This window comes from [Clostridium] hylemonae DSM 15053 (assembly GCF_008281175.1).
Classification (GTDB): domain Bacteria; phylum Bacillota; class Clostridia; order Lachnospirales; family Lachnospiraceae; genus Extibacter; species Extibacter hylemonae.
On sequence record NZ_CP036524.1, the window covers coordinates 115,344 to 173,014 of the forward strand.

The 57,671-nt window shown below is 47.0% G+C and carries 55 protein-coding genes, 1 tRNA gene and 2 pseudogenes (2 of these 58 cut by a window edge); 43 read left to right on the forward strand and 15 right to left on the reverse strand.

Features of this window, described 5'->3' with window-relative positions; all coding sequences use genetic code 11:
• The 9 genes from LAJLEIBI_RS00555 to LAJLEIBI_RS00595 all read left to right on the forward strand — a co-directional run.
• A protein-coding gene (locus LAJLEIBI_RS00555) for a helix-turn-helix domain-containing protein (RefSeq protein ID WP_040435826.1) crosses the window boundary here: on the forward strand, positions 1-954 show its 3' portion. The gene continues 417 nt to the left of window position 1, outside the view; 954 of the gene's 1,371 nt are visible here — the last part of the coding sequence; the start codon falls outside the window, past its left edge; the stop codon is at positions 952-954.
• 207 nt (positions 955-1,161) lie between these two features.
• Positions 1,162-2,286 (forward strand): YkvI family membrane protein, encoded by a 1,125-nt coding sequence (locus tag LAJLEIBI_RS00560; RefSeq protein ID WP_006444514.1) that lies wholly within the window; start codon positions 1,162-1,164, stop codon positions 2,284-2,286.
• Positions 2,287-2,298: 12 nt separating this feature from the next.
• Entirely contained in the window at positions 2,299-3,093 is a 795-nt protein-coding gene (locus LAJLEIBI_RS00565) for an SDR family oxidoreductase (RefSeq protein WP_006444513.1), read from the forward strand.
• Positions 3,094-3,108: 15 nt separating this feature from the next.
• On the forward strand, positions 3,109-4,353 hold the full coding sequence (locus tag LAJLEIBI_RS00570; protein ID WP_006444512.1) for an aminotransferase class I/II-fold pyridoxal phosphate-dependent enzyme: 1,245 nt from the start codon (positions 3,109-3,111) through the stop codon (positions 4,351-4,353).
• Between the two features lie 99 nt (positions 4,354-4,452).
• Positions 4,453-6,375, forward strand: coding sequence for a sensor domain-containing diguanylate cyclase (locus tag LAJLEIBI_RS00575; protein ID WP_006444511.1), 1,923 nt, complete (start codon positions 4,453-4,455; stop codon positions 6,373-6,375).
• Positions 6,376-6,392: 17 nt separating this feature from the next.
• Complete coding sequence (locus LAJLEIBI_RS00580; protein WP_040435823.1) at positions 6,393-7,292, forward strand: helix-turn-helix transcriptional regulator; 900 nt, start codon at positions 6,393-6,395, stop codon at positions 7,290-7,292.
• 67 nt (positions 7,293-7,359) lie between these two features.
• Complete coding sequence (locus tag LAJLEIBI_RS00585; RefSeq protein ID WP_006444509.1) at positions 7,360-8,187, forward strand: formamidopyrimidine-DNA glycosylase; 828 nt, start codon at positions 7,360-7,362, stop codon at positions 8,185-8,187.
• A 20-nt stretch (positions 8,188-8,207) separates the two neighbouring features.
• On the forward strand, positions 8,208-8,840 hold the full coding sequence (locus LAJLEIBI_RS00590) for a CatA-like O-acetyltransferase (protein WP_040435822.1): 633 nt from the start codon (positions 8,208-8,210) through the stop codon (positions 8,838-8,840).
• Positions 8,841-8,958: 118 nt separating this feature from the next.
• The gene (locus LAJLEIBI_RS00595; protein WP_040435913.1) at positions 8,959-9,408 is read left to right on the forward strand and encodes a hypothetical protein; all 450 of its coding nucleotides are present in this window, start codon (positions 8,959-8,961) and stop codon (positions 9,406-9,408) included.
• A 26-nt stretch (positions 9,409-9,434) separates the two neighbouring features.
• On the opposite strand, the gene LAJLEIBI_RS00600 is transcribed toward LAJLEIBI_RS00595, so the two are convergent.
• From LAJLEIBI_RS00600 to LAJLEIBI_RS00610, 3 genes are all read right to left on the reverse strand, one after another.
• Positions 9,435-10,274: a helix-turn-helix domain-containing protein gene (locus tag LAJLEIBI_RS00600; protein ID WP_006444506.1), complete on the reverse strand. Its 840-nt coding sequence runs from the start codon at positions 10,272-10,274 to the stop codon at positions 9,435-9,437.
• Positions 10,275-10,435: 161 nt separating this feature from the next.
• Entirely contained in the window at positions 10,436-10,762 is a 327-nt protein-coding gene (locus LAJLEIBI_RS00605) for a sporulation initiation factor Spo0A C-terminal domain-containing protein (RefSeq protein WP_006444505.1), read from the reverse strand.
• A gap of 160 nt (positions 10,763-10,922) precedes the next feature.
• Positions 10,923-11,249, reverse strand: a complete 327-nt coding sequence (locus LAJLEIBI_RS00610; protein WP_006444504.1) for a sporulation initiation factor Spo0A C-terminal domain-containing protein — start codon at positions 11,247-11,249, stop codon at positions 10,923-10,925.
• A gap of 308 nt (positions 11,250-11,557) precedes the next feature.
• Here LAJLEIBI_RS00610 and LAJLEIBI_RS00615 point away from each other — a divergent pair, with 308 nt between their 5' ends.
• Positions 11,558-11,854 (forward strand): phage holin family protein, encoded by a 297-nt coding sequence (locus LAJLEIBI_RS00615; protein ID WP_187120309.1) that lies wholly within the window; start codon positions 11,558-11,560, stop codon positions 11,852-11,854.
• Between the two features lie 53 nt (positions 11,855-11,907).
• Here the strand turns inward: LAJLEIBI_RS00615 and LAJLEIBI_RS00620 are convergent, their stop codons facing one another.
• The 4 genes from LAJLEIBI_RS00620 to LAJLEIBI_RS00635 all read right to left on the reverse strand — a co-directional run bounded on the left by LAJLEIBI_RS00620 (position 11,908) and on the right by LAJLEIBI_RS00635 (position 14,202).
• Positions 11,908-12,702 (reverse strand): SDR family NAD(P)-dependent oxidoreductase, encoded by a 795-nt coding sequence (locus LAJLEIBI_RS00620; protein ID WP_006444501.1) that lies wholly within the window; start codon positions 12,700-12,702, stop codon positions 11,908-11,910.
• 77 nt (positions 12,703-12,779) lie between these two features.
• A complete protein-coding gene (locus LAJLEIBI_RS00625) occupies positions 12,780-13,286 on the reverse strand; it encodes a YbhB/YbcL family Raf kinase inhibitor-like protein (RefSeq protein WP_006444500.1) in 507 nt (168 codons plus the stop codon).
• 85 nt (positions 13,287-13,371) lie between these two features.
• Complete coding sequence (locus tag LAJLEIBI_RS00630) at positions 13,372-13,737, reverse strand: winged helix-turn-helix transcriptional regulator (protein ID WP_006444499.1); 366 nt, start codon at positions 13,735-13,737, stop codon at positions 13,372-13,374.
• A gap of 392 nt (positions 13,738-14,129) precedes the next feature.
• Positions 14,130-14,202 (reverse strand) — tRNA-Ala (locus tag LAJLEIBI_RS00635).
• 154 nt (positions 14,203-14,356) lie between these two features.
• On the opposite strand from LAJLEIBI_RS00635, the gene LAJLEIBI_RS00640 reads away from it, so the two are divergent.
• The 5 genes from LAJLEIBI_RS00640 to LAJLEIBI_RS00660 all read left to right on the forward strand — a co-directional run bounded on the left by LAJLEIBI_RS00640 (position 14,357) and on the right by LAJLEIBI_RS00660 (position 20,003).
• A complete protein-coding gene (locus tag LAJLEIBI_RS00640; RefSeq protein WP_040435820.1) occupies positions 14,357-14,947 on the forward strand; it encodes a TetR/AcrR family transcriptional regulator in 591 nt (196 codons plus the stop codon).
• A gap of 62 nt (positions 14,948-15,009) precedes the next feature.
• On the forward strand, positions 15,010-15,618 hold the full coding sequence (locus LAJLEIBI_RS00645; RefSeq protein WP_006444497.1) for a GNAT family N-acetyltransferase: 609 nt from the start codon (positions 15,010-15,012) through the stop codon (positions 15,616-15,618).
• A 240-nt stretch (positions 15,619-15,858) separates the two neighbouring features.
• Positions 15,859-16,560, forward strand: coding sequence for an ABC transporter ATP-binding protein (locus LAJLEIBI_RS00650; protein WP_006444496.1), 702 nt, complete (start codon positions 15,859-15,861; stop codon positions 16,558-16,560).
• Positions 16,560-18,845 (forward strand): ABC transporter permease, encoded by a 2,286-nt coding sequence (locus tag LAJLEIBI_RS00655; protein WP_040435819.1) that lies wholly within the window; start codon positions 16,560-16,562, stop codon positions 18,843-18,845. Before LAJLEIBI_RS00650 ends, LAJLEIBI_RS00655 begins: the two co-directional genes overlap by 1 nt.
• A 309-nt stretch (positions 18,846-19,154) precedes the next feature.
• Positions 19,155-20,003: an Rpn family recombination-promoting nuclease/putative transposase gene (locus LAJLEIBI_RS00660; protein WP_040435818.1), complete on the forward strand. Its 849-nt coding sequence runs from the start codon at positions 19,155-19,157 to the stop codon at positions 20,001-20,003.
• A gap of 107 nt (positions 20,004-20,110) precedes the next feature.
• Here LAJLEIBI_RS00660 and LAJLEIBI_RS00665 read toward each other — a convergent pair whose 3' ends face one another.
• Complete coding sequence (locus tag LAJLEIBI_RS00665; RefSeq protein WP_006444493.1) at positions 20,111-21,031, reverse strand: DMT family transporter; 921 nt, start codon at positions 21,029-21,031, stop codon at positions 20,111-20,113.
• A 5-nt stretch (positions 21,032-21,036) separates the two neighbouring features.
• Positions 21,037-21,924, reverse strand: a complete 888-nt coding sequence (locus LAJLEIBI_RS00670; protein WP_006444492.1) for an AraC family transcriptional regulator — start codon at positions 21,922-21,924, stop codon at positions 21,037-21,039.
• 118 nt (positions 21,925-22,042) lie between these two features.
• Here LAJLEIBI_RS00670 and LAJLEIBI_RS00675 point away from each other — a divergent pair, with 118 nt between their 5' ends.
• From LAJLEIBI_RS00675 to recQ, 3 genes are read left to right on the forward strand one after another with little or no spacing between them, the layout of a single operon-like run.
• Positions 22,043-22,726, forward strand: a complete 684-nt coding sequence (locus tag LAJLEIBI_RS00675) for a TIGR00266 family protein (RefSeq protein ID WP_147570543.1) — start codon at positions 22,043-22,045, stop codon at positions 22,724-22,726.
• Between the two features lie 42 nt (positions 22,727-22,768).
• Positions 22,769-23,386 carry a sugar O-acetyltransferase gene (locus LAJLEIBI_RS19440; protein ID WP_006444490.1) on the forward strand — a complete coding sequence of 206 codons (618 nt, stop codon included), beginning with the start codon at positions 22,769-22,771 and terminating at the stop codon, positions 23,384-23,386.
• A 23-nt stretch (positions 23,387-23,409) separates the two neighbouring features.
• Entirely contained in the window at positions 23,410-25,245 is a 1,836-nt protein-coding gene (gene recQ, locus LAJLEIBI_RS00685; protein WP_006444489.1) for a DNA helicase RecQ, read from the forward strand.
• Positions 25,246-25,276: 31 nt separating this feature from the next.
• Here the strand turns inward: recQ and LAJLEIBI_RS00690 are convergent, their stop codons facing one another.
• Positions 25,277-26,035 carry a GNAT family N-acetyltransferase gene (locus LAJLEIBI_RS00690; RefSeq protein ID WP_040435816.1) on the reverse strand — a complete coding sequence of 253 codons (759 nt, stop codon included), beginning with the start codon at positions 26,033-26,035 and terminating at the stop codon, positions 25,277-25,279.
• Positions 26,036-26,224: 189 nt separating this feature from the next.
• On the opposite strand from LAJLEIBI_RS00690, the gene LAJLEIBI_RS00695 reads away from it, so the two are divergent.
• The 6 genes from LAJLEIBI_RS00695 to LAJLEIBI_RS00720 all read left to right on the forward strand — a co-directional run bounded on the left by LAJLEIBI_RS00695 (position 26,225) and on the right by LAJLEIBI_RS00720 (position 30,312).
• A complete protein-coding gene (locus tag LAJLEIBI_RS00695; protein ID WP_006444487.1) occupies positions 26,225-26,923 on the forward strand; it encodes a LytR/AlgR family response regulator transcription factor in 699 nt (232 codons plus the stop codon).
• A 58-nt stretch (positions 26,924-26,981) separates the two neighbouring features.
• Positions 26,982-28,307, forward strand: coding sequence for a sensor histidine kinase (locus LAJLEIBI_RS00700; RefSeq protein WP_242654928.1), 1,326 nt, complete (start codon positions 26,982-26,984; stop codon positions 28,305-28,307).
• A gap of 46 nt (positions 28,308-28,353) precedes the next feature.
• Complete coding sequence (locus tag LAJLEIBI_RS00705) at positions 28,354-28,770, forward strand: DUF3887 domain-containing protein (protein ID WP_006444485.1); 417 nt, start codon at positions 28,354-28,356, stop codon at positions 28,768-28,770.
• 167 nt (positions 28,771-28,937) lie between these two features.
• On the forward strand, positions 28,938-29,135 hold the full coding sequence (locus LAJLEIBI_RS00710; RefSeq protein ID WP_006444484.1) for a hypothetical protein: 198 nt from the start codon (positions 28,938-28,940) through the stop codon (positions 29,133-29,135).
• Positions 29,136-29,158: 23 nt separating this feature from the next.
• Positions 29,159-29,590: a GNAT family N-acetyltransferase gene (locus tag LAJLEIBI_RS00715; protein ID WP_147570542.1), complete on the forward strand. Its 432-nt coding sequence runs from the start codon at positions 29,159-29,161 to the stop codon at positions 29,588-29,590.
• Positions 29,591-29,613: 23 nt separating this feature from the next.
• A complete protein-coding gene (locus tag LAJLEIBI_RS00720; RefSeq protein ID WP_006444482.1) occupies positions 29,614-30,312 on the forward strand; it encodes a DNA alkylation repair protein in 699 nt (232 codons plus the stop codon).
• Positions 30,313-30,367: 55 nt separating this feature from the next.
• On the opposite strand, the gene LAJLEIBI_RS00725 is transcribed toward LAJLEIBI_RS00720, so the two are convergent.
• A complete protein-coding gene (locus LAJLEIBI_RS00725; RefSeq protein ID WP_006444481.1) occupies positions 30,368-30,610 on the reverse strand; it encodes a hypothetical protein in 243 nt (80 codons plus the stop codon).
• A 210-nt stretch (positions 30,611-30,820) separates the two neighbouring features.
• Here LAJLEIBI_RS00725 and LAJLEIBI_RS00730 point away from each other — a divergent pair, with 210 nt between their 5' ends.
• The 8 genes and pseudogenes from LAJLEIBI_RS00730 (at position 30,821) to LAJLEIBI_RS00765 (ending at position 39,649) form a co-directional block, all read left to right on the forward strand.
• Entirely contained in the window at positions 30,821-31,288 is a 468-nt protein-coding gene (locus tag LAJLEIBI_RS00730) for an HAD family hydrolase (RefSeq protein WP_006444480.1), read from the forward strand.
• Positions 31,289-31,433: 145 nt separating this feature from the next.
• Complete coding sequence (locus LAJLEIBI_RS00735) at positions 31,434-33,365, forward strand: putative sodium/potassium/calcium exchanger (RefSeq protein WP_006444479.1); 1,932 nt, start codon at positions 31,434-31,436, stop codon at positions 33,363-33,365.
• Positions 33,366-33,658: 293 nt separating this feature from the next.
• Positions 33,659-33,913, forward strand: a complete 255-nt coding sequence (locus tag LAJLEIBI_RS00740) for a hypothetical protein (RefSeq protein ID WP_006444477.1) — start codon at positions 33,659-33,661, stop codon at positions 33,911-33,913.
• Between the two features lie 93 nt (positions 33,914-34,006).
• Positions 34,007-35,521, forward strand: a complete 1,515-nt coding sequence (gene glpK / locus LAJLEIBI_RS00745; protein ID WP_040435813.1) for a glycerol kinase GlpK — start codon at positions 34,007-34,009, stop codon at positions 35,519-35,521.
• A complete protein-coding gene (locus LAJLEIBI_RS00750; RefSeq protein ID WP_006444475.1) occupies positions 35,521-36,951 on the forward strand; it encodes an NAD(P)/FAD-dependent oxidoreductase in 1,431 nt (476 codons plus the stop codon). The genes glpK and LAJLEIBI_RS00750 overlap by 1 nt, the downstream gene beginning before the upstream one ends.
• 11 nt (positions 36,952-36,962) lie before the next feature.
• Positions 36,963-37,955, forward strand: a pseudogene (locus LAJLEIBI_RS00755) (NAD(P)/FAD-dependent oxidoreductase); the annotation flags it as partial.
• Complete coding sequence (locus LAJLEIBI_RS00760; protein ID WP_006444473.1) at positions 37,955-38,332, forward strand: DUF1667 domain-containing protein; 378 nt, start codon at positions 37,955-37,957, stop codon at positions 38,330-38,332. The pseudogene LAJLEIBI_RS00755 and the gene LAJLEIBI_RS00760, both read left to right, overlap by 1 nt.
• Before the next feature lie 69 nt (positions 38,333-38,401).
• A complete protein-coding gene (locus tag LAJLEIBI_RS00765) occupies positions 38,402-39,649 on the forward strand; it encodes a 6-phosphofructokinase (protein ID WP_006444472.1) in 1,248 nt (415 codons plus the stop codon).
• Positions 39,650-39,657: 8 nt separating this feature from the next.
• Here LAJLEIBI_RS00765 and LAJLEIBI_RS00770 read toward each other — a convergent pair whose 3' ends face one another.
• Entirely contained in the window at positions 39,658-40,557 is a 900-nt protein-coding gene (locus tag LAJLEIBI_RS00770) for a LysR family transcriptional regulator (protein ID WP_006444471.1), read from the reverse strand.
• A gap of 202 nt (positions 40,558-40,759) precedes the next feature.
• Between LAJLEIBI_RS00770 and LAJLEIBI_RS00775 the strand changes: the two genes are divergently transcribed.
• The 6 genes from LAJLEIBI_RS00775 (at position 40,760) to LAJLEIBI_RS00800 (ending at position 46,067) form a co-directional block, all read left to right on the forward strand.
• A complete protein-coding gene (locus tag LAJLEIBI_RS00775; RefSeq protein ID WP_040435811.1) occupies positions 40,760-41,935 on the forward strand; it encodes an iron-containing alcohol dehydrogenase in 1,176 nt (391 codons plus the stop codon).
• A gap of 5 nt (positions 41,936-41,940) precedes the next feature.
• Positions 41,941-42,180, forward strand: a complete 240-nt coding sequence (locus LAJLEIBI_RS00780; protein WP_066735215.1) for a hypothetical protein — start codon at positions 41,941-41,943, stop codon at positions 42,178-42,180.
• Positions 42,181-42,720 (forward strand): flavodoxin family protein, encoded by a 540-nt coding sequence (locus tag LAJLEIBI_RS00785; RefSeq protein WP_006444468.1) that lies wholly within the window; start codon positions 42,181-42,183, stop codon positions 42,718-42,720.
• A gap of 14 nt (positions 42,721-42,734) precedes the next feature.
• Entirely contained in the window at positions 42,735-43,505 is a 771-nt protein-coding gene (locus tag LAJLEIBI_RS00790) for an SDR family NAD(P)-dependent oxidoreductase (RefSeq protein ID WP_006444467.1), read from the forward strand.
• Positions 43,506-43,581: 76 nt separating this feature from the next.
• Positions 43,582-44,556: an alpha/beta hydrolase gene (locus tag LAJLEIBI_RS00795; protein ID WP_334291270.1), complete on the forward strand. Its 975-nt coding sequence runs from the start codon at positions 43,582-43,584 to the stop codon at positions 44,554-44,556.
• A gap of 74 nt (positions 44,557-44,630) precedes the next feature.
• Entirely contained in the window at positions 44,631-46,067 is a 1,437-nt protein-coding gene (locus LAJLEIBI_RS00800) for an aldo/keto reductase (protein WP_006444465.1), read from the forward strand.
• A gap of 74 nt (positions 46,068-46,141) precedes the next feature.
• On the opposite strand, the gene LAJLEIBI_RS00805 is transcribed toward LAJLEIBI_RS00800, so the two are convergent.
• Positions 46,142-47,284, reverse strand: coding sequence for an aldo/keto reductase (locus tag LAJLEIBI_RS00805; RefSeq protein ID WP_006444464.1), 1,143 nt, complete (start codon positions 47,282-47,284; stop codon positions 46,142-46,144).
• Between the two features lie 68 nt (positions 47,285-47,352).
• Positions 47,353-47,967, reverse strand: coding sequence for a hypothetical protein (locus LAJLEIBI_RS00810; RefSeq protein WP_006444463.1), 615 nt, complete (start codon positions 47,965-47,967; stop codon positions 47,353-47,355).
• Between the two features lie 195 nt (positions 47,968-48,162).
• On the opposite strand from LAJLEIBI_RS00810, the gene LAJLEIBI_RS00815 reads away from it, so the two are divergent.
• Together LAJLEIBI_RS00815 and LAJLEIBI_RS00820 are read left to right on the forward strand one after the other, a co-directional pair.
• On the forward strand, positions 48,163-49,668 hold the full coding sequence (locus LAJLEIBI_RS00815; RefSeq protein ID WP_040435809.1) for a catalase: 1,506 nt from the start codon (positions 48,163-48,165) through the stop codon (positions 49,666-49,668).
• Between the two features lie 93 nt (positions 49,669-49,761).
• Positions 49,762-50,481 carry a LytR/AlgR family response regulator transcription factor gene (locus tag LAJLEIBI_RS00820; protein ID WP_006444461.1) on the forward strand — a complete coding sequence of 240 codons (720 nt, stop codon included), beginning with the start codon at positions 49,762-49,764 and terminating at the stop codon, positions 50,479-50,481.
• 49 nt (positions 50,482-50,530) lie between these two features.
• Here the strand turns inward: LAJLEIBI_RS00820 and LAJLEIBI_RS00825 are convergent, their stop codons facing one another.
• On the reverse strand, positions 50,531-52,420 hold the full coding sequence (locus LAJLEIBI_RS00825) for a sensor histidine kinase (protein WP_040435808.1): 1,890 nt from the start codon (positions 52,418-52,420) through the stop codon (positions 50,531-50,533).
• 231 nt (positions 52,421-52,651) lie between these two features.
• On the opposite strand from LAJLEIBI_RS00825, the gene LAJLEIBI_RS00830 reads away from it, so the two are divergent.
• From LAJLEIBI_RS00830 to LAJLEIBI_RS00840, 3 genes and pseudogenes are all read left to right on the forward strand, one after another.
• Positions 52,652-55,309: a carboxypeptidase regulatory-like domain-containing protein gene (locus LAJLEIBI_RS00830; protein WP_006444459.1), complete on the forward strand. Its 2,658-nt coding sequence runs from the start codon at positions 52,652-52,654 to the stop codon at positions 55,307-55,309.
• A gap of 163 nt (positions 55,310-55,472) precedes the next feature.
• Positions 55,473-57,228 (forward strand): annotated as a pseudogene (locus tag LAJLEIBI_RS00835) (IS1182 family transposase).
• Between the two features lie 352 nt (positions 57,229-57,580).
• Positions 57,581-57,671 carry the 5' end (the start) of a serine/threonine-protein kinase gene (locus LAJLEIBI_RS00840; protein WP_040435807.1) on the forward strand. It continues 1,397 nt past the right edge of the window, so the window shows 91 of its 1,488 coding nt (coding positions 1-91); it begins with the start codon at positions 57,581-57,583; its stop codon lies off the right edge, out of view.

Below are 57,671 nucleotides of genomic sequence, written 5' to 3' on the forward strand. Positions count from 1 at the left end.
CTTTTCCGCCTGTACGGGAAAGAATTCAGGAAGTTGATGACGGAGCTGCACGGCGCAGGAGTGAAGAAGGTGGAGCTGCGACTGGCGCTGGATCCGGAGGAGCTGGCAGCAGATCATAATTATTACGCAGCCAGTATTATAAATACGATCGGAAGCTTTGATTATATAGAGATGTATATTGTCAGCAGGAAACCGGAGCAGCCGCGCATACTCGTCATAAATGATCTGCTCTGCCTGCAGGTTCTCTGGAACATGGGCGGTGAGACAGGGGCTGTCTTTTCTATGGAACATAAGATAATAAGGCAGTTTTCCGGTATCTGCCAGCAGGTGATGGAAGCGGGGGAAAAGCTGCTGGATCCGGCGGAGCCGGAGAGTCTGAGACGGACCAATGTGCAGCTTGACTCTTATTCTGACCGCCGTCAGTGGCAGTTTTTTAACGAACCGCCCGCCATGCTCTTCCCGAAGGAGATCATGGACGTATTTATTGCAAATGCAGAGGATGACAGTTACGCGCGTTATCTTGTGAAACTGAAAAATGTATTCGCCAGGCATACGTGCAAGGCGCGGATCGATCTGGTGCTGTATTCCTCCAAGCTGAATGAGTATCTCACAAACGGAAATATCAGTGTCGGTAACGTCAGCCATCATCTGACCGCGGAGCAGACACGCAGCCATCTGACATATTTGAGCAGAGTCATGTCGGAGAATCCGCAGATCAGGCTTTATGTGATCCGTGATACTGTCGTGCTCAGCGAGGAACTCAGAAGAGCGCCGTCCATTTTTCTCGATACGTATTCCCTGAATATTGAAAATTCTAAAAAACAGCCGAACGATAATTATCATATCTCTTTGGACCCGCGTATGCGGGGCGCCTTCCAGCAATTCTTTGAAAATATGCTCGGCATGCCTTTCTGCAACCGGCTGACAGCAGAAGATGTGCTCCGTTATCTGTAAAACCAGTTTTCCGGCGGACTTGAATTTCTTGAATTCAGGTCCGTTTTTCTGTTTGTCAATTCATTCACATTGGTTCAAGTGTAAACCGGCAGAAAGGATTTTATAATAAAGCCATAGCAGCAATGCTGCAGAGGATCCGGCCGCAGACAAAATGACGGTCTGCGGGCAACACTTAACACTACATTTTTTAGAAAAGGGGGAACAGATATGGAAGAAAACAGGGCGAAAATTGGACAGGTGATCGCCATAGGCGGGGCGTTCATGGGATTTGTCATCGGCTCCAGCTTCGCGTCGGGACAAGAATGCATGCAGTATTTCAGCGGCTTTGGCGTGGCAGGAAGTATCGGGGCCGGGGCGATAGCGCTCATACTTTACGCATGGTTCGTAAGCACGATCGTGGAAGACGGAAGATATCTGAAGCTGAATAACTCCGGCAAGATGTTTAATTTCTACCTCGGCAAATATCTCGGGTTTGTGATGGAATGGTTTACGCCGATCATGTTGTTTTTCGTATATTCCATGATGATCTCAGGCGCAGGTTCGACGTTTGAGGAGTATTATGGAGTGAACGGGAATATCGGACGTGCGGTCATGATCATCGCTTCGCTTGGAACTGTCCTGCTCGGGCTTGAGAAACTGGTCAAGATCGTGGGCTACATCGCACCGGTTCTGCTCGTTGTTACGATGTTCATCGGCATCTTATCCATTGTGAACAATCCGGAAGGCATCGCGCTGGCAGATCAGAACCTGAAGACAGTCCAGGTGAATACGAATTTTAATAACTGGGCGTTATCAGGACTTATGTATGGCGCGTATACGGTCACGGGGGTCGTGCCATACCTGGCGGATATCGGGAAATCTACGGCGACGAACAGGAAGAACTCTATACTGGGAGGTCTGTTTGGAGGAGGCGCTTTCCTGATCGCCGTAATGATCCTGAACTTCGGGCTTCTGGCCAATATCACGGATGTCTACAACCTGGAGATCCCGTCTCTTTTTGTGGCGGCATCTATAAGTCCGGTATTTGGTCATGTTTTTTCCGTGCTGTTGCTCCTTGGTATCTATACAACGGCGGTGCCTATGCTTTATACGGTCTGCAATAAAATATCCTCTGACGGAAAGAGCAGGGCATACCGTATCGCAGCCGTTGTAACAGCCATCGTGAGCATTTTCGGCGGACAGCTGTCGTTCTCGACAATGATCAGTATCATTTATCCGATTTCCGGATATGCGGGCATCGTAATTTTTGCCGGAATGATCTACACTAAGTATATCAGAAAGAAAAAATATGAAGATTTTGATGAAGCAGATGTTCTTATCAAGAAAATATAAAGGAGGATCATTATGAAAAAAGTATTGGTAACCGGAGGCACACAGGGAGTTGGTCTTGAAACTGTAAAATTACTGCTCGGACAGGGATATGAGGTACATATTACATACCGGCGCTCTGCGGGTAAGGCAGAGGAGCTTATGCGGGAAAATCCGGGGCGCCTGTTTGCGTATAAGCTGGACCAGGGAAAACTCGAAGAGATCGAGGATGCTGATTTTCTGACAGAGCATGAATGGTACGGCGTGATTTTTAACGCTGCCCTCGGCTCAGGGACTGTCAAAGATTATGCAGAACAGGGAGACCCGCTGAAAGCGGCAAATGATGTGGCGATGATGACGGTAAATGCCCTTGGCCCTCTTTGGATATACAAAAAGATCCAGCCGGTGATCGAGGCAAAGACGGAAAAGACAAAACTGATCTTCATTTCCTCGGTCGGAGGCGGGATCGCCTGTTTCCCGAAGTTCACTTTAAGCGACGGCATGAGTAAATGTGCGGTGGCATATCTTGCCAGACAGCTGGCGGCAGAAAATACACACACGCCGATCGACGTATTCTGCATCAGCCCGGGGGCGATCGAGACACCGATGTTCTATTCCAGTACATTAAAGGATATGACGCCGGAGGAACGGGCGGCGTTTGATGCCGCACAGGCGAAGAAAAGACTGATCCAGCCGTCCGAGATCGCGTTCTGGCTGGGAGAACTGCTGCGGGATGAATCTACTCTCATGCATGGAGCTAATATTGACGCTACCATGGGGCTCGGCGTGCGCCCCGGCATACAGACAGAGGCGGGACTGGAACACAATTAAAGGGAGGTGGGCAGAATGCTCGAATTTTTATCAGAACGCGGGAAAAAGTGGGTTCGGACCTTGCCGCCGCTCGTGAAGGCCCATTTTGATAATTTTTATAATATGTATGACAAAGAGACAAATCCGAAAGGCTTGATCAATATGGGGACCGCGGAAAGCCATCTCGTCAACGGGGAAGTCTGCGGCCTTCTGCGAAAAGCGGCAGAGCGCATGGATCTGACAGGGTACAATATCCATTATAATAAGTTCGAGGGCAGTGATGAGTTCCGCTCGGCCATCGCGGACCACTGGCAGAAGCTTATTTTCGGAGCCGGAAGCGAAGTGAAGCTGAGGAAAGAGAATGTGGCGGTATGTGCAGGCTGTACAGTTGCGCTTGAGACGCTGGCTACACTTCTGGCGGAGCCGGGAGATGTGTTCCTCATTCCGTCGCCATATTATTCCAGCTTTGTAGATGACATTCATGAACGCGCAGGGGTGATCCCTGTCGGTGTACCCTGCGATGAAAGTCTGGACAGAGAAGCGTTTGAAGAGGCTTATGCAGGAGTGGTGAAGGAAGGGAAAAGAGTGAGAGCCGTGCTCTTTTCTTCGCCGAATAACCCTGTCGGGACGGTATACGGCGAGGCGGCGGTGCGGGGTCTGCTTGACTTTGCCATGGAGCATGACCTGGATGTGATATCCGATGAGATATACGCGCAGACCGTCTTTGATCCTGAGGCTGAATTTGTCAGCACGCTGAAGCTGGTTCCGGATGCATACCGTCACAGAGTGCACGTCACGAGCAGTTTTGCAAAGGACTTTGTCCTGTCCGGGTTCAGAACGGGCTTGTGTATATCGTTTAACCCTTGTATTATACAGGGATTTGCATCGATCATATATTACTCCTGCGTCTCCTCCCACACCCAGTCGCTGCTCACGGCCCTGCTGAGATCCCCTGAGCTTCCCGGCATCATGGAGCTATCAAGAAAGCGGCTTGCGCAGGCATATGATATGATCACCAACGGGTTTGAAGCGATAGGCGTACGGACGATGAAGGCGCAGGCCGGCATATTTGTTATGGCAGACTTTTCTGCTTACATGGAAAAGCAGGAATTTGAGGCGGAACATACATTGTGGGAAAGGATATACAATGAGCTGATGATCAATGTGTCTCCGGGGCAGCTGTTTGGTTGTACCAGACCGGGCTGGTTCCGCGCGTGCTATGCTTTTGACCGCGACACGGTGGAAGAGGCGTGCCGGAGGCTTAAGACACTAAAAATATAAAATTGAAGAGACAGATTTCATTTTAATTTTTTACTATGAACGGCAATATGATGTTATAATTGTAGTTAAATAGCTTTTGTGCTTCATGAAAGGGAACCTATGCAGAAGATATTTAAGAAGTATACGATTATAATAATGTCTATTGCCGTTCTTTCTATACTTGTGATCAATTTTTTTCTTTCGGAAAATGCACTGCGGGGAAGGCAGCTTGAAACATTTCACGCAAAGATAGACCAGGTTATCCAGACAATGGAAAATAACCAGACAGAGCTGGCTTCCATTAAAAAGAACCTGGACGAGGATTACCTGACCCGTGCAAGGGCTGCGGCTTATGTGGTGGAGAAGAATCCCGGAGTGCTTGACAGTGTGGAGGAGCTTGAGAATCTGGCTTCCCTTTTGAATGTGGATGAGCTGCATGTGACAGAATCAGACGGGATCATCCGTTATTCCTCCGTTCCAAAATATATCGGCCTGGATTTTCATAACGGGAAGCAGATGAGAGGCTTTCTTCCCATACTGGAAAGCGCAGGCGGCGATGAGTATATTATACAGGAGGCACAGCCTAACACAGCGGAAAAGAAGATGATGAAGTATGTGGGCGTCTCAAGGAAGGGCGTGAAAGGACTTGTGCAGGTGGGACTTGAGCCGGTGCGCCAGATGGAGGCACAGGAGAGAAACACGTATGATTATATATTCTCCAGATTCCCGACAGATGTGGGGGAAGGCTTCTTTGCGATGGACGTGGACAGCGGGGAGATTGTCGCGTACACCGGACGAAGCGAAGAGATAGCCGGACTGGAAGATCGCGGTCTCGAGAGTCTGAAAAAGTGTGAGACAGGGGCGTTCCAAACTCTGGCCGGCGGGACGCAGAACTATGTCGTCACGAGATCCCATGAAGGCGTGCTCATAGGCGCATTTATATCGAATGCCGCGCTGTACCACACTTTCTGGAAAAATATACTGCTTACATTTCTCTATCTGCTGGCTGTGGAGATCGTTGCGGTACTCTTGCTGAACTATCTCGTGAAACAAAAGGTCGTAAGCGGCATACACAAGCTCCGGGACGGCCTGTCCAGAATAACAAAAGGAGAGCTGGGTACGACAGTGGAAGTGGGAGGCGCTCCGGAGTTCTTCGACTTAAGCCATGGCATTAACTCTATGGTAAAAAGCGTCGTGAACAGCTCGGACCGGATCTCGAAAATCATTGCCATGTCACAGATCCCTCTTGCGGCGTTTGAGTATCAGAATGATATGGACTATGTCTTTGTTACGTCCAAACTAGGAGAACTGCTCGATATGGATAAGGAAATGCTGGAGCGGTATACGAAAGAACCGGCGGCATTTTTGCAGATGATCCGTGTGTTCATGGAAGGTCCGGTTGAAAATGAAGAGGATGTGTACCGCGCCGGCGCACAGAAATATGTGCGGATCCATTTCACCATAGAGGAGACGGGGTATTATGGAACGGTTACAGATGCCACGAAAGAAATGATGGATAAGCGGCAGATGCTGTATGAAAATAACCACGACCAGCTGACCGGGCTTGCGAGATATCCGTACTTTAAAGAGACGGCTTCACAGGTACTGTGCAGTTTAAAAGAGGATGAAATATGCGCCTGTGTCATGATAGATCTGGACGCATTCAAAAGTATCAATGATACGTATGGGCATGATGTGGGGGACAGGTATCTTCAGGAGTTTGCGCAGGTCATGAAAGAGCTGCCGAAAGATCATTGTCTTGTGTCAAGGCGTTCCGGAGATGAATTCTGTATCTTTGTCTTCGGATTCGAGACGGAAGACGAGATAAGGACTCTGCTGGATGGGTTCTGGAAGGAGCTGCATACCAGGGCAGTCAGCCTTGGAACAGGAGAGAAATGTATGATAAGTGCCTCCGGCGGTTATGTATGTACGAATGACAGAGAAATGAGCATGATCAGGCTGCTTCAGCAGGCAGATAAGGAATTGTACGAAGTAAAACGAAAAAACAAAGGACACTACTCTTGGCGGCAGTGTACGAGATAGATAAGGAGCGTACGGATATGAAAAGCAGCAGGCTTTTTCAAATTTTATATCTGCTGATGGAGCGCCGCGACGTGACCGCGGGCATGCTTGCAGAGCGGCTGGAAGTCTCTGTCAGGACAATATACAGGGATCTGGACGCGCTGTCGGCGGCGGGGATCCCGGTATATGCCCAGAAGGGACAGGGAGGCGGGATCCGTCTGATGGAAGAGTTTAAGATGGACCGTTCCCTGCTGAGCGGGGAACAGCAGGAGCAGATCCTGACGGCGCTGCAGAGTCTCGACTCGGTAGGCGCGATCGAGGGCAGCAGTCTTCTCACACAGATGTCCGGCCTGTTCGGTAAAAAGGCCGTTGGATGGCTGGAAGTTGATTTCGGCAGCTGGGGAGCTATGAAGAAGGAGAAAGAATATTTTGAGATATGCAGGGAGGCGATCCTTCACTGCAGGCTTTTATCCTTTGAATACTTTAACTCTTCCGGCGGCTGGTGTGAGCGGACGGTGGAGCCGCTGAAGCTGTGTTTTAAGGGCGGCAACTGGTATGTGTCCGGGTATTGCCGCAGACGGCGTGGGTTTCGTCTGTTCCGTCTGAGCAGGATATTGAAGCTTTGTATAGAAGATGAGACATTTACACCAAAGGTGTACAAAGAAGGGGAGCGCCCTGAGCCGGTTCAGGAGATGATCCCCATGAAGATCCGGTTCTCCGGCGAGGCGTCTTTTCAGGTGATGGACTTTTTCGCTCCGGATGACATCGAGGTGGAAGAGGACGGGACTCTTCTTGTAAATACCGCATTTCCGCCGGGCATATGGATCAAGCGGTTTCTGCTTTCGTTTGGCGCCCTTGCGAGGGTGATCGAGCCTGAGTGGGTGTGCCGGGAGCTGCTGGAAGAAGCAGAAAAAATCCGGATGTTGTACGATATATGACAGAGGTTGTCATATTTTCCGGTGTATGATGGCGGCAGAATGATAAAAACGAGGGAGGTAAGAGAATATGATCGAATTGCCGGAGGCGCTTGCAAGGGCAGCAGAGCTTGATAAGACGATCGCGGGAAAGACGGTGGCGAAGGTGTATCCGCCTTCTTCACCGCATAAATTCTGCTGGTTTAATGGGGAGCCGGAAGCTTATGACAGACAGCTGCGGGGAAGAGAAGTGCAGAAGGCGGAAGGGTTTGGCATCTTTGTGGAGCTTCGGTTCAGTGGTGGCTTTGGACTCTGTTTTAATGACGGCGTCAATGTGAGGCTGCTTGAACCGTCCGCCGGGCTGCCGGAAAAATATCAGCTGCGGATCGATTTTACAGACAGCTGGGTGCTGATATTTACGGTGGCAATGTATGGAGGGATTCTCTGCTATGAGCATACGTGTGCCAATGAATATTATGTGCTGAGCAAGGAGAGACTGTCTCCGCTTGCGGACGAATTTGACGAGGAATATTTCCGGGGACTTCTGGCAGGTGTGAAGCCTGGCATAAGTGCGAAAGCGTTTCTGGCAGCAGAACAGAGGATTCCGGGGCTCGGAAACGGGGTACTGCAGGACATTCTCTTTCGAGCCGGGATCCACCCGAAAAAAAAGGTCGGGAAACTGACGGCGGAAGAGACAGAACGCTTATTTGGGAGTGTCAAGGGAGTGCTGGCAGAAATGTCCCGCCTTGGCGGCAGGGATACGGAAAAGGATATTTGGGGAAGTCCCGGGAAGTATCCTACGGTTATGTCTAAAAACACATACAGAAATCCTTGTCCTATATGCAAAGGAGAGATAGTCAAGACAGCGTATCTCGGCGGCTCGGTCTATTATTGTCCCCGCTGTCAGCCGCTGGATTGAAATTGAAAGGAGAATCAGCTATGGCGAATTCATATAAGGTCATTGACGAAAAAAACTGGAAGAGAAGCATGCATTGTCAGGTGTTCAGAAACAGTGTGGAGCCTGCATTCTGTGTGACTTTTGAGCTGGATATCACGAACTTTCTGAAGGAAGTAAAGGTGAAAGGCTATTCTTTCACGATGTCGCTCATATATACGGTCACAAAATGCGCCAACAATATCGAAGAATTCCGCTACCGGTTTGTGGACGGGCAGGTGGTCCTGTTTGACCATATAGATACGGCTTTTACATACATAGATAAAGAGACAGAACTGTTTAAAGTTGTAAATGTTCCCATGAAAGAAACGGCGGAGGATTATGTGAGAACAGCACTGAAAGCGGCGCGGGAGCAAAAAGAGTATTTTACAGGGCCTCTTGGAAACGATGTGTTCCAGTTTTCTCCATTTCCGTGGGTGTCATACACGCATATATCCCATACAAATTCGGGCAATAAAGAAAATGCCACCCCGCTGTTTGACTGGGGGAAATTTTTTGAAAGGGATGGCAGGATTCTGCTGCCGTTTTCGGTACAGGCCCATCACTCCTTTGTAGACGGCATACATGTCGGAAAGCTGGCAGATTTACTTCAGGATGCACTCAATAAAACGATATGACCCTTTTGTTATCTGTCTTAAAAAGTGTATTGGTACAATATGCGGCATGGCAGATCTGGAGATCAAAATTATAAAACTGGAAAAGAAAGGTATAAGATATGCGGGAGGTAAAAAAGATATGTGCCGGGAATGTTATGTAAATGAGAGCAGAATTACGCCGCTTTTGGGAGCGCGGGAGTGTCTGGAAAACCATACACAGTATATCTGCGGAACATGCGGCCGCTGTATCTGTATACAACGTGACGAGAAGCGGGGACTGCAGAGATGGAATTTTCCCTTCAAGTCGCTGGAGATAGCGAGATTGTATTTAAGAACCGCTGACTATACAGTAAAGCGGCCGTGCGGTATATATGAGATGAAAAACAGCAAAGGACGGGTCTCCTATAAAATCTTTGCGTGTTCTGAAGATTTTCAGGATTATCTCAGAAAGAACAGAGATAAAGAGGCTACACAGGCAGAACCATTGTTTACTGCAGGCAGATTTGTAGAATATCCGGATACAGAGGTCCGCCGGCTGACTTCTGACGAAGTTGAGAACTATCTGTCCGAAAGACGGCAGCCGGATTAGTCAGCCGCAGCAGGCTCTGTCCTATCCTATTCTGTTCTGCGTGAATTAAGATAATGTGCGCCAAAGCAGACGGCCGCTAATACAGACAGGCCGAGCGTGTTCATCAAATATTCTGAAAATGTCTGCCCCGGCTGCCGGGTAAATAAAAAGATCACGCGGTTTATTCCGATGCTTGCAGGTATGGCCAGCAGAAACGATATTCCTGTTGCGCACAGTTTTCTGCCGGGAAGAATGAAAAAAACAATGTAAATACACCAGAGTACGATAGCAGTGATGACTGATATGCAGGCGCCAAGAGTAAAAACAAGCGGCTGTTTCAATATCAGGCTTAAGGCTGCCAGATAAGGTATCACGAGAACACTCGCCGCGGCGAGTGTTTTTTTGATGATTTTATTTTTTGCCTTAAAAGAAGGCAGAAGAAATACCCAGCAAAAAAGGAGGGAGACAATGACGATCAAAGACCAGGACAGTGAGCTGTTCAGGCAGAAGTCGCAGATCAGACATGTGACTATCGCAATAAGAAAGGATGCGGTCAGCACGATCAACATAATATGTCTGTTTCTTTTCAGCTTAAGCTTTGAACTTCTGTCAGAATAGTGCAGCGCTTCTTCCACCATAGCTTCCGCATGTTCAGGCTGCTCTTCTGACGCGCGTTCTCCGTTCAGAAGTTCGCTGGTAGTCACATCCAATACTTTAGCCAGAGGGATCAATAGAGATATGTCGGGACAGCTTATTCCACGTTCCCATTTTGATATTGCTTTATCGGTCACATCAAGTTTTTGTGCCAGATCTTTTTGGGTCAGATTCTTTTCTTTTCGCATGACACAAATGAATTTCCCCGTTTTTTCACTTTGATTGATTTCCATATTCTTACCTCTCTTCGTTTCAATTCTACTGTATTTGCCAGCCGTTGGCAACAGTATAAGAGTATTATGAGGGCGAATCAACCGATTCCTGGTTGAACAGGGACTCTACCGCTGGTTTACCTCGATCAGGAGATCAAAAGAAAGGAGCCCGCAGAGCGGGCCTATCCTTCCTGGCATAAGTAATTGTAGAGAATATCAATAAATTCTCCGTTGGCTGGTTTCTGTTTAAGTTCATAACCAGTGATGCTTATAAGAAGATCACGGTTGCCTTTATACCAGCAGTTTGCAATAGCAGTACGGATACAATGGTCTACATTATCTCTGGAAGTACCAAAATGTGCCGCGATATCCATATACAGAGTTTTGTAGACAGAAAGCAGGTATTCTTCGTTTGATAAGCACAGCTGCAGCGCATACAGAAGGAAGTGAAATCCTTTCAGCGTAGACCGTATGCCGAGCCTTAGTAATAAAGCTCTTGGTTTATTCATAATGCCTCCTCACGACCTTACAGAGTAATTGTATACGCTGCGCTCATATATAGAAGAATAGGGACATAAACAGATGATAAAAAGGCATAAACGACAATATTCGACAAATTCAGACAAATAATGATAAGGTGTTGAAAAGAAAGAGGCCCGTAAAATGGGCCTATGCTTCCTCATATAAGTAATTATAGAGAATGTCTATGAATTCTCCATTGGCTGGTTTCTGTTTAAGTTCGTAGCCGGCGATACTTATAAGAAGTTCCCGGTTGCCTTTATACCAGCAGTTAGAAATGGCAGTGCGGATACAATGGTCTACGTTATCTCTCGATGTCTTGAAGTGCACTGCGGTATCCATGTAAAGAGTTCTGTAGATAGAAAGGAGGTACTCATCGTTTGACAAGCACAGCTGCAGAGCGTACAGAAGGAAGTGAAATCCCTTCAGTGTAGACCGTATCCCGAGCCTTAACAGCAAAGCTCTTGGTTTGTTCATAATGCCTCCTTATGACCTTACAGGCATATTGTATACATTATGATACGGTTTGGAGAAATATAGATAAAAAAAGATTATAATAGATAAAAATAAAGGAAAATAGATGAAAAAAGAAATAAACCGAAATGTAACGACATATAAACAAAAGAACTATTTCTGATTCAGAAAGATTTTTACATATGCAGATAAGCAATATTTGTTCATGTCCCTCTTTGTCCCTGCAGCTGCTGATAAGATAACACTGTCAAAAACAGATTCGTATGATCTGCCGGACCTTATTAGCGGCAAGTAGAAGGAGGAAAAAAATTATGGAACAAATTATGAATTATATAAAACCGGAACTGATGACTGTTGCGATCGCATTATATTTTTTGGGTATGTGGTTCAAACAGGCTGCGTTTCTGAAGGACAAGTACATACCGCTGGTCCTTGGCATTATCGGCATCTTCATGTGTGGTATTTGGATAATGGCAACGGCCAGCTGTGCCACGGCCCGGGATATTGCAATCGCGCTCTTTACAGCGGTCGTCCAGGGGATCCTGGCGGCGGGAGTGAGCACATATATAAATCAGCTCATAAAGCAGGCTGGAAAAACAGAGGAATAAATAATCTGAGACGGCTTTTTCCTTTTGCCGTCGTGCGGCAGAATTACCGCATACTATTTACTTGTCTTTTGATTGTGTTTAGAGTTACCGGAGTAGGAAAATAGCGGGTCACATAATTTAAAGCTAAAATTCTCTCTATCTACTGTACCAACTATTTTATTGCTATCATATAATTCCAACAAAAACGCTGCCATTTGCTGGCTGGTGTGATATGTTCCAAACAATTTATCATAGTCATAATTGCTGACATCGTTTGCTACTTTTCCAAACTCTGTTTTTGTCGCGGCGGGGGCCAGCACTTTTACCTGCATTTTAGCGCCGCTTTCTCTTAGTTCGTGTGCTAATCCCTCTGTAAACGTACTTACATAAAATTTTGCAGCACAATAAGTGACAGCGGTAGGTACAATCGTATACCCTCCGGCAGAAGAGAGGTTAATGAGTTGTGTTCCCGCAATGTCTCTGTAGTCCCGAACGAAAAGTGATGATAGAATTGTGAGGGCTTCAACATTCAGATGAAGCATGGTTTCAATCTTTTTTAGATCTTGCTGTGCCACGCTGTCGTAGTTTCCAAAGCCTGCATTGTTAATCCATGTTTCCAGCGAATAATCTTTCAAGTCTGTATAGAGACGATATACATTTTCCAAAATAGACAGATCCGTGACTTTGATTACAATATCCAGTGCCGGATATTTCTGCAAGATTTCATTCTTTAAGGCTTCAAGATTATTCTGACGGCGGGCGACAATGATCAAGTTTTTACTGCGGGCGGCAAATGCTTTTGCTGTCTCATAACCAATACCAGAACTAGCCCCTGTAATGACTGTGTATTTTTCTGATTTCTGTACCATTGAAAAACCTCCTTGTGAAACTGGACGATAAGATCGGCTTTTATCGTCGGGAAATCGAAAAAGCAAAACAAGATGTGTTATACTTTATCATAGCTGCCTTTTAATGTGAATTGGGCTAAAATATGTCCTTCCATTTTTGAATACAACTCATTTAGGAAAAATCCGTTATTAAGCTCCAACAATTTATCTAATGCGAAAACGTGTAGTTCATAGATATGCGCTCGGTCTGGGGGTGTCATTCCTCCGTAGAAACAAGATAACGCTTTGCTTTGCTGATTCCCTTGAATACTCGTCCAACTGTTGTTCCCCTGCACAAAGTCTTGAGCTTTCTGGCTCTCGTTCTCTTTTAGTTCTCTTCGTGTGATATTTGCAGCCAGCCAGTGTACCCAGACAAATCCTCCTGTAACAGGATAGGCGTCTTTATCTTCCAATACAAGGGCGAATGATACCGTCTCTTTTGGGGCATTTTCAATTTTAATTGGCAGAGAACAGGTCGGGATGCCATTTTCATTAAATTGTGTTCCTCGCCCGCCAAATTTGTCTTGAATAGTATTATCAATAATTCCTGTACTTGTTACATTCATAACAATACCTCCACATGGTTTCTGTTCAATTACATAATAACCACATGGAGGCAAATAGTAAATTACCCACTTTTTTGTAAGTATCTTATTCGGGAACAACGCCTTTTTCGATCAGCACATTTTCTTTACCTTGTTTTTTTAGGTATTCAATACCGATATGCTGCATGATCGTTAAGGCCTTTAGCAGCTCACGGCCTTGTCCTTCCGTTAGAGAATATTCCACATGGAGAGGATAACCCTCAAACGATTTCTTTCCGACAAAACCATAATCTATCAGCTCTTTGAGCTGTTCCAGGAGCATTTTCTGTGTAATGCCATCAATGTCTTTTTCCAGTTTTGAAAGAGAGGTTGCGCCTAATCGCAATCTCCACAAAATGATTGGTTTCCACTTGCCCTTAATCATATCGTGAACCAGTTCCAGAGGGCAGGTAAATTCCTCACGCATTTTCATTCATAACACCTCGCATTTTTGAACTTGGCAAGTCTTGACAAGCTTTGCCATTGAAATATGCCCTCCTTTGCCCATATTGGCCATAAGGTTTTTGTTTCATGGTGTTGTCCTGACTTCCAGCTGGAACGTCGGTAAACCGGTCCCATCATTTTATATTTTCGACCATTATACCGCTCTGTTTGATAAAATACAATTCTCTATTGCGGTAATAGGCCTAAAACTGCGGTATACACAACTGTTTGAATGTTGTTTTCTCACCTTTTTGCCATTTCTCAGACATTAACGTATATAGAACATATTTTAATATCAACAGAAAATATATTCTATATACGTAAAATCCGCAACCCCTTGATACTAAAGGGATTGCGGATTCTTAACGTTTTTTCACGACATGGAGTATACGGGATTCGAACCCGTGGCCTCAACAATGCGAATGTTGCGCGCTCCCAACTGCGCTAATACCCCATACCGACAGTATACCACCAGTGGTTAAAAAAGAAAAGTAATGAATTAAATTTCTTCTAAAATGAACAGTGGTTAAGTATTGATTTTTATACATCCTGTATTATTGAAAAAGATGTGGAAAGCATTTAAGATGTGTCTATACGGAGGTAGTAAAATGCAGACGAAGAAAGAAAGCATCGGAGAAGAGATACTCAAAGCGGCACAGAAAGAATTTCTGCTTCATGGGTATGAAGCTGCTTCTATGCGTGTGATCGCCAGAAAAGCCAATACAACACTCGGAAATATATATCATTATTATCCGAGTAAGGAGTCCATCCTTTCGGAGATACTAAAAGAACCTCTGGAAAAGCTTGCGAAAGTTACGGAAGGACATCTTGAGCAGCAGGATAAAGTATATTCAATGGAGGAACTGCTGGATGCGCTGAAAAATATGAATGATTTAATGGATTATGAAGAATTTCAGTGTCTGCTGGATGAAAGACTGCTGATTTTATTTGACTTAAGAACGACACAGTTTGTTGAGAAACGGGAGGAGTTTGTAAAAAAGTTTAAGAGCCATATGGCATGGCATCTCGGATTAAAAGACAGCGATTCTCCCTATATCGACATACTAACGTCAACATTTATCTTATGTATCCGTCACGTATTGCTTGAGCACAAAGACTCCGAAGATGCACAGAAGGAATTTATCAAAGTTTTTAAAATGCTATGTACGGGACTGGCAGTCAATGAAGAGAAACTTTGATTGCAGCCGTGTGCAGTTTCGTGTAAAATAAATAATATAAAAATAGATGGGGGTAATTGTCCATGATATTTCGTCTGGAAGAACAGATCGATCATAATGATGTGGAACAACTGACAAGGGAGGCATTCTGGAACGTTTATCAGCCGGGATGCTGTGAGCATCTTGTACTTCATAAACTGAGAGAAAGTGAAGCCTTCATAAGAGAACTGGATTTTGTGGCGGCAGAAGACGGTAAAATCGTTGCAAATATTGTGTACAGCAGAATGTATAAGGACGGCAGGATGTGCAGCAGTATTGCTGCCTTTGGTCCGGTCAGTGTGCACCCCGATCATCAGGGGAAGGGGATCGGCGGGAAAATAATCACCTATACATTACAGAAAGCAAAGGAAACAGGGATCAAGGCGGTGATGATAACAGGCAGCCCGCAATATTACTGCAGATTTGGTTTTGTCCCTGCCAGTAAATATGATATTTATCTGCCCGGGGCAGACCGGGATAAAGAGAATGAATTTTTTATGGTAAATGAGTTGGAGGAAGGATATCTGAAAGCATGTGCAGGTACCTATGACTTTGATAAAAGTTTCATGGTTAAGGAAGACGAGGTGGATGCGTTTGACAAAAAGTTTGTGCCAAAGGTGAAAAGAGAAGCCAGAGAGAGCGATATATTGTAAGCAGTCCGGACTGTCTTCATGCGAGAAGGCAGTCTTTTTTATATTAAAATATTCGGGAAGGACAAAGGTATAACTTAGCATTCATCTTTAAAGTGAACGAATGTTAAGTTCTGATTTTTATACGGCAGGCGCTATTGAAAAGGCTTCTGAAAGCAGATAATATAAGAGCCACGAGATGGGCAAAAAAATGAGGTCCTGTTTGGTGATCCGGTATTACGTACAGCAGAAGGAGGCAGAAAAATGAGTATCGTGGCATTAGAAAAAGTAAGCAGAATATATGAGAGCGGGGGACAGAAGCTATATGCTCTTAATAAAGTGTCCTTTACGGTAGAAGAGGGAGAGTTTACTGTCATACTTGGTCCAAGCGGCGCAGGAAAAAGTACACTTCTTAATATTCTCGGCGGAATAGACCGGGCAGATGAAGGAGAAGTAAAGATCGCAGGCAGAGATATTTCTGAGATGAATGAAAAAGAGTTGTCCACATATAGAGCAGAAAAAATAGGATTTGTGTTCCAGTTCTACAACCTGATTCCGACCTTGACTGTCCGGGAAAATGTGGCGCTTATGAAAGAACTGAAAAAGGATGCTGTACCTGCGGATGAGGCGCTGGAAAAAGTAGGGCTCAGAGGACATGGGCGGAAGTTTCCGGAGCAGCTCTCAGGTGGAGAACAGCAGAGGGTGTCCATTGCCAGGGCGCTCGCAAAGAATCCCGATCTGCTGCTTTGCGATGAACCGACAGGGGCTTTGGACAGTGAGACCGGCTGTATGGTGCTGTCAGAACTTAGACGGCTGTGCAGGGAAGAAGGACGCACAACACTTATCGTCACCCATAACGCGAATCTTGCCAAAGCTGCAGACCGGTTAGTGAGGGTGAAAAACGGGCAGATAGTCGAGAACCGGGTAAATGAACATCCTGTCAGTATAGAAGAGGTGGAATGGTAATGTTGACAAAAAAGATGCTGAGGGATATACACAGAAATAAAGTTCAGTTTATGGCCATTTTTCTCATGATGTTTGTCGGCTGTTTCCTTTTTTCCGGAATTACCGGTGAATGGAGAGGCCTGGAAGAACATTTTCAAACTTATATAGATGAGCAGAATATGGCAGATATGTGGACGTATGGTGATCTGACCGGCAGAGACATTGATAAAATCAGAAATGATGTCCGGATTAACGAAGCAGAAGGCAGGATGGTACTTCCGATGGTTCCGGCAGGAAATAAAGAATCCACGTTACAATGTTATATGGCGCAGAGCAGCCATATTTCAAAGCTCTATGTAAAGAAAGGGATTGCTTACGACAGCAGTAAAAAAGGAATCTGGCTGGACGCCCTGTACGCCCGGGAAAATAGCTATAAGGTGGGCGGGCAGATCGAGCTGGACTACAAAGACATGGAAATCAAAGGGGAGATCCTTGGTCTCGTCTATAGTCCGGAATATATATACGGGGCATCCGAAGGCGAAATGATGCCGGAGCATAAGAACACGGGGTTTGCCTGGATAAGTCCGAAGCTGCTGCCCGCAGGAGTCCCGCTTCATTATAATGAGGCGGCGGTAATAACTGCAGGTGTTCAGAGAAAACAGATCATACAGGATATACTCGGGGAAAAGGAAGTCAAGACAATTGTAAGGGCAGAACATCCTGCAATATCCATGGTGAAAGATGAGATAAAACAGCATCAGACGATAGGAACGGCTTTCTCGGCGGCCTTTCTTCTGATCGCAGTGATGATCGTCATGACGACCATGCACCGGATGCTGAAAAACGAGAAGATGCAGATAGGGATATTGAAGGCATTAGGCTTCACTAAAAAGAAACTGATCCTCCATTATCTGTCTCACAATGCATTTATCTGCCTTACCGGAGCGCTGGGCGGGTTTATATGTGGCTACCGGTTCCTTCCGGGACTTATCTACAAGTTTATGCGGCAAATGTATGTGATCCCGGTATGGGGAGGATATCTTCCGCCTGTTTATTACCTGCTTCCGCTGGGCTGTACAGTATTCTGTGTGCTTATCAGTTTCTTTATATGCAGGAGGTATTTGAAGCCAAATGCCGCGGACATTCTATATACAGATATGCCTTTTGCAGGCGGAAAGCAGTTCCCCGGGACAATGGAACTGCTCGGATTTGCGGGCAGATGGAACCTCAGGGATATTGCCAGAAACAGACTGAGAAGCTTTATGAGCCTGTGCGGTGTCCTTGGCTGTACGGCACTTCTGTTCTGTGCTTTTGCGCTCTACGATACGTTTGTGAATCTGTCTGACTGGACATTTACCAAACAGCAGAATTATGAATGCAAGATAACAGATCTGCCGGAAGAAAAAGGACAGAAAGAACTGCTTGCAATGACAGACGGGGAATATTTGATGGAGAGCAGCGCGTCCATTCTTACCGGCGGCACATCCGGGGAAGGTGCAGACAGGGAAAGAGGGAAAAAAGGGGAGAAAGAAGTTGCTCTTACAGTATCTGAGAGTACAAGATATTTAAAGCTGGCGGAGAATCTGGATACATTTACTGCCGTGGACGGGGGCGTGGCGCTGTCAAAAAAGACGGCAGACAGTCTCGGAATCAGGAAAGGCGGCTTCCTCACATGGAAACCGGCGGGAGGCACATCGTATATATGCTCTGAGGTAAAGGCCATTGTCCGGACACCGCTCAGCCAGGGAATCATCATGCAAAGGTCAGATTATGAGGCTGCGGGACAGGTATATAAGCCGACTGCTGTTATTGGAAAAGAACCTGCAAATGGATTTGGAACATATGAGGAGCAATGCAGTATATCTCATCAGAGAGAGTTGGTCGAGGGTGTGGATTCCATGATGGATGGAATGGTTATGATGATAATGCTGCTTGTGCTTGGAGCCGTAATTCTTGGAAGCGTTATGCTTTACAATCTTGGCATTTTGTCATATATGGAGCGTTACCGGGAATTTGCGACTATGAAAGTGCTCGGATTTGCAGATAAAAAGATTCGGAAGATCATGATCCAACAGAACGTATGGCTTTCGGCGCTGGGAATCCTGCTTGGGATGCCTGCGGGATACGGCCTGCTGTATTACCTGTTGTCCACTATCCCTGAATCCATGGATGTACCTGTGTTTATAAGGACTGCATCGTGGCTCCTGAGCGCTGCGGGGACGCTTGCATTATCTTTTGTGGTCAGCAGGGTCGTATCGAGGAAGATACCACGTATTAACATGGTAGAAGCACTGAAGCAAATGTAGAACGGCAGAGAAAGAATAGAAGTGTACGAGCAGCCTGCGTTTCTATACTTTCTCTTTTGCGCTGTACACTGTCATATTTTGAATTCACGTAATAAAATTATGATACTACTTGAACAGATCACTGTGTTGTGGTACCATATGAGCACAAATCAAACATTCTGAAGTTCTGATTTCATTAGCGGCAGTTCGCCGTACGTATCCGATGCTTGTGTCAAATCTAAATATGAAGGAGGGATGCCTGTGTGCGTTGTTCTTGCGCTTTTTGTCTGTTAACTGCCGGTGATCTATGATAAAATAAAGGAGAATCATATGAACAAAAGACAACAACTGATACCATTAAATAACTTAAATCTTACGGACCGATTTCTGTTTGAGGAAGTGATGGAAGATCCGCTGACGCACAGGGAGGCGCTGAGCATTATCTTTGGCAGAGAGATTCCGCTTCTGGATCAAAATGAGGCGGAAAAAGAACTGAGGATCTCGCCGGAGGCCCGCTCCATCCGGATGGATGTCTTTTCTATGGATGTAGAAAAGACAGTTTATAACACAGAGATGCAGAAGCAGCGCAGGGCAGACCTGTCTAAGAGGAGCAGGTACTACCAGTCGCTGGTCGATATCTCCCTGCTGGAACCTGGGGTTCCGGATTACAGTGCGTTGAATGAGTCATATATTATTATGATAACACCCTTTGATCTGTTTGGCTTCGGAAAATATCGTTACACCTTTCGTCCCGTGTGTGTGGAGGAGCCTAAGTGCGTCCTTGAAGACGGAGCGACACGGATATTTCTGAATACCCGGGGGAAGAATGAGGACGAAGTTCCGGCGGAGCTCGTACAGTTTCTGTACTATGTGGAGCATACGACGGACGAGGCGGCTGAGCAGACAGGAAGTGAGCGGATAAAGCGTATTCATGACCGGGTCCGGAAGGTAAGAAACAGTGAGGAAGTCGGGGTGAAATATATGCAGGCTTGGGAAGAAAAATACTATGAAAAAGAAGAGGCAAGAAAGGAAGGACTAGAGCAAGGAGCAAAAAAACAATTGATAGAGTTGATCAAAAAGAAACTTGAAAAGGGAAAATCCGTCGAAGAGATCGCTGATGCCCTTGAAGAAAGTACAGACAAAATAGAGGAACTTATAAAAGAAATGGAACTGGAATAAATGAAACATACGGAGGAGGAACAGGTGGCTGGCATGGATGTGCAAGATTGAACTTTACATCTGCCACCTGTCCTGCGCCGGTCGGATTATTTACCGTTTTGCTGACGCTACTTGTTAATTGTATAACAGGGACTCTTTCTTTTATATTCCCATTTATGCTCTGATATCCAAAGGCCTGCCAGAGTCAGCAGCATACCAATGCAGGCTTTTAAAGTGATCTGCTCCTTCAGGATGAGTACGGAGGCTGTCACGGTGATGACAGGAACAAGATAGATATAGACGCTCGTTTTCACTGCGCCGAGGATGCGAACGGCAGCGTTCCATGTCACAAAGCATAGCGCTGAGGCGCCAAGGCCAAGGAAGAGTATGTTTCCGAGATTGACCGGGACGAGCAGTGCTTTCATGTCAGGACGGAAGCCGGAGAAGAACATGACAGGCACCATGAACATGATGCCGTAGAAAAAAACTCTTCTTGTAGTTTCAATTGTAGAGTATCCGTAACCAGAGATCTTTTTCGTCAGCACAGAGTAACAGGCCCAGATAAAAGCGGCCAGCAGCGCGAGGAGATCCCCGGTCGGATTCAGGCTCGCCCCGCCGTCTGAAAAGCTGATCAGGCAGATCCCGGCCATGGCAGCTATGAATCCGAGAAAGAAGGGGAGGCCGAGCTGTTCCTTTTCCCTGGAGACAAGTTTCGTAAGTATTGCTGTGAAGAAAGGGGCTGTTGAGATGATAACGCCCACATTGGATGCCTGGGTAAACGTCAAGGATATATTCTCCAGAAGGTAATAGAGACAGATGCCGCACAGGCCTGCAAGGAGAAAGATTCCTTCCTGTTTTCGGCCCCTTAACGGCATAAATTTCGGGCGTACGCACCACAGTGCGGCATAGCCGATCAAAAACCGGATAAACAAGATCTCAATTGGTGTAAAGCTTTTCAGGAGCACCTTTGTAGAAATGAAGGTCGTGCCCCAGATAAATATAGTTATAAAGGCGGCCAGATGGCCTCGTGATACATTCTTTTCTGTCATGTCAGTTACGGTTCCTCTCTCTCATCATGGTCTGTTCCCGTAAGCACTGCTTCAGGCGAAGCGGCGTGTCTGGAATCTGTAAATATTCTTTGATACTGTTTGGGCGTAAGCCCGGTGAAATCCCGGAAAAAATTTGTGAAATGACTCTGATCGGAAAATCCTGCCATATCGGATGCATCGATGGGCGGGACACCTTGTTCCAGAAACTTTTTAGCCCGTCCAAGGCGGACGGTCTGCAGGTAACGGTAAGGGGAGACACCTACCTGGCGTGTAAATGAGCGTATAAGGTAGGATTTTCCAAAGCTTGTCATGGTGAGCAGGTCGTCCAGAGTGATATTTTCGGAGAAATGTTCATCCATATAGCTGCACAGCATCTGTACCTGAGGGTTGGGCTGGATAAGCTCTGCCTCGTCAAAAGGAGCTGCGTAGTCTTCCAGCACCTGGTGGAGAAGGAAGAAAAAAGCTTCCTCCCGCTCCATACGGGGCCCTCCTTTCAGGATGGCGTCATACAGTCTTCCGAGTGACTGGGTGATGTCGCTTTGATACACAACATTCTGCGTAAAATGGGGAATAAAATTTTTCCCTGTTATTTCCGACGCTGCCTTCTCCATCACATCCGGAGGAATATTGACAGCCCGGTAATCGAGAATCTCACCGCCAAGCGGTGCACAGTAATGATTGTCATGGGGATTGAAAAGAATAAGATCCCCCGCTGTCAGGTCATACTCCTGCGCTTTGCACCAGAGGTGCCGGCTGCCGCCCTCCACAAAACCGATCACATAGAATTCATGAAAATGGTTGGGGAATTTCTGGACGATGCCGCTTAAATTGTATGCTTCTATCTTTAGATCACGGTCGTAGTATACGTGCCGCTGTTCCTGTTCTTTTGGCATTATAAAGTCTCCTCCGCAGATAATATTTTACGATGATGTTATTTTAACACATCTTCGGAAAGAATTCTTGAATGATGTGACACTTATGTTATACTTGGTAAAAAAGGAGGATGCGAATATGAAATACGAAATACAGGGAGAGACGCTGCCGGTAGTTATCTGCCAGCTAGAGGCCGGAGAAAAAATGATCACAGAAGGCGGCGGTATGGCCTGGATGTCCCCGAACATGTTAATGGAAACAACGACCAACGGCGGTATCGGGAAAGCGTTCGGCCGGATGTTTTCCGGGGAGCGCATGTTCCAGAATATTTATACGGCGCAGGGCGGAGAGGGTATGATCGCATTTGCGTCAAGCTTTCCCGGATCCGTGGAAGCATTTCAGGTGGGGCCCGGACAGGAAATGATACTGCAGAAAAGTGCGTTTCTGGCAGGGGAGGCTAGTGTGGAGCTGTCCGTATTTTTTAATAAAAAGTTCAGTTCAGGGCTGTTCGGAGGAGAAGGTTTTATTATGCAGAAGGCGGGTGGGTACGGTACGGTCTTTGCCGAGTTCGACGGCCATGTGATAAAATACGAACTTCAGCCCGGACAACAGATCGTGGTAGATACAGGCCACCTGGCGGCAATGTCGGCGACGTGCAGTATGGAGATTAAGACTGTGCCGGGGGTAAAGAATATGCTGTTCGGAGGAGAGGGGATATTTAATACCATCATCACAGGTCCGGGCAAGGTGTGGCTTCAGACGATGCCTATCAGCAATGTGGCCGGTGTGTTAAGGCCGTACTTACCGTCTTCAGGTTCATAGAAGGAAGAGAGACAATACATAAAACAGAGATGGAGGGCGAATATGACAGAGAAAGAATTGATGTTGTCGGGACAATTATATATTGCAAAGGACGAGGAACTTACAGAAGAATTTATGCGTGCGAAAAGACTCACAAGACTGTTTAATAATACGACGGAGGAAGAGGCGGAGTACCGCGCACAGCTGCTGAAGGAGCTGTTTGGAAAGACGGGGGAGAATCTGTACATTGAGCCTTCGTTCCGCTGTGATTACGGCAAAAACATCTCAATAGGCGACAATTTCTATGCGAATTATGACTGTATCATTGTAGATGTGTGCAGTGTGAGTATCGGTGACAATGTATTCTGGGGACCGCGGGTGTGCGTATATACCGCAGGCCATCCTATTGACGCCGGAATCCGCAATACGCAGCTGGAATTTGGCAGCAAGGTGTCCATAGGAAACAATGTGTGGATCGGCGGCAGCACAGTCATCAATCCGGGCGTAAGTATCGGTGACAATGTGGTGATAGGTTCCGGCGCCGTCGTGACAAAAGATATCCCGTCAGGGGTGATAGCCGCAGGGTGCCCGTGCAAGGTGCTGCGTGAGATCAATGAAGACGATAAGAGGTACTGGGAAGAGCAGGCAAAGAAATACAGAGAGAATAAAAGGACAGAATAGTCAGAGGGTTTTGTGATACGATAATGGATAAATACGAAGTTTTAAAACAATATTTCGGATACGATGAGTTCAGGGACGGGCAGAATGTACTGATCGACAGTATACTTGAGGGCAGGGACACGCTGGGCATCATGCCGACCGGGGCGGGCAAGTCTCTCTGCTACCAGATACCCGCGCTGCTTATGGGCGGTATTACGATCGTGGTCTCGCCGCTTATATCGCTTATGAAAGACCAGGTAGAGGCATTGAATCAGGCCGGCGTGCATGCCGCGTACCTGAACAGCTCTCTTACGGTGAATCAGTATTATACTGCGCTGCGCTATGCAAAGGAAGGCCGCTATCCGATCATCTATGTGGCCCCGGAGCGGCTGGATACCGGTGAATTCCTCGACTTTGCAATGCACACGGATATTTCCATGGTAGCGGTAGATGAGGCGCACTGTGTGTCGCAGTGGGGGCAGGACTTCAGGCCGAGTTACCTGAAGATCGTTACGTTTATAGAGAAACTGCCGAAACGGCCCGTAGTGAGTGCGTTTACTGCAACCGCAACGGCGGAGGTCAGAGCGGACATCGCAGATATACTGAGGCTCCGGGAGCCGCTTGTCACGACCACAGGTTTTGACCGTCCGAATCTGTACTTTGCGGTGCAGTCGCCGAAAGATAAATTTGCCGCGCTGTTAAACTATGTAGAGCGGCATAAAGGAGAGAGCGGCATCATTTACTGTCTGACCCGGAAATATGTGGAAGATGTGTGTGCAAGGCTGCAGGCTGAAGGGTTTTCCGTCACAAGGTATCATGCAGGTCTCGGCGACGGGGAACGGAAGTCAAACCAGGAAGACTTTATTTATGACCGGGCAGATATTATGGTGGCCACCAATGCTTTTGGCATGGGAATAGACAAATCCAACGTAAGATATGTCGTGCACTATAATATGCCCAAAAATATGGAGAGCTATTATCAGGAGGCCGGCAGAGCAGGAAGAGACGGAGAAGCTTCCGAATGCATACTTTTGTACGGCGGACAGGATGTAGTGACCAATCAGCTGTTTATAGACAATAACAGGGAGAATGACGAGCTGGATGAATTTACGGCAGAGGTTGTGAAGGAAAGAGACCGGGAGCGGCTGAGAAAGATGACATTCTATTGCTTTACAAATGAATGTCTGCGGGATTATATCCTTCGTTATTTTGGGGAATACGGGGAAAATTACTGCGGAAACTGCAGCAACTGTCTGTCACAGTTCGAGACTGTAGATGTCACAGAGAGCGCGGCCGCTGTCGTTAACTGTGTATCCGCGTGCCGTCAGCGTTACGGCATCAATGTTATACTGGACACGGTACACGGCGCTAATACGGCAAAAATACGCCAGTACAGGATGGATGAAAATCCGCAGTACGGTGTGCTGGCAAAAGTGCCCCTTTACCGTCTGAGGCAGATCATCAATCATCTGCTGCTGAAAGAATATCTGATGCTGACGACAGATGGCTACAGTATTGTGAAGCTGACTGAAAAATCCAGACAGATCACATGCGGGGAAGAACAGATCACGATGAAAATGCCTAAAGAGGCAGAGAAAGAAACGAAAAAGCACAAAGAGACAAAGGGCAAAAAGAAAAAAACAGCAGGTCTTTCTGCGGCTGACGAGCCTATGTTTGAGAAATTGAGGGAGCTCAGGATGGAGATCGCAAGAGAAGAAAAAGTGCCCCCGTATCTCGTATTTTCCGATAAGACACTCGTCCACATGTGTGTGGAAAAACCGGCAGACAGGGCAGGCATGCTGTCTGTGTCCGGAGTAGGTGAGTATAAGTATGAAAAGTACGGCGAGCGGTTCCTGGAGGAGATCCAAAAGCTCTGCTGAACCGCAGCGCGTACTGTCTGTTATCTGAACGTTATAATCCGTGTGCCTGCAGAAATTTTTCAAATTTCTTTTCACTGAATATTTCATTTGTTACAAACTGACCGTTGTAATAGAAACTATATGTTGTAAAAGGAGACGGTGCGTTCTGCGCCTGGGCGGCTGTCTCTAATTTGCGGACCGATACAGAGGTTCCGTGCTGTTCGGCAATGGAGCTGAGAAGCGGAGCGTATTTGGCCGTATGGGGACATTGGTTCGTGTAGTACAGTACCATTCCCTGCTCGTCTATCTTCCCTGACCTGGCGCATTCTTTAAACCGGGGCAGAGGCGCGCTGTCGGTAAATGGAAGATAATAGAGGACGAAAAAAGGGCTGGCGGTGTCTGCGGCAGTAAATCCCTTATATTTCATATAGTCCGGGTCTGGCAGAAAGCTTCTCTTTTTTTCGGAAGAGATTATCGTGATACCGCATTTTCCTTTTTTCTTTGCATCCTCAATGCACTGCTCCAGAAGCTGGTTGGCATATCCTTTGCCCTTATACTGTCCGGATATCCAGAAACAGTTGATGTGCATATAACCGGGCGCGTCGATCGGATACCAGGCATTTTCGGCAGGCATGTATTCGATGAACACTTTTCCCCTCACATCTGCTTTCAAAAACACAAGCCCGTCCTTCAGACAGCCCTGCATCCATTCTTTTTTTGAGGAAACGCAGTTTTCTCCTTTTTTGTTTGTGATACAGCAGCAGATATGTTCTTTCTCAATATTAGTGTCATCTACTTTTATAAAATCCATTTTATGATCTCCTTTTTTATCCCATTTTATCATATGTAATCTGACAACAGTATGTCAGGTTTCGAGACGCAACAAAACAACAAGGAGCTGTAACTTAAGCACGCAATTCTGTATTTGAAGACATTCATATTGTCGGTGTAACTATTTTTCTATATAATTTAGACAGGAAGAAAAGAGAGGGCTGAACAAATGTACCGTGTTGCGATATGTGACGATGATTTCAATATACGCAGGCTTATCCAAAGAGCAGTAGAAAATTCCGGAACAGAGTGCGGAATAAGTGAGTTCGCCGGCGGTATGGAACTGCTTGACGGGTATACGGGCTATGATGTGCTGTTTCTGGATATTGACATGCCCGGAATGGACGGACTGGAGACAGCATCCAGAATCAGAAAGTCGGATCGGAGTGTCAGGATCATATATGTCACGGGGTATGAAGATTATATGAGGCAGTCTTTTAATGTCCATCCGTTTTCCTTTCTTCTGAAGCCTGTCAGCGAAGAGGACATCAGAAGACAGTTTTCCGAGGCGTGTGCCTACGGGCGGGAGAGAGAACAGAAGCGGACTCTTCACTTTGCGGCCTTTGGCGGTACCATTGAGACGGACGTATATGATATATATTATATGGAATATGTAAGCCGGAAGATACGCATGGTGACACAAAGCGGAGAGTATATCCTGAAGGGGAAGATAAGCGAACTGGCCAGGCGGATGGAAGGGTATGGATTTGCGGCGCCGCATAAAAGCTTTACCGTGAACCTTTATCACGTAAAATCTATCAAAGGGTATGATATTTATATGGTCAACGGTGATATCATACCGCTGTCACAAAAGCGCTCCACGCAGTTCCGGGGAAAACTTGGCAGACTGCAGGCGGAATATATATGACACATACTCTGATATAAACAGCAAAATATTATGACAGGAGGTGGCGCAGGTGGGCTTTATGGAGTCGGCTGCATGCAATATCATTCTGGCTGTGTCAGAAACCGTGTCCGTCACAGTCTGTACGTGGTATTTTACAAGTCATACAAAGGGGAATATCAATAAGCCGGCAAGAAGCAGAGCGCTGGCGTTTCTCGGGTTCTGGGCGGGATATACCGGGCTGGCTTACGGCTTTCGATCTACAGCATATGCGAATGTTCCTGCGATTGTATTCATGATCGCCGCGACTATGCTCATCGGACATAATATGTATAATGACCGGCGCATGTATTTGTTTTATTATTTTCTCTACCCGGTCACGTTTGTCCTCATGCAGTTGTTTATCATTTACCTCGTACTCGGATTCATTGTGTCACAGTGGGGACTGCCGGGTTTTGATCTCTATTCGGCCAACATAGCGCTTATCATCAAGCAGCCGGCCGCCCTGCTTTTGACAGGAGTCTGGACGGCGCTGCTGAACCGCAGACAATTTGAAGATGTGACTGGTTTTCAGTTTGCGGGGCTTTTTCTCCCTCCGCTTATCAGTGCGTTCATTATCGCCTCCTTCTTTGTCCTCGGTAACGTGTATATACAATTGTACGGCGTATTCTTAATCATTGTGGATATCTGCTGCCTTGTGTTCATGAATCTCTATATACTGTATTTATTTTCTTACCAGTCCAGGAACCGGAAGCTCAGGGAAGAACTGAGGCTGTTCCAGAGGCAGAGTGAGATGCAGTACCGCTATTATGAAAGGATCGAGCAGAAGTACGAGTCGTCGAGGAAGCTTATCCATGATATGCGCAATCATCTCCAGTCAATAGAGGCACTCTACCATATGAATGAAAGTGAAGCGGGCAATGCATACGCAAAGGATATGCACAAAATGCTGGACCGTTTCGGACAGCGGCTGTATACAGACTGCCATATGCTGAACATTATTCTAAATGACAAAGCAGAGACCGCACGGCAGAGGAACATTGACATGGAGGTCAGGATAGGTGCAGTGGAGCTTCATCATATGAAGGATATGGATGTAACGACGGTGTTTGCCAATCTTCTGGACAATGCGCTGGAAGCGGCGGAGCAGTTCGGGGGGAGGAAATACATATCCGTGAAGGCGGATGCCTTTCGTGACTTTAATGTTGTGAAAATATGTAATTCATACGATCCAGAACAGAACGGCAAAAGGAACAGGGGCGATTCGGGACATAGGGGGCTCGGACTTGGCAATGTAAAACAGACGCTTAAGCGTTACGGAGGGGGGATGGACATTGAGGAAGGAGACAGTGTGTTTACGGTAAGTATCACGATTCCACGTCCGGAAGCTGCGGCGGGGAAGGAATGAAAGCAGCATTGAGAACAGATAGTAAAAAGACAGAGGAGGAAATGAGATGAAGAAATTTTTTGCGGCATTAGGTGTGTTGCTGCTGGTGGGCGGTATTACAGGCTGCTCCAGGAGTCAGGAGCTGCCGGATGATTTCGATGAAAATGAAGTGAAAAAGGCTGCGGAAGAGGTCATCGATCTGGTAAATGCAGGAGAGTATGAGAAACTGACGGAAGAAAAATGGAATGCCCAGCTCAAAACAGCACTTCCGGCAGAGAAAATGTCAGAAGAGATCCAGCCTGTCATAGAAGAACTAGGTGCGTTTCAGAGCTTTGAAAATGAGGCGGTGGCCGGGGGAGAGGATAAGGATACGGAGCAGGAGTTTGCAGTGGTCGTAGTGAAGGCGAAGTATGAGGAACGAAAAGTCCAGTTTACGATTTCATTTGATAAAAATATGAAAACAGCGGGATTTTTTATTAAATAGCGGGAGATGAGAAAGAATCCAAAGTTCGCGTATACGTAAAGGCCGTCATGTGCAGGAGTCTGGTTTTAACCAGACTCTTTGTTTGATTATACATTTGTACGTCATTTTGCTATAATAGGAATTAAGACACAACTGCAGCAATAAAGAGAGAAGGAAGGGAATAGGGAATGAAAGAAAAAAGCGGTATCATTATTCTGAGCATTGTGACATTTATATTCAGCGCTCTGGCGGCAAGTATAGGCTTTGGACTGCTGGGAGACTCCGGACTTAGTTTTACACTTCGGGTGCTGTGCGGGTTTTGCTTTATCGTAACGCCACTGTTGGTCATACAGCTTATTATCGCATTATTCAGGAAAAGAAAATGACAGCAGAGCATACAATACGGAAAATGAAGGCAGAAGATTTAGATGTGGTAATGGAAATCTGGCTGGATACCAATATGAGGGCTCACAATTTTATTTCACAAAGTTACTGGGAGGATAATGTCCAGTCTGTGAGGGATATGATATCAAAGGCAGAAGTATACGTATGGGAAGAAGACATCGGCGGAGCGATCAGGGGCTTTATAGGGCTTTGCGGAAATGATGTGGGAGGTATCTTTGTGAGCAGCACCGCGCAGTCCGCAGGGATCGGCAGTGCGCTCATGGCGCATGTCAAGAAGATAAGGCAGTCGCTGACGCTGACTGTCTATGAGAAGAATAAGAGGGCGGTCCGCTTTTACGAGCACGAGAGGTTCCGAATAAAGTCAGAAACTGTCGATGAAAATACGAAGGAAAAAGAGTTTATCATGGTATGGAAAGCTCAGGGCCAAACGGATTGAGACAGAGAAAGCAGGATAGAACGATGGATAACAAAGAAATCAGAAAAATTCTGGAGAAGATGGCAGAACCAGAATTTCAAAAATTTGCAAGTTCTCTCATACCAGAGATGCCCGCGGAGCATCTCATCGGCGTCCGCCTGCCTAAGCTTCGCAGACTGGCAAAACAGCTGGCAAAAGAAGACTGGCGCGGCTATCTTCGGACGGCTTTAGATGAAAGCTTTGAAGAGATCATGCTTCAGGGAATGGTCATCGGTTATGCCAAAGCCGATATCCAGGAAATCAAAGCGTGGACAGACCATTTTCTGCCAAAGATAGATAACTGGTCTGTATGTGACAGCTTCTGCGCCGGCCTTAAGGTAACAAAAGAATACCCGGAGGAAATGTGGGACTACATTCAGGGATACCTTACGTCAGAGCGGACGTACGATATCCGCTTTGCTGTAGTGATGCTCATAAATTATTATATTGACGATACACATATCGAACAGGCGCTCCGGTCCATAGAAAAGATACAGAACGGATCATATTATGTAAAGATGGCCGCAGCCTGGGCCGTGTCCATGTACTATGTATATGATTCTTCCCGCACAGAGGCATTTCTGAGCGATACGGTTTTGGATGATTTTACATATAATAAGGCACTTCAGAAGATATGCGAATCAAGACAGGTGTCAAGAGAAACAAAAGAAAAAATTCGGGCCATGAGGAGGAAATTTCCATAGGGGTCAGACCCCTGCGTTGAAAGGGGTCTGACCCCTATGGAAATTTCGGAAAAAGTCAGTTAATTTGATCCATTTTTTTCAGAGTCTGGATCAATTCAATATCCTCCGGCATCAGTTTTATATTTGAAGTATAATTCTGCCCGCCGGGTGCGGCCACGGTGATCTCTATGACAGTTCCCTCCAGAAGTGCATTCTCAGAAACTGCATTCAAAAACAATGGGAATTTCGGATGTCTCGTTTTAAATTTTCCTATTTGATTTTTCATCTGCTGAAGCAGAGCGAGTGAATTTAAATTCATAATTGATACCTCCGGTTCATACCAGCTTTATGCTGGTTTTTCTTACATTTGCCATAGTATAATATAGCGGATTTCATTGAAAGTGTCAAAGCACATACGTGCCGCAAAATAAAGTTGTCCAGATAATGAAAATGTATTGGATTTAAACAGGAAATACTGTAAAATGTTAGGAAAACGGTTGATTATGACATAACATAAGGAGGTAAAACAATGAAGATAGATATTCCCGATTACAAAATATTGGATCTGAAATATCTGGTGCTTGATTACAATGGAACGATCGCGGTGGACGGAAAGATTCCCCAGGGGGTGCGGGAACAGCTGAAAGCTTTATCAAAAGAGCTGGAGGTCTATGTACTGACGGCCGATACTTATGGAAGCGCCATGGAAGAGTGCGAAGGCCTGCCCGTAAAGATAGAGACCTTTCCATCCGGCAACGCGATGGCAGCAAAGGACGCCATCGTGGAATCTCTGGGAAGAGAGAACTGTGCCTGCATGGGAAACGGAAGAAATGACCAGCTCATGTGCAGGATGGCTGCTTTGTCCATCGCAGTGATGGATTCGGAAGGAATGTGCGGCAAGCTGATCAGAGAGGTGGATGTATGTGTCCGCTCCATTGAAGAAGGACTTGAACTGATGCTGAACCACAAGCGGCTCATCGCAACACTGCGGGGATAATACAGAACTTTATTGCGCATCCGAACACAGAAAAAACACAGTATCATCATATTTTTACCAAATTATCCGTATATAGTAAATGTTGAATTTACGCAGTGCGGTGCTGCCCGTGACATGACGGACGGCAATACCGTGCCGATACACGATGACAGCTGCGGCAGAAAGGGTGAACGATATGAAGAGAGGCGTTGTCTGTGTTCTGGCAGGGACACTCCTGACGGCTATGGCCGTGTCTGGATGCCAGAAGGGAAGCGCAGAAGAAAAGACAGAGACATTGTATGGGGAAATTACGGAGATAGACGGAAGCAACATCACGCTGGCACTTGGGGAGGCGCCTGAGGCGGGTGAGGCTCCGGAAGAAGGTAAACCGGACGGGGAGGCACCTGACGGTGGAAAAGCGCCGGCAGAAGGCGCGGCATCGGGAAAGGAAGAAACGCCGCCTGAAAAACCGGAGGGGGAGACCGCTTCCGACGAAGAGGCGGATGATGGCGGCGGTGCGGCAAAAGGTGAGGTCCCGGACGGCGAAGCTCCCGGCGGAAGTGACATGCCCAAGGGCGGTCCCGGCGGCATCACTTTGACGGGAGAAGAGAAGACGATAACGGCAGATGATGAGACAAAGGTAGAAAAGATAAGCGGAATGCCTGCTGCGCCGCAGGGCGGAGAAAACAGTGAGGGCAAAAAGGAATCGGACGCAGATAGTGATGAGGGCTCCAAAAAAGAAGGCGCCGGGCAGCCGGAAACGACGGAGGCATCGCTGGATGACCTGACAGAAGGAGATATCGTAACCGTTGAGATGCAGGGAGAAAACGTAATAAGTATTACGCTCAGAAGTATGGACGGCGGTGCTTTGTCAGGTTCAGCGGAAGGTACCGTGGAGCTTTCCGGAGTGTATACGGTAGACGGAAAAGAAGAGATGTCAGACGGCGAGACATACAACTCTGAGGCCGCGGACGAAAATGCGGTCCTCGTAAAAAACGGAGGATTTCTTGAACTCACGAATGCTGTGCTCAATAAGTCCGGCGGCAGCAGCAGCGCGGACGAGAGTAATTTTTATGCGGTAAATGCAGTTTTGGCTGCGGCCGGAGGAAGCACTGCAACCGTCAGCGATATCACACTGACCTCTGATTCCGAAGGTTCCAATGCCATCTTTGCCACAGGAGAAGATTCAAAGATCACAGCAAATAATATAAAGATCCATACAAAAGGAAATTCATCCAGAGGGCTGGACGCCACATATGGCGGCAGTGTGATAGCGACCAATGTTGACATCACTACAGAAGGAGATCACTGCGCGCCGGTCGCCACAGACCGCGGGGAAGGGACGATCACGGTTGACAGCGGCAAATTATCCGCAGCGGGGGAAGGAAGCCCGTGTGTTTATTCCACCGGCAACATTACGGTAAAAGGTGTGACCGGGACAGCGGCCGGGAGCCAGGCGGCCGTCGTGGAAGGCAAGAACTCCATTACGCTGGAGGAAAGTGAACTTACAGGCGCCGGAGAAAACGGAGTGATGCTCTATCAGAGCACATCAGGCGATGCCGAAGAGGGAACGGCCCGGTTCACAGCGACAGATTCAGTCCTTACTTATGCGTCTACAGGGCCAATGTTCTATATAACAAATACAGACGCCGAGGCGACACTGGAAAATACAAAGCTGACGTACAACAGCGGAGTTCTTATAAAAGCTTCAGGAAATAATACGAATAACTGGGGAAAAGAAGGTGAAAACGGCGGAAATATTAAGCTGAAAGGCATAGACCAGGAGTTGGACGGCGATGTGACATGTGATGAGATCAGTACGGTGGATATAAGCCTCACAGAGTCGAGTATCTTAAGGGGAACGGTAAACGGGAAGAATACGGGGAAAGAAGTGCGCATTACACTGAGTCAGGATTCTAAGTGGGAAGTTACCGGAGACTCTTACGTGACCTTGCTCACGGACAAGGATAAAGATTTGAAAAATATCGTTTCCAACGGCCATACGATATACTATGATGCCTCAGACAGTAAGAATGAATGGCTGAACGCAGAGACGATCGAACTAAACGGCGGTGGCTCACTCACGCCGGCAGAATAACTAAATGTAAGCCCGCATTTTCTAAATCAGAAGTGCGGGCTTACTGCTGACTTAATGACAGGCGTGCAGGGAGGATGTTACCGGCGCGCCGGCGCCCTTCGCTGCCGGAGGAGCAAAGTGGTTAATAAAACGTGCAGAACTGCATAATGGTATTGGTAGAACGCCTCGAGCAGACGCATTATAATAAAAACAGATAAAACATAAAGGAGGATCCACCATGAGCTTAGGAAATAACTTGTTTAACATTAGATGAACTGATCGAATTTGACATTGACGTAAAGGAGATCCAGGAAGTGATCGAGAGGACGAGTGACGAAGCAACGGATAAGATCGACTGGACAAAGGCGTGGAGTAAAAAATATCCGATCCTCGGCCGGTATCAGAACGAAGTGGAGGTATCCTATTATGCCTCAGAGCTGTGCAGATTGATCTGTGACCTGGAAAAGAAATATGGATATGATGATTTGAACGCTTTTCTCGTACTCAAAGATATACTGGCAGCCGTCTGGAAAAACAGGAAGAAGCGGACCAATGGGGACAACTCTTAAGGGGCAGACGGTAAAATTATAATGAGTAAGCAGTCCGGTTGTGGTATAATCTGCATATGGATACAGGCAGTAAGACTTATGAGAGGTGATTATATGGCAAAGTACGTAATGGCACTGGATGCAGGGACAACGAGCAACCGCTGCATTCTGTTTGACGAAAAGGGCCGGATATGCAGTGTAGCCCAGAAGGAATTCACCCAGTATTTCCCGAAGCCGGGCTGGGTAGAGCACGATGCAGATGAGATATGGTCCACACAGCTTGGGGTGGCGGTGGAAGCCATGAGTAAGATCGGGGCTGAAGCAGGAGATATTGCGGCGATCGGAATTACAAACCAGAGGGAGACTGTAATCGTGTGGGATAAGGTTACCGGAGAGCCGGTGTACCATGCGGTCGTCTGGCAGTGCCGGCGGACGGCGGAATACTGTGACAGCCTGAAAAAACAGGGACTGGAGGAATTCTTCCGGAAGAAGACGGGGCTGAAAATAGATGCTTACTTTTCTGCCACAAAGATCAAATGGATCCTGGACCATGTAGAAGGGGCCAGAGAGCGGGCCGGGCGCGGCGAGCTGCTGTTCGGCACTGTGGAGACGTGGCTTATATGGAAGCTCACAAAGGGAAGGGTGCATGTGACAGATTATTCCAATGCATCCAGAACGATGCTGTTCAACATCAATACGCTTGAATGGGACAGGGAGATCCTGGAATTGATCGGAATTCCGGAGTGTATGCTGCCGGAAGTAAAACCGTCTAGCTGCGTATACGGGGAGGCGGACGCCTCATTTTTCGGAGGGGCAGTGCCGATAGGAGGCGCGGCCGGAGACCAGCAGTCCGCACTGTTCGGGCAGACATGCTTTCTGCCGGGAGAGGCGAAGAATACATATGGGACCGGCTGTTTTCTGCTTATGAACACGGGGGAGAAACCGGTGTTCTCAGAGAACGGGCTGGTGACAACGATTGCATGGGGATTGGACGGCAAGGTCTGTTACGCGCTGGAAGGTTCCATATTTGTGGCCGGGGCCGCCATTCAGTGGCTGCGCGATGAACTCCGCCTGATCGATTCTGCGGCGGACTCTGAATACATGGCCAAAAAAGTGCCGGATACAAACGGATGCTACGTTGTACCTGCTTTTACAGGTCTTGGGGCGCCCCATTGGGACCAGTATGCAAGAGGTATGATAGCCGGGCTTACAAGAGGAGTGAACAAGTACCATATAATCCGGGCTACGCTTGAGTCTCTGGCATATCAGGTAAACGACGTGCTGAAGGCAATGGAGGCCGATTCCGGGATCCACTTAAGTACACTGAAGGCCGACGGCGGCGCGAGCGCCAATGATTTTCTCATGCAGACGCAGGCAGACTTAAGCGCCGCGCCTGTAAGCCGGCCCCAGTGTGTGGAGACGACGGCCATGGGAGCCGCATATCTTGCGGGACTTGCGGTCGGATATTGGGAAAATAAAGAAGACGTGATCAAAAACTGGGCGATAGACAAAACGTTTGAACCTCACATAACCGAGGCGGAGAGGAACAAGAGGATCAAAGGATGGAATAAAGCGGTTACTTACGCATATGACTGGGCAAAAGATGAGGGAGAGGAAGGCGTGGACTGATGTATGATGCAGTGATCATAGGAGCCGGAGTGTCCGGCTGCGCGACAGCGAGAGAATTGTCCGCATATGAAGGAAAGTTCTGCGTATTTGAGCGGGAGGAAGATGTCTGCTGCGGGACATCAAAGGCCAACAGCGGTATCGTACATGCCGGGTATGACGCGGTTCCCGGCACATTAAAGGCAAAGCTTAATGTGCGCGGCAATGAATTGATGGAAACGCTGGCCGGCGAGCTGGATATACCGTTCGTGCGCAACGGCTCTGTCGTTGTGTGTACAGAGGATCAGGACAGAGAAAAACTGAAGCGGCTGTACGAGAACGGGCGGCAGAACAAAGTGCCGGGCCTTAGACTTCTTACCGGAGAGGAAGCGCGCCGATTAGAACCTAATATAACCAAGGATGCGGCAGCAGCGCTGTATGCTCCCACCGGCGGAATCGTCTGTCCCTTTGAACTCAATATAGCGCTGGCAGAGAATGCGTGCGTAAATGGGGTCGAATTTAAGTTTGGCGCTGAGGTGAGCGATATAAAAAGAACGGAAGGCGGGTATGAGATAACCGCAGGCGGCAGAATGTATGAGACGAGGGCAGTCATAAACGCGGCGGGGGTCTATGCGGATGTATTCCACAACATGGTCTGTGAGGATCAGATCCACATTACGCCGAGAAAAGGGGAATACATGCTGATGGATAAGCCGGCAGGCGCCCATGTGGGCCGGACGATATTTACCGTGCCGGGAAAATACGGAAAAGGAGTGCTGGTCACTCCCACGGTACATGGAAATCTTATGGCGGGTCCGACAGCGCTGGATATTGAGGATAAAGAGGGCACGAATACAACTGCGGCAGGGCTGGAAGAAGTACGCAGAAAGTGCGCCCAGGCCGTGACAGGTGTTCCGCTCGACCAGGTGATCACATCATTTGCGGGACTTAGGGCCCATGAGAGCGGGCGTGATTTTATCATACAGGAATCAGGACCATACTTTTTTGACTGTGCGGGAATCGCGTCGCCCGGGCTTACAAGTTGTCCCGCCATCGGTGAGATGCTGGCCGGGATGACCGCCAAACGTCTTGCGCTGCACAAAAAAGACCGTTTTATCTCGAGGCGGCAGGGAATTGTGCGGCCCGGCGCACTGCCGGAGGAAGAAAGAAACGAGCTCATGCGCAAAGAGCCGGCGTACGGCAATATCATCTGCCGCTGTGAGATGATCACAGAGGGAGAGATTCTGGATGCGGTCAGACGGCCGGTCGGCGCCAGGACGATGGACGGGGTCAAACGCCGTACGCGGGCCGGAATGGGGCGCTGCCAGAGCGGCTTCTGCGCCCCTAAAGTGATGGAGATACTGGCGCGTGAACTGGGAGTGAGTCTGCTGGACATAACAAAGTCAGGTGGGGCTTCCAGGATGCTTGCGGGCAGAGACAAAGAAGAATTGTAGGAGGAGCATGAATGCAGGAGTATGACATCGTGATAATCGGCGGCGGCCCGGCAGGGCTTGCGGCAGCTCTGTCTGCAAAGGAGCATGGGGTCGGAAGTATACTTATACTGGAGAGAGACAGGGAATTGGGCGGGATTTTAAACCAGTGTATCCACAACGGGTTCGGACTACACACATTTAAAGAAGAATTGACTGGTCCTGAATACGCATACCGGTATATTGAAAAAATCATCGAACAGAAAATGGAATACCAGCTTCAAACGATGGTGATGAATATAGAGGTGCTGGAAGACGGAATGAAGATAGTCACAGCGATGAACAGCCGGGATGGCATGATTCATATCCGGGCCAGGGCGGTCATCCTCGCCATGGGCTGCAGGGAACGTCCCCGCGGCGCCCTGAATGTACCGGGGTACCGGCCGGCAGGTATCTATACGGCCGGCACGGCACAGCGGCTTGTGAATATGGAAGGATATATGCCGGGCAAGGAGATCGTCATCCTCGGTTCGGGGGACATCGGCCTGATCATGGCAAGGAGAATGACACTGGAGGGAGCCGTGGTGAAGGCGGTAGCCGAGATCATGCCCGAATCAGGCGGACTGAAGCGGAACATTGTACAGTGCCTGGAGGATTACAATATACCGTTAAAGTTAAGCCATACGGTGGTAGACATCAAAGGTAAAGAACATATAGAAGGCGTGACGCTTGCCAGGGTGGACGCGCATAAAAAGCCCATACCGGGGACAGAGGAAGAATACAGATGCGACGCACTGCTTCTGTCGGTCGGGCTCATTCCGGAGAACGAACTGACAAGGGGAATGGGAGCCGCCATGAATGAACGTACAAAAGGACCGGAAGTAGACGGCCGGCTGGAGACGACGGTTCCCGGTGTGTTTGCGTGCGGCAATGTGCTGCATGTCCATGACCTTGTGGATAACGTGTCACGGGAGGCGGCAGAAGCCGGCAGATATGCGGCGGAATATATAGAAGGAGACGTAAGAGCATGGAGACAATAGAGATGACCTGCATCATCTGTCCAAATGGCTGCGCCCTGAAGGTGCAGACAGAGGATAAAGAGGTGGTGGATGTCACCGGTAATATGTGCATGCGCGGTTATGCGTACGCGCAGACAGAAGTACAGAATCCGACACGGATGCTTACCTCTACGGTGGATGTGACCGGAGGGGAGCTCCCGCGCGTGTCCGTGAAGACGGAGAAGGAAATACCGAAAGAAAAGCTGATGGAATGCGCAAGACAGCTGAAAGGAATCACGGTCGCTGCTCCGGTGTATATAGGGGATATCGTGGCGGAGAATATAGCAGATACGGGAATTGACATAGTGGCGACTGTTAATGTGCCTAAGAAAACTTCATTTTTATAGACAATTCTGTGGAAATATACTAAAATAGTCTTATCGACCTCAGAACAGAGTAAAGGAAGGGAGCCAGTTATGGAGAAAAATGTTATTGTAGGACAATCAGGAGGGCCCACGGCGGCCATTAATTCAAGCCTTGCCGGTGTGTACCGCACGGCAAAGGACCGGGGAGCAAAGAAAGTATACGGGATGCTTCACGGAATACAAGGACTGTTGGAAGAGCGTTACATTGATCTGGCGGACCACATTAAGACAGAGCTGGACGCAGAACTGTTAAAGAGAACGCCGGCCGCGTTTTTAGGTTCCTGCAGATTCAAACTGCCGGAGATACACGAGGACAGGGAAGTGTACGAAAAGATATTTTCCATTCTTGACAAGCTGGAGATAGAAGCGTTTATCTATATCGGCGGTAATGACTCCATGGACACGATCAAGAAGCTGTCTGACTACGCCATCATTACCGGACATCCGACCAGATTCGTCGGCTGCCCGAAGACGATAGACAATGACCTGGCACTGACAGACCACACGCCGGGATACGGAAGTGCTGCAAAGTATATCGGTACCTCCATGAAAGAGATCATAAGAGACAGCTTCTGTCTTGAGTATAATAAAGGGCTGGTCACGATCGTAGAGATCATGGGCCGCAATGCAGGGTGGCTGACCGGCGCGGCAGCACTATCCGAAGGAGAAGACTGCGAAGGGCCGGATCTTATTTATCTGCCGGAGCTGCCGTTTGACATCCGCAAGTTCGGTGAGAGAGTGAAAAAGCTGCTGGCGAAAAAGCCGTCTGTTGTTGTGGCATTGTCAGAAGGAATCAGGACCGGAGAGGGCAAGTATGTATGCGAACTTGGCAACAGTGTAGACTTTGTAGACGCGTTCGGCCACAAGCAGCTGTCCGGGACAGCGGCGTTTCTTGCCAATTACATTGCCGGCGAGCTCGGCTGCAAGACGCGTGCCATCGAGCTCAGTACACTGCAGCGTTCTGCGTCACATGCGGCGTCCCGCGTGGATATACTGGAGGCCTATCAGGTGGGAGGCGCGGCTGTAAAAGCAGCTGATGAAGGAGACTCAGGGAAAATGGTCGTACTTCAGAGATTGTCCGACGACCCGTACCAGTGCGGAACAGAAGTAAAGGATGTGCACAAGATAGCGAACGATGAGAAGCTTGTTCCGAGAGAATGGGTGAACAAGGAAGGCACATATGTCACAAATGAATTTATCTCATATGTCAGGCCATTGATCCAGGGTGACGTGTCACCGGTCATGGTAGATGGAATTCCGAGGCATCTTTACCGTCCGATAGAGCTGGTAAGGAGATAGGAAAAGTTTCAGGGGGGGCCGTCGTTTAATTGTTCTTTCAAGATTGTGATGAACTTTTCAGCCGGTTTGGATAAGATCTGGTATTTCTTCCATATGAGATTCATCTCGGCCTCCACTTTTGGTGTCAGGGGACGGAAACAGAGGTTACTGTTCCCTGTCGTATTGATGATTCTGTCGAAGCTTATGGCATATCCCAGTCCTTCATCCACCAATATGGAGGCATTAAAAATAAGATTAAATGTGGCCGTAATATTTAATTCCCCTGCCTGCTTCTTGAGCCACTGCGTTATGTCCCCGCCCCGGTTTTCCTGCTGGGACAGGATCAGTGGCTTATCCCACAAATCTTCGGGGGAAATCACTTCTTTGGACGCCAGCGGAGAATCTTTCCGCATCAGCACGCCCCACACATCTTTGGCCGGTATCCTTATGGCGTTGTATTTGATTAGATCCACTTCTCCGAATACGATTCCAAAGTCGAGCAGACCTTTATCCAGACGCTCTTTCACAAATGTCGCATTGCCGCTGGAAAGGTGGTAGTGGATTCCAGGATAATCCTTCTGCAGTTTCTTTGCCGCTTTGGCGATAATACGCATGGCATCGGTCTCGCCGGCGCCGATATAAATGTCTCCGATGATAATTTCGTCGGAGCAGGTAATTTCTTTTTCTGTCTTTTTCACCAAATCAAGAATTTCTTCCGCACGTTTCCGAAGTATCATTCCTTCTTCCGTTAAAGTTACCTTCCGTGAACCCTTTGTGCCCCGGATGAGAAGCTGCTTTCCAAGCTCTTCTTCCATATTCCGAATCTGTGTAGACAGTGTGGGCTGGGAGAGGTGCAGCGATTCAGCCGCCCGCACGATACTCTGCTCCCTCGCCACAGCAAGGAAATACTGTAATACTCTTAATTCCATCGAAGACTCTCCTTTCAAAATAACTTTTTGCAATAGATTTATTAGTCACTAGTTTATCAAAAAAATGAATAGGTTTCAACTATACAAATCTATTTAATATAAGTATTTGATATTTGAATATTGCAGATTTATAGTAGAGTTGTAATAAGGTATAGGAATTCACCGCGGGTATAGGCCCGCTCATAACAAGGAGGAATAAATGATGTTAGGAAATTTTGTGTTTTCAAATCCCACGAAGCTATATTTTGGAGAGGATTCTTTGAACTATCTGCATGAAGAGCTGCTAAAATACGGAAAGAATGTGCAGCTGGTGTATGGCGGCGGTTCTATCAAGAAAAATGGAATCTATGACAAGGTAATTGATATTTTAAAGGCAAACGGAAAGGCAATATTTGAGGATGGTGGTGTCATGCCGAACCCAACGGTAGAGAAGCTTTACGAAGGGGTTCGAATCGCAAGGGAGAATCAGGTGGATTTTATTCTCGCTGTTGGCGGGGGCTCCTGCTGTGACTATGCCAAGGCAGTGTCTATTTCGGTGAACTGTGAGGAAGATCCTTGGGAGAAGTATTACTTGAATTTTGAAGACGTGGATATGGATACAAAAATCATCCCGGTAGGGTGTGTGCTCACTATGGTGGGAACCGGTTCTGAGATGAATGGGGGCGCGGTGATTACGAACCACGAGAGCAAGCTGAAAATCGGGCATGTCTTCGGAGAGCGTGTATTCCCCAAATTTGCAGTGTTGAATCCGGCTTTCACATATTCCCTGCCAAAGTATCAGATGACAGCAGGGTTCTATGATATCATGAATCACATTTGTGAGCAGTATTTTTCCGGTGGGGATGACAATACATCCGATTATCTGATGGAAGGGTTGATGAGGTCTCTCATTCACAGCTCCAGAATCGCAGTCAAAGACCCGGAGAACTATGAGGCAAGAAGCAATATTATGTGGACTGCCACATGGGCGCTCAATACGCTGGTGGCCATGGGCAAATCCACAGACTGGATGGTGCACATGCTAGGGCAGGCGGTGGGCGCGCACACAGATGCGACCCACGGAATGACGCTTTCCGCAGTCTCCCTGCCCTATTACCGCCACATTATGCCCTATGGACTTGCCAAATTCAAACGTTTTGCAGAGTATGTATGGAATATAGAACCGGAAGGAAAATCGGATAAGGAGATTGCAGAAGAAGGACTGCGTGCCATGGAGGCATGGATGAACGAAATCGGGGTGGCCATGAACATCAGGGAGCTCGGCGTGACGGAGGATATGCTGGAGAATCTTGTGAAAAGCACTCTTGTCATGGAAGGCGGATATAAAGTGCTGACGCAGGAAGAAATTTTAGAAATATTCAAAGAGAGTCTGAAGTGAAGAAAATGATGAATTTAGAATCCAGAGAAAAAGTTGTTCAAAATCTGAAGGACGCGGGATGCGGTCCAGATATCATTGAAGATTTTCTTTTATACTTTGACAGGGAGCAGAAGGAAGAGCAGATTACACTGCTGGAAAAACATAGAAGAGAACTACTGAACGTTGTGCACAAGGCGGAAAAGAAGATTTACTGTCTTGATTATCTGATATACCAGATAAAAAATGAAAAAGAAAGAGGGATATAGATGGGAAAAAATATTTTAGTCATTTCGACCAGCCTGCGGAAAGGAAGCAACTCGGAAATTCTGGCTGACGCATTGATACGTGGGGCCAAAGAGGCAGGACATCGTGTGGAAAAAGTATGTATCCGGGATAAGGAGATTGCTTTCTGCAGAGGCTGCCTTGCCTGCCAAAAAACAGGCAGATGTGTGATTCAGGACGGCGGGGATGAAATCGCCCGTAAAATGCTGGCGGCCGACGTTCTTGTCTTTGCCACACCGATTTATTATTACGGGATGAGCGGACAGATGAAGACGATGCTCGACCGGGCAAATCCGCTGTATTTTCTGGATTACCGGTTCCGGGACGTCTATCTGCTGGCGACGGCGGCTGATGAAGAGGAACAGGCCATGGACGGCGTACTCAACGGCATTCAGGGATGGATTTCCTGTTTTGAAAAAGCACAGCTTGCAGGGAGCGTTTTTGCGGGCGGAGTCGATCAGGCGGGAGAGATTGAGAACCATCCGGTACTTGAAAGAGCGTATCGGCTGGGAAAGGAAATATAAGGAGAACATAGACTATGGATGCAAAGATGTTAGAAGGAAAAGTTGCAATTATTACAGGGGCAAGTTATGGAATGGGTCAGACAATGGCAGAGCTGTTTGCGGAAGAAGGAGCCAGTGTTGTACTCACCGCCAGAGGAAAAGAAAAACTGGATAAGGTGGTGGAGGGAATCCGTGAAAATGGCGGGAAAGCCATTGGCGTTGTGGCGGATACCTGTTCCACGGAAGATACAAAGAGAGTGATGCAGGAAACACTGGCGGCTTTCGGCGATTTGGATATCCTGATCAACAATGCGGGAATCGGGGAGCAGAAAATGATCGATGAGACGGACGACGAATGGATGATGCAGGTGATGAATACGAATCTGGGCGGGCCTATGCGGTATATCCGGGAGGCACTGAAAATATTTATGCCCAAAAACGAAGGAATCATTATCAATATCTCCTCCGTAAACGGAGACAGACCTTTCTGCGGGGCAACCTATACTTCCACAAAAGGCGCGCTGAATACGCTGACGAAAAATGTAGCCATGCGGCTTGTGGATACGAACATCCGGTGCAATGCCGTTGCGCCCGGAGCGACCATCACACCGGCCCATCTTGCCAACAAGGCGGGAGAACAGCCCGGAGGCAACGAGATGCTCAAATACAGCGGCCATTACGTGTATTTCCCGGGTCCGGAATGCGATGCCATGGATCAGGCCTATGCCTGCCTGTATCTTGCCAGCAAGATGGGAAAAGCGGTGAAGGGGCAGGTGCTTCAAGTCTGCAATGGAGCGTTTCTGTAAAAAGGGTATTAGTCGTGGCATCGTCCAAAGTGATGAAGGTGATACATGAAAATTGAGAAAGAAGGGATTTATAATGATGAAAGAGCAGTTGAATTTAACAAAAGAATGGGATAAAACGTTCCTACAGAGTGAAAAAGTAGACCACAGCAAGGTGACTTTCCACAACCGTTATGGAATCACGCTGGCGGCGGACATGTATGTGCCGAAGAACGCAGAGGGAAAACTGGCGGCAATCGCGGTATGCGGGCCGTTTGGCGCGGTAAAGGAGCAGGCTTCCGGACTGTACGCGCAGACCATGGCGGAGAGAGGCTTTTTGACCGTCGCCTTTGACCCCTCCTTCACTGGGGAAAGCGGCGGGATTCCCAGATATGTGGCTTCACCGGATATCAATACAGAGGATTTTCAGGCGGCAGTGGACTTCCTGTCCGTTCAGGAAAATGCCGACCCTGAAAAAATCGGTATCATTGGTATCTGCGGATGGGGCGGGATGGCGCTGAACGCAGCGGCCATTGACACCAGAATCAAGGCAGCGGTAGCTTCTACGATGTACGATATGGGCAGGGTCAACGCGAAAGGGTATTTTGATTCTGAGGACAGTGAAGAAGCCAGATATGAAAAGCGCAAGGCTTTGAACGCCCAGAGAATTGAGGATTATAAAAACGGGGAATATGCCCTTGCAGGAGGCGTGGTGGATCCGCTGCCTGAAGATGCGCCGTTCTTTGTAAAAGACTATTATGATTATTACAAGACAGACAGAGGATACCATGCAAGGTCACTGAATTCAAATGGCGGCTGGAATATCACCTCCTCCCTGTCATTCCTTAACATGCCGATTTTACAGTACAGTCAGGAAATCAGGAATGCAGTGCTGTTGATTCACGGTGATAAAGCACATTCCTGCTATTTCAGCAGAGATGCCTTTGAAAAACTCGAAGGGGAGAACAAAGAACTTATGCTCATTCCGGGGGCAGTCCATACGGATTTATATGACCGGACAGATGTGATTCCATTTGATAGGATGGCAGAATTTTTCAAGAAATATCTAGTATAAAAATGATTTCGAAAAATATGAAGGAAGAACAGCTACCATACAGAATCGTACTCAGATAAGATAGGAGAGTGAATATGAAACGAATCATGGCCGCCGCATTAATCATCTGTATGATGCTCACACTGGCATCATGCTCTTCACAGGAGAAAGCGAAAGGTGCAAAAACAAATCAACAGACTGAAACAGATAGTGCAAAGCATATATTGACCGCATATTTTTCCTGCACGGGAACGACAGAACAGATTGCCGGCTGGATTGCGGATAAGACAGACTCGGATATCTATCAGATTACGCCCCAATCCCCATATACCAAAGACGACATGAATTATGGTGATTCATCTTCCAGAACGACGACAGAGCAGAATGATGCATCTGCAAGACCCGAGATATCCGGCCGGGTAGAAGATATGGATAAATATGACGTTATTTTTCTTGGCTACCCCATCTGGAATGGGCAGGCCCCGCGTATTATCAGTACCTTTTTAGAAAGCTATGATTTCTCAGATAAGACCATCATCCCGTTCTGCACGTCCCACAGCAGTGGAATTGGCTCCAGTGACACACAGATGCATAGTCTCTGTCCCGATTCTGTAACGTGGAAGCCCGGAGAGAGATTTTCGGCAGATACCACAAGCGATGAGGTAAATGACTGGGTCGGTGGATTGAATATAACGATGGAAACAAGCGCGAATACAGGCGTATTTCATTTCGAGACGAAAAAGGTTTTATTAAACAGCGGTTATGAAATGCCAATCATGGGTCTTGGCACTTACAGCCTGTCAGATGAGGAATGTGAGAACTCTGTTAAGGCATTGCTGGAGGCAGGCGGCAGACTGATAGACACCGCCTATATGTACCACAATGAAGGGGCGGTCGGAAAGGCTGTCCGGGAATCCGGCATTCCAAGAGAAGAAATCTTTGTTACGACTAAAATCTATCCGAGCCAGTTTGAGAATGCTGCCGGCGCCATAGACGAGGCATTGGAGAAAATGGATATGGAATATATCGACCTTATGCTCCTGCATCATCCCGGTGACGGAGATGTAGAGGCTTATAAAGCGATGGAGCAGGCTGTGGCTGACGGGAAGCTCCGCTCCATTGGACTTTCCAACTGGTATGTGGAGGAGCTGGAAGATTTTCTTCCCCAGATTACTATCATGCCTGCCGTAGTACAGAATGAGATTCACCCCTATTATCAGGAAAATGAAGTGATTCCCTACATTCAGGAGAAAGGAATCGTTGTGCAGGGTTGGTATCCATTTGGAGGACGTGGCCACACAGCGGAATTGCTGGGGAATGAAACCATATCTGCCATCGCACAGGCCCACGGTGTCACATCCGCACAGGTGATTCTCCGCTGGAATTTGCAGAAAGGTGTGATTGTGATTCCCGGCTCCAGCAATCCGGAGCATATTCGGGAGAATCTTGAACTTTTCAGTTTTGAACTGACAGCCGAAGAGATGGAACAGATCAATGCACTTGACCGCAATGAAAAACATGATTGGTATTAAAGTCCGGTGCGGATGTCTCCGTATCGACGCTCAAAATCGGGGAGACAATCCGCTTTGACAGGACAGAACAATAATTACACCGTAACCGTATCCTCCGTCTGGCTCTCCCAGCCGGCAATCTCCTCCAGCCGCCGCACGATTCCGAGGTGCTGGGTACACTCCTGCTCACATTTCCTGCACTTGATACAGTCCCCGGCCCTCCCCTTCGTGTTGGCGCTGTAGTTATAATACTCCAGCCCATACACCATATCGATCATCTCTTCATCCGTCTTATGAAACATCTGCTTTTCGTTATACAGCAGCATATAGGCAGGAATATTGATTCCCTTTGGGCACACACGGCAGTACCCGCAGCCGGTACATATTTCCTTTGTGGCCCCATGGAACTTTTCCTTGATACGCTCCAAGTCGGATGCCCGAAACGGTACTGCATGGTCCGCCATCTCACATGCTTCATCGATATCGCTCTTGCGGCTGAACCCAATCAAAGAAATTGTGATTTCGGGACTGGCAATATTGAAGCGCAGAGCCGCCTGTGTCACGGTCTCCCCGGGTTCGGCAAGAAAGGCCAGCTCTTTTTCATGAGCCGGGATTGTACCACCGCAGAGCGGGTTCATAGCCACGACGCCATAGCCTTTTTGGTAAGCATATTCTACACCCTTCCAGCGGTATGGAAAATTAAGCAGGTTAATCCCCATAGTTACGCCTGTAAAAGTGTGGGCATCCAGCACTTGTACCACTTCCTCGCCCGGCTGGTGGGAGGAGAAGCAGATATGGTCGATAAGACCCTGTTCCTGACACCACTTCAATCCTTCGTACTGTCCGCCTTCTGCCATGGACAGCTCATAATGTTCCATTTTCCGGATACACCATACATGGTAAAAGTGGATTTTCGGAATCCCCATGATTTCCAGAGAGCGTTTCACGGAAGCGATTGCCAGTTCCTTTGTCGGGCACATTTTCGGCTTGCTTTTTGTGGAGACGTAAAAGTCCGTCTTTCCTTCTGCCAAAAGCTTCCGGAACGCGATACCGAATATTTTCTCGCTCCTGTCATCACAGTATCCGGGAGCGGTGTCAAAATAATTGATTCCCTTATCGTAGGCATACAGTATCATGTCAGCGTTCTCTTCATCGGTTTTATCAAGGTCAAACCGCAGACCCCCGAATCCCACTACTGATACCTGCTTATCAGTTCCGGGATAATTTACATATTTCATAATAACCTCCAGCTTTTCTTTCTGCTTTCTATTGTGACATAAAAATGGAAAATCTGCTACTCATAACTTTACGTCAAAAACGGTCTGTATACAATCATATATACTGTAAAAGTGATGACAAATATGGCAGCAGTATATATTACTTTACTTTTTACCCTTTTATAAAACATTGCTCCCAGTGTGACGAAAGCGATTATATCCATCAAAAGTTGAAATAGAAATACCTTATTATTCATAAAGTAGATTAGTACGCCTATTGTCTCTGCCAGCAAGGCCCCAATGGGTAATGCATACAGAACGGCATTTCCTTTTATTTCCTTATTCCACCAATACAATATGTAAGCGCCTATGCCGCAGCCAAGCGAAAGAACCGAATATAAAATAAAAAGATTTGTTTGAAATTCATCATTATCAAATGCTGGTGAGAGCAATCCCAGTATATATTTCAATACATAAAAGCTCAGTGTCATCCCAAACATATATAAAAATGTGTTAATTCCTGAGCTTAAATTAGAAGTGCTTTTCAAAACGATAATTACAATACAGATAATCCAAAATCCAAAAAGTGTGGCGACGGATGAAAAACACCAAATGCTGTCCGCCGGACAAAAATCTGTCAGGCGGCATAGTATTCCCGCAATAATGCCATATATAAAAAATATCGGTGCCGCATTCTTTTTCATAATATTCTCCTCAATTTCATTTTTATCAGGTTCATTTTATTATTCTCCTACGCTAATGTCAAACAATTCTACAATCTATTAATTGGAAAAAATAATTGACAGAAAAATAACCATTATTGACTTGACTTGTCGGAAAAGATATAATGATGATAGTAATTAAAAATGATAATCATTATTAAGAAGGAGGATGGATACATGGAGGTTAAGAAACTTACAAATGAAGTAGGGGCGCCGGTAGCTGAAAATGAAAATTCGTTGACAGCAGGTCCGAGGGGCCCGGTTGCGATGCAGGATGTATGGCTTTTAGAAAAGCTTGCGCATTTTGACAGAGAAGTGATTCCAGAGCGGAGGATGCATGCCAAAGGCTGGGGAGCTTATGGAACATTCAAAGTGACGCATGATATTACAGAGTGGACGAGAGCAAAGGTGTTTGAGCCGGGGAAAGAAACGGAAGTGTTTGTCCGTTTTTCCACGGTGGCAGGAGAGCGTGGAGCTGCGGACGCAGAACGGGACATCAGAGGCGTTGCATGTAAATTTTACACCGAGGAAGGGAATTGGGACTTGGTAGGCAATAACACCCCGACCTTCTTCCTCAGGGACGTACATAATTTTCCGGATTTGAACCGTGCAGTTAAAAGAGACCCGCGTACCGGAATGCGCTCTGCGCAGAATAACTGGGATTTTTGGACACTGCTTCCCGAGACCTTCCATCAGACCACCGTTGTGATGTCTGACCGGGGAATTCCTGCATCCTTCCGCCATATGCATTTTTACGGAGAGCACACCTTTAGTTTTTACAATGCAGAGAATAAACGTGTGTGGTGTAAGTTCCATTTCCGCACCCAGCAGGGGATTAAGAACTTAAGTGATAAAGAAGCTGCCGAGCTTATAGCCGTGGACCGGGAAAGCCATGGGCGTGATTTGTACGAATCCATTGAAAAGGGAGAGTATCCGAGATGGACGTTGTATGTACAGATTATGACGGAGGAACAGGCATTGAAGCACTATGAAAATCCGTTCGACATTACAAAAATATGGCGCCACAAGGAGTTTCAGCTCCACGAAGTGGGAGTTTTGGAATTGAACAGGAATCCGGAAAACTACTTTGCAGAGGTAGAACAGGCGGCGTTCACACCGGCCCATGTGGTGCCCGGTATTGGATTCTCGCCGGATAAATTCCTGCAGGGAAGGCTGTTTGTCTACGGGGACGCGCAGCGCTACAGGCTGGGCATCAACTACAATCAGATTCCGGTAAACAAAGCGCGCTGCGAGGTCAATGATTATCACCGGGACGGGGCCATGCGTGTGGACGGCAACTACGGCGGAAGGCCGGCCTATACGCCGAACAGCGCGGGGGACTGGGCGGCACAGCCAGACGTGATGGAACCGCCGCTTGATTTGTCCGGTGCACTGTATGCGTATGATCCGAAGGACGACCCGACGGACGACAACTTCCGCGCGGGCGGAGATTTGTACCGGGTGATGACAGAGGAAAAGAGAGCGGTTCTTATTGAAAATACGGCGAATAATATAGCGCCGGTGACAGAGAACATTAAGTACCGCCATGCCGTACACTGTTATCTTGCGGACGTGGAATACGGAACCCGCATGACAGAGGCTCTGGGATTGGATTTTGATAAAGTGAAAGAGCTGTCAGCGCTTTCCAATGAGGAACTGATTCGGGCGACTCTGCGGGAATAAAGTGGGAAAGAATCTAGGATCGCATTGTCTTAACGGCTGAAAAATGATATACTTCACCTAAAAAAGTAGTTATCATTGGGAGGCGGGGAAGGGATGTACCGTATTGCGATTTGTGATGATGATGAGCAGTTCCTCCATCATCTGAACCGGAAAACAGAAGAGATTATGACTGAAAACGGCCTGACGCGCGGCCGGGATTTTGAAATCGATGTATTCAGCGGGGCGGCGTCGATGCAGCGCAGAATGCCGGAGGACATAAACTGCTGGAACATTCTGCTTTTGGACATCGAGCTTTCCGATGAAAACGGGATAGAGCTGGCAAGGACTTTGCGGAAACAGCAGGTTACGTGCAGTATTGTCTACATTACGGCCTACCGTGACTATGTATTTGACTGTTTTGACACGCAGCCCCTTTGGTATCTGCTAAAACCAGTGGATTTTAAAAAGTTTGAAACTATTCTTATGGCGGACTACCTCAGAAGTTATGCGGGGACAAGGCTTTCCCTTAAGATAGAGGGCAGGCAGGTATTCATCCCGTTTCCGGATATTTATGCGCTGGAATCCACCCAGCACCGCACAAGAATATGGCTTGGCGACAGCTTCCGCGACTGGAACGGCGCACTTTCTGCCTTGAAACCGCAGCTTCCCGCATTTGGTTTCTGCCAGTCCCACAACAGTTACATCATTAACCTGAGCCATGTCAGGGAGATACAGCGCATGGACGTGCTCATGGACAATGAAAGGACGTTTCCCATAAGCCGCCGCTGTTATGACCAGTTCTTTGAGAAATATTTTGCTTTTTTGAAAATCTGACACAATTTAAAACACTGCCATTTCCATCCGAAGGAAAGGGCAGTGTTTTTTATTGTATAGGACATGTTACGTCGGGCATGAGGAGGGCGGTACGGACGGTGACGGTATCGTCTTCCTGTTTTATCTGAAGCTTGCTTTGGTATTTTTTCGCAATATCCGACATGGTTTTCATGCCATATCCGTGCCCGGCGCCTTTCATGCTTCGGAAAAGCCCTGTTTCTTTGTCTGTCAGGGCAGTGCCATCACAAGGGTTCATAGTTTCAACAAACAGATAGCGTCCGCGCACGTGCATAGTCAGTTCGAGTACCCGCTCCTTTTTTCCGGGGAGCAGAGACAGCGCCTCTATAGCGTTGTCTAGCATATTCATCAGCAGAGTACACAAGTCTGCGTCTGGGATAGAAATATCTGCGGGCACTTCCACGTGTAGATTCATTTGGATACGTTCTCTTTTTGCTTTGGCAAGAGCCCGCGTCACAAGAGCGTTGACAACAGGATGCTGGCACACTCTTAACGGCGGGATGGTTTCTGTTTCTTTCGTCAGTTCTTCGAGATAACGCTGTAACCGCTCGGCATTTCCCGCGTGGCTCAAATCCAGCATTGTGTGCAGATGGCGCAGCATATCATGGCGCATGCCCGCAATCTCGGTACTGCTTTCTTGAATACTCTGAATGTTCTCTTGAATCAGCTCATTTTTTGCCGATATCACAGACAGCTCACTCTGTGTGTCCGCCGCCTTATGCACAGCCTGAATAAAACTGACTCCTCCGCCAAGGAGCAGCAGGATACCGCCGTAAAACTGAAAGGCTTCATACAGCATGACAGTCGGGAAACGGAGCATACTTACAAAAACGGAATCCCCGTGCCCAGTCAGCATAAGGTATGAAGCGGCTGTGATGCCAACGACAATAACCGCAAATAAGGCCGGTGTGAACAGGCGAAAGACCGCATTCTTATCCTTCCATTCTAAAACGGCAAACACACACAATGCCAGCAGAGGAAGATACAGTAATGTATCACACGAAGAAGCGAAAGAGGAATCTGGCATGAGGTGGGCTGCAAGCGACAGTACAAGCGGCGCTAGTATAAACGGCGCATACCATTTCTTCCAGCGTTTCATCTGTAGGAGCAGGTACAGGATTGGCAATTCCAGCGATAAAGGGATAAGCAGCCCTACCGGTATAAAATTGAGTGAAAAATGAGAGCTGAAATAGAACTCAAAGTTCAGCAGGACACGCAGTGACTGTATTAAGGCCGCTGCTGTCAACAGCAGGATGGAATATGACTTTTGCCCGTGATACCAGTTGTAAAAGAAGAGTCCTAACAGCAGGAGGGCAGCCGCCATATAAGCCGCGGCAGGCATGGCAATCCGGTTCGCGTCACTGACAAGCATCTGTGTCAGAATGTTCTCGCTGGACAGACGGACCATAGGCAGTCCGCGGTAGTCTACCGTAGTGTTGAACGCGGCGGCGATTGTCAATGTCTTTCCTGCATAATCCGGGGGCAGTGTCAGGCGTACATACTCACCCATCCCCGGAAGCCCTTCATATTCTTTCGGGAATTCCACGAAGCCGATGCGGTTGTCCAGACCCGGATTGACGGTATAGAGAAGCTCTCCGTCTAAAAAGACGCTCTCCTGCCAAGTTGTGCCATCCAATTCCAGTACGGTATATCCGGCCCGCTCCATGCCTTTATCCAATACACGGGAAAGATAGAACGTCTCACCGGAACTGTCAAAAAGCTCCTGAACAGAGGCCTCTTTTTTTGTACCGTTTTCCATTTTATAGATATCCCAGCCATTAGAATCCTCAAATGTAGGCGTGAGGAACAGCCTGTCTGCGTCTGTAACTGTATAGGAGCGCATGAAAGTAAACGCCAAAAAGATGAAGAGTGCATAAAAAGGGAGCAGCACTATTTTCCAGTTTGATTTTATGTAATTCAAGAAAAATACCTCCTTTTCTATCAGCATACCAGCAAGGAGTGGGGCAAATCAAGGGCAATCCTTACCAGTTAGGGGCAGTTTCCTGCCAAATAGGAAGCCCCTCTTTTTTCGTCCTCTGTTTTTTTGCTAAGATTAAATCCGTAGACATCAGAGGGGGCAAAAGACTTTTTGACCCCAACATCATCACATGAGTGTATAGAAAAGCGCAAGGGAAGAGAGGTATATAGAAGAATGAAACGAAAGAAACGACTGGCGGCATTTTTGGCAATCACACTGACGCTTCTGTCATCGAACTTTACCGTTTTGGCGGAGGAGACGGCAGACGAAATCATGGTGAGCGGCACGGTAACCGATACGAACGGCTACGATGTAGACGGGGCGGTGGTGACTCTCGCCGGCGGCGGACAATCCTTTGACACGGTTCTGACAAATGGCAGTTACAGCGTCTATGTGCCAGAGGGAACCTATGAGGTTACCGTGGCGAAGCCGGGATATACAATAGAAGTCAAGGACACTACTCCCATTGAGGTAATAGACAGCGACGTTTTCCGGGATATCAGCGTAAGCGTAACGCCGCAACCGAATAAATCAGCCGCGAAAACAGACGTGCCGGCCCCGCCTGCTGATGAAATCCCATTTGATAAGGTCCATTTTCCGGACGACGCATTCAGAACATACCTAAAGGATACATTGAAAATTGATAAGGATGGGAATGGCGCCCTGTCAGAGACTGAAATTGCAGCCGTAGACCGAATATGGATTCAGGATAATCCGAATTTGAAATCATTGGAGGGACTGAAATATTTTACGGCCTTGGAAATATTGACCTGCGGCGGCGCAGGCCTCACAGAGCTGAACATCAAAGATAATAAGATATTAAAAGGGGTGTACTTATACAATAATCTGGGTATTACGAGTCTGGATACCAGCAGCAACACGGAGTTGGATGCGATATCGTGCTACAACACAGGAATCGAAAGTCTGGATATCAGTCAAAATAAAAAATTGACCGCTTTGAATTGCTCCAGTACAAACCTGAAGACTCTGGATGTAAGCGCAAATACAATCTTAAAAGGCTTGGATTGCCACGAGACAGCAATCGAAAGTCTGGATGTCAGCAAGAATACGGCATTAATCTATTTGCGGTGCTACAACACAGAAATCAAAAGCCTTGATGTCAGCAATTGTACGGTCTTAGAAGAATTGAAGTGCAAGGATACGCCGCTTGCGTATCTGAAGATAGGAACGAATGCTTTATCAAAATTAAAGACGTTGGAAAAGCCAGAGCCATCTTCGATTAAATTGAAAGAGAAAGCGAAGACCTTTAAGATTACAGATAAATTCACAGGAATCGATCCTGCGAAAATAACAGTTAAAAATGGCGCGAAGTACGATTCAACTACCGGAATTGTAAGCGAATATAACGATGAAGATCCTATTGAGTATTCTTATGATTGCGGTATTTACAGTAACAATGACGATTCAGTGACATTAGATGTCAAATTGAAGGTGTTTCAAAAAGAGGAAAGCAGCATCAAAATTACTGCCAACGATTTGGATAAGACTTATGATGGAACCGCAGTCAGCAGTGCACCAGCTGTTACAAAGACTGGAAGCACCGGAGCCGTAACCTATATCTGGGAAAAGCAACAAAAAGGGGGCGTGTCATGGGAGAAAATCTCAGGCACTCCGACAGACGCAGGATATTACAGAGTGACGGCCCATGTGGCCGCGGATGACGATTATAAGGCCGCGGACTCTTCGCCAAAGGAATTTATGATTTGGCAAGCGGACAACAACTGGACCAGCGGACTTGCAATCGGCGACTGGGTTTATGGAACGCCAGCGAATACACCATCGGCAACTCCGAGATTTGGAACAGTTTCTTATACCTACAGCAATTCCCGGACCGAAACCTTCAAGGAAGATGTTCCGACAGCGGCGGGCACATGGTATGTGAAAGCGGCGGTTGCCGGGACAGACAATTATACAGGGTTAGAAAAGATTATCGATTTTAAGATTACCAAAGCAAATGCTCCGGCAATTACGCTTCCGGATAACCTCAGCGGTATACAGGGTGACTTGCTGTCCACAGTTAAGCTTCCATCCGGCTGGGCATGGGAGGATGACAGTCAGACTTTGGCAATCGGCAATAACGGTTATAAGGCTCGCCTTACGGTCGATGATTCCAATTATGACTATATGGGTGTAACAGACTATGATGCTTCAGGACATTATGTGGAAAAGGTATTATCAGTAACTGTATCACTGGAACAAAACAACTGGACCGTGTTCCCGTCGATTTTGGATTGGACATATGGGGATACTGCCAGCACACCGGCTGGCCACGCGGCGTATGGTACAGCCACTTTTACCTACAGCGATTCAAAGGACGGAACCTTCAGTAAAGAGGTTCCTACAGCTGCCGGAATCTGGTATATGAAAGTCAGTGTAGCTGCTGAACATGGATATACAGGACTGGATACAATTGTAAAATTCACGATAATGCCAAAAAATATGGAGACAGACAATCAAATCAAAATTCCGGAAATATCCGCCGATACCAACCTTGATGAGTTGACTCTGATGGACGGCAAAAAGGTTTTGGTACAAGGCAAAGACTACGATGTGACAAAGAAGCAGGACGGCAACAAGGTTACAGTGACAATTACCTTCAAAGGAAATTATACCGGAACAATTACAAAATCCTATACAGTCGATGATAAAAAGCTGGTTCTAAATCCCAATACGGACAAGAACACACCGTCTGGCCAGACTGGCGCGGTTAAGACAGGTGATAACGCTGCCTCCGGTTTTTGGATAGTGCTCATGGCGATGGCTGCGGGAACAGCCGTGCTGACGGGAAGAAAGAGATATAAAGAAAAATAGAAGAACGGGAAATAGGAAGGGGGCTATCGGGAAATAGATAGTTCCAAACAGGGGAAGGTGTGACTCATACGAGCCACACCTTCCCCTAAAATTTTTTCATAAAAAGAGAAAAAGATGGCTAACGACAACCATCTTTCTCTCCGTTACATGTTATAATGTAACTATGCTAAACAATAAATATTATAACGAATTTTTTGAAATTGGGCAACAGAAAATCAACTTTAGTTTCTTCGAATTGTGTTTACCCGACGACGATCCAGTCTATACCCTGAAAAAAGTGATGGAGGAATTAGATTTTTCTGGCTTGTTAGCCAATTGTTCAGATAAGGGAAGAATCGGATATAACCCAATTATGATGTATGCTGTAGTTACTTATGCAAATATGCGTGGGGTAAGAGCTGTTGACCGTATTGTAGAATTGTGTGAAAGAGACCTTGCGTTTATCTGGCTTACCAAAGGGCAGAGACCAAAACGGGATGCTTTTTATGAATTTAAAAACAAAAAAACTGACGGCTGATGTTTTGGATGAGTTGAATCATCAATTCCTTCGCCGCTTGCAAAAAGAAGGATTCATCACATTGAAAGAACTTTTTATTGATGGTACGAAAATAGAAGCCAATGCAAACCGCTATACTTTTGTGTGGAGAGGGACGATCAACTATCATCTTGCAGGGCTATTGGATACGATTGATTCGTTGTATCAGAAGTATAACGTATTGATCGATGAAAATGAGTATGGTACGAAATATGACATTCCTCATGCACATATGTTTGTGATCGAAGGGATGGATAAGGTAAGAGATGTCATTGAAAAGAATCGGAAACGAAAACTGACAAAACATAAAAAGCTGTCTAACAATACGAACATTGAAATCGATAACTGTTCTCCGTTAGAGAGCTTGAAACTCCAGAAAAACCTGGCACAGATCGCAGAGAAGGAACAGATCGAGTTTGTTTACGGAAAAGGAAAGAAAAGAGCAGAAATCCAACAGCTTTATGACGAATTAGAAATCTGCGGCGACCGCCTTATGGGATACAAAGAGTGCTTTGAGATCATGGGAAAGGATAGGAACAGTTATTCTAAAACAGATTTAGAAGCCACCTTTATGAGAATGAAAGACGACCACATGCTGAACGGACAGTTAAAAGCAGCATATAATATTCAGATCGCAGTAGAGAATTATTTCATTGTCCATGCATATGTGAGCAATGACCGGACAGATTATAACACACTCATCCCCGTTTTGGAAAAGCATAAAAGTGCATTCGGGGAGATCTTAGAAGATGTGACGGCAGACAGTGGTTATTGCAGTGAGAAGAATCTGCTGTATTTAAAGGAAAATAAAATATCCAGTTACATTAAACTGCAGGATCATGAAAAGCGGAAAACACGTGCTTATACAGAAGATATTGGAAAGTATTACAAAATGAAAATGCAAGTGTTTGAAAATGAACTGTATTATGTTTGTCATGCTGGAAGAGAGCTGCATCATATCCGCACAGAGACGAAAGAACAGGCAGGATATACACAAACTTTTGAGGTATATGGATGTGCAGACTGCAGTGGTTGTGAACACAAAGCCAAATGTTTATATAAATATAACACTGAAAAAGATACAGAGAAAAATAAAATCATGAAGATCAATGAACAATGGGAAACATTGAAAGAGGAATCCCATGCAAACATACAGAGTGAGAAAGGGATCCTAAACCGCCAGATTCGTTCCATTCAAACAGAAGGACATTTTGGGGATATCAAAGAAAACGATAGCTTCCGAAGATTCAACTACCGAACATCGGAGAAGGTGTATAAAGAATTCATGCTGTATGCCATTGGTCGAAACCTGAACAAATATCATCGTTTTCTTCATGATAAGATCAAAAAATTTGAAGGAAAAACGGAAGAAAATGCTGCTTAGAAAAAGTGTACTTTCAAAAATGCAGTCAAGGGGTTTTTGCGCGCTAAAATATCTACAGAAAAGAAAAAATACGAATCTCTCACAGAATATCGGGTACTAAAAATGCTGATTTCTATGAGAGATTCGTATTTTAAGATTTAGAGTTTAAAAATCGGGATTTCCCGACTGCCCCTTTTTTGTCTACTGAGACAGAAATAAAAATAGAAAAGGGGGCTTGTGTTTTTGCCCGGAATCAGTTATCATATATATCACTCTAAAGTATCTGAGTATTCTTATTCAACATTTTCATTTCCAGCCGGATATTGCCGGATCATTCCAAGTAAAGCAAAAAAAGAATAAAAGAGGTGGTTTTATGGCATCAGAGGGCTTTGATGTACTTCGCCTCATTGAGCATAACCGCTCCTGTTATGTCAGTTCAGAATTCGTACAGGGCAGTGTTCTGA

Bases quoted from the DNA above. Each gene is read 5' to 3' on its own strand.
- LAJLEIBI_RS00780 (WP_066735215.1), top strand. From the start codon at position 41,941: ATGATGAATTTAGAATCCAGAGAAAAAGTTGTTCAAAATCTGAAGGAC.
- LAJLEIBI_RS00615 (WP_187120309.1), top strand. From the start codon at position 11,558: ATGGAACAAATTATGAATTATATAAAACCGGAACTGATGACTGTTGCG.
- LAJLEIBI_RS00690 (WP_040435816.1), bottom strand. From the start codon at position 26,035: ATGGATTTTATAAAAGTAGATGACACTAATATTGAGAAAGAACATATC.
- LAJLEIBI_RS00750 (WP_006444475.1), top strand. From the start codon at position 35,521: ATGTATGATGCAGTGATCATAGGAGCCGGAGTGTCCGGCTGCGCGACA.
- LAJLEIBI_RS19440 (WP_006444490.1), top strand. From the start codon at position 22,769: ATGACAGAGAAAGAATTGATGTTGTCGGGACAATTATATATTGCAAAG.
- LAJLEIBI_RS00610 (WP_006444504.1), bottom strand. From the start codon at position 11,249: ATGAACAAACCAAGAGCTTTGCTGTTAAGGCTCGGGATACGGTCTACA.
- LAJLEIBI_RS00575 (WP_006444511.1), top strand. From the start codon at position 4,453: ATGCAGAAGATATTTAAGAAGTATACGATTATAATAATGTCTATTGCC.
- LAJLEIBI_RS00650 (WP_006444496.1), top strand. From the start codon at position 15,859: ATGAGTATCGTGGCATTAGAAAAAGTAAGCAGAATATATGAGAGCGGG.
- LAJLEIBI_RS00695 (WP_006444487.1), top strand. From the start codon at position 26,225: ATGTACCGTGTTGCGATATGTGACGATGATTTCAATATACGCAGGCTT.
- LAJLEIBI_RS00620 (WP_006444501.1), bottom strand. From the start codon at position 12,702: ATGGTACAGAAATCAGAAAAATACACAGTCATTACAGGGGCTAGTTCT.
- LAJLEIBI_RS00710 (WP_006444484.1), top strand. From the start codon at position 28,938: ATGAAAGAAAAAAGCGGTATCATTATTCTGAGCATTGTGACATTTATA.
- glpK (WP_040435813.1), top strand. From the start codon at position 34,007: ATGGCAAAGTACGTAATGGCACTGGATGCAGGGACAACGAGCAACCGC.
- LAJLEIBI_RS00595 (WP_040435913.1), top strand. From the start codon at position 8,959: ATGTGCCGGGAATGTTATGTAAATGAGAGCAGAATTACGCCGCTTTTG.
- LAJLEIBI_RS00815 (WP_040435809.1), top strand. From the start codon at position 48,163: ATGGAGGTTAAGAAACTTACAAATGAAGTAGGGGCGCCGGTAGCTGAA.
- LAJLEIBI_RS00735 (WP_006444479.1), top strand. From the start codon at position 31,434: ATGACAGCTGCGGCAGAAAGGGTGAACGATATGAAGAGAGGCGTTGTC.
- recQ (WP_006444489.1), top strand. From the start codon at position 23,410: ATGGATAAATACGAAGTTTTAAAACAATATTTCGGATACGATGAGTTC.
- LAJLEIBI_RS00790 (WP_006444467.1), top strand. From the start codon at position 42,735: ATGGATGCAAAGATGTTAGAAGGAAAAGTTGCAATTATTACAGGGGCA.
- LAJLEIBI_RS00810 (WP_006444463.1), bottom strand. From the start codon at position 47,967: ATGAAAAAGAATGCGGCACCGATATTTTTTATATATGGCATTATTGCG.
- LAJLEIBI_RS00670 (WP_006444492.1), bottom strand. From the start codon at position 21,924: ATGCCAAAAGAACAGGAACAGCGGCACGTATACTACGACCGTGATCTA.
- LAJLEIBI_RS00600 (WP_006444506.1), bottom strand. From the start codon at position 10,274: ATGGAAATCAATCAAAGTGAAAAAACGGGGAAATTCATTTGTGTCATG.
- LAJLEIBI_RS00770 (WP_006444471.1), bottom strand. From the start codon at position 40,557: ATGGAATTAAGAGTATTACAGTATTTCCTTGCTGTGGCGAGGGAGCAG.
- LAJLEIBI_RS00765 (WP_006444472.1), top strand. From the start codon at position 38,402: ATGGAGAAAAATGTTATTGTAGGACAATCAGGAGGGCCCACGGCGGCC.
- LAJLEIBI_RS00730 (WP_006444480.1), top strand. From the start codon at position 30,821: ATGAAGATAGATATTCCCGATTACAAAATATTGGATCTGAAATATCTG.
- LAJLEIBI_RS00630 (WP_006444499.1), bottom strand. From the start codon at position 13,737: ATGAAAATGCGTGAGGAATTTACCTGCCCTCTGGAACTGGTTCACGAT.
- LAJLEIBI_RS00570 (WP_006444512.1), top strand. From the start codon at position 3,109: ATGCTCGAATTTTTATCAGAACGCGGGAAAAAGTGGGTTCGGACCTTG.
- LAJLEIBI_RS00645 (WP_006444497.1), top strand. From the start codon at position 15,010: ATGATATTTCGTCTGGAAGAACAGATCGATCATAATGATGTGGAACAA.
- LAJLEIBI_RS00715 (WP_147570542.1), top strand. From the start codon at position 29,159: ATGAAGGCAGAAGATTTAGATGTGGTAATGGAAATCTGGCTGGATACC.
- LAJLEIBI_RS00775 (WP_040435811.1), top strand. From the start codon at position 40,760: ATGTTAGGAAATTTTGTGTTTTCAAATCCCACGAAGCTATATTTTGGA.
- LAJLEIBI_RS00605 (WP_006444505.1), bottom strand. From the start codon at position 10,762: ATGAATAAACCAAGAGCTTTATTACTAAGGCTCGGCATACGGTCTACG.
- LAJLEIBI_RS00785 (WP_006444468.1), top strand. From the start codon at position 42,181: ATGGGAAAAAATATTTTAGTCATTTCGACCAGCCTGCGGAAAGGAAGC.
- LAJLEIBI_RS00585 (WP_006444509.1), top strand. From the start codon at position 7,360: ATGATCGAATTGCCGGAGGCGCTTGCAAGGGCAGCAGAGCTTGATAAG.
- LAJLEIBI_RS00640 (WP_040435820.1), top strand. From the start codon at position 14,357: ATGCAGACGAAGAAAGAAAGCATCGGAGAAGAGATACTCAAAGCGGCA.
- LAJLEIBI_RS00590 (WP_040435822.1), top strand. From the start codon at position 8,208: ATGGCGAATTCATATAAGGTCATTGACGAAAAAAACTGGAAGAGAAGC.
- LAJLEIBI_RS00660 (WP_040435818.1), top strand. From the start codon at position 19,155: ATGAACAAAAGACAACAACTGATACCATTAAATAACTTAAATCTTACG.
- LAJLEIBI_RS00705 (WP_006444485.1), top strand. From the start codon at position 28,354: ATGAAGAAATTTTTTGCGGCATTAGGTGTGTTGCTGCTGGTGGGCGGT.
- LAJLEIBI_RS00725 (WP_006444481.1), bottom strand. From the start codon at position 30,610: ATGAATTTAAATTCACTCGCTCTGCTTCAGCAGATGAAAAATCAAATA.
- LAJLEIBI_RS00760 (WP_006444473.1), top strand. From the start codon at position 37,955: ATGGAGACAATAGAGATGACCTGCATCATCTGTCCAAATGGCTGCGCC.
- LAJLEIBI_RS00800 (WP_006444465.1), top strand. From the start codon at position 44,631: ATGAAACGAATCATGGCCGCCGCATTAATCATCTGTATGATGCTCACA.
- LAJLEIBI_RS00665 (WP_006444493.1), bottom strand. From the start codon at position 21,031: ATGACAGAAAAGAATGTATCACGAGGCCATCTGGCCGCCTTTATAACT.
- LAJLEIBI_RS00805 (WP_006444464.1), bottom strand. From the start codon at position 47,284: ATGAAATATGTAAATTATCCCGGAACTGATAAGCAGGTATCAGTAGTG.
- LAJLEIBI_RS00720 (WP_006444482.1), top strand. From the start codon at position 29,614: ATGGATAACAAAGAAATCAGAAAAATTCTGGAGAAGATGGCAGAACCA.
- LAJLEIBI_RS00580 (WP_040435823.1), top strand. From the start codon at position 6,393: ATGAAAAGCAGCAGGCTTTTTCAAATTTTATATCTGCTGATGGAGCGC.
- LAJLEIBI_RS00830 (WP_006444459.1), top strand. From the start codon at position 52,652: ATGAAACGAAAGAAACGACTGGCGGCATTTTTGGCAATCACACTGACG.
- LAJLEIBI_RS00795 (WP_334291270.1), top strand. From the start codon at position 43,582: ATGAAAGAGCAGTTGAATTTAACAAAAGAATGGGATAAAACGTTCCTA.
- LAJLEIBI_RS00820 (WP_006444461.1), top strand. From the start codon at position 49,762: ATGTACCGTATTGCGATTTGTGATGATGATGAGCAGTTCCTCCATCAT.
- LAJLEIBI_RS00700 (WP_242654928.1), top strand. From the start codon at position 26,982: ATGGAGTCGGCTGCATGCAATATCATTCTGGCTGTGTCAGAAACCGTG.
- LAJLEIBI_RS00675 (WP_147570543.1), top strand. From the start codon at position 22,043: ATGAAATACGAAATACAGGGAGAGACGCTGCCGGTAGTTATCTGCCAG.
- LAJLEIBI_RS00655 (WP_040435819.1), top strand. From the start codon at position 16,560: ATGTTGACAAAAAAGATGCTGAGGGATATACACAGAAATAAAGTTCAG.
- LAJLEIBI_RS00625 (WP_006444500.1), bottom strand. From the start codon at position 13,286: ATGAATGTAACAAGTACAGGAATTATTGATAATACTATTCAAGACAAA.
- LAJLEIBI_RS00560 (WP_006444514.1), top strand. From the start codon at position 1,162: ATGGAAGAAAACAGGGCGAAAATTGGACAGGTGATCGCCATAGGCGGG.
- LAJLEIBI_RS00565 (WP_006444513.1), top strand. From the start codon at position 2,299: ATGAAAAAAGTATTGGTAACCGGAGGCACACAGGGAGTTGGTCTTGAA.